Origin of the sequence: Legionella saoudiensis (genome assembly GCF_001465875.1) — a bacterium.
Lineage (GTDB): Bacteria > Pseudomonadota > Gammaproteobacteria > Legionellales > Legionellaceae > Legionella > Legionella saoudiensis.
Window position 1 is genome coordinate 214360 of the sequence record NZ_LN901321.1, and the last position, 57671, is coordinate 272030.

The following is a 57671-nucleotide window of genomic DNA, read 5'->3' on the forward strand; positions in this document are numbered from 1 at the left end:
TGCCTGCATTAAAGAAGAATGCCTATCTACCTGGACTAATTCCCCGTTGGCGAGGGTAATTTCCAATTCGCGTACATGGGCAATCGCACTCCCGTATTTAAATGAGGAGGCTCCAATTCCACCGGCTGAAAGTACCCCACCAATCGATAAGTTGCAGTTATAGGGTAGGACGTAGGGAATTAAGGAATGAGGTAAGGTGCGCTGAAGTAAATCGGCCCAAGTGCAATTCGCTTCCACCCAAATGGAGTGATGTTCGGGTTCCTCTATCTGATTAAAATGCCGCATATCCAGAATTAGTCCTCCGGGAGCTGCTAGCGATTGCCCGTTTTGGCTCATACCATTACCACGAATAGTCACCGGAAGTTGATGTTCATGGGCATACTTAAGTAAAGATTGCAGCGCTTCGCGCGTTTGCGGCGCACAGACCGCAGCGGGTTGGGAATGTACCATCCCGCCGAAATCGCGGCCGAAAGGAATAAGCGCCTGCTCATTACTTAGAATGTTTTGTTCGGGCTTTTTTTCCCAATGCATTAGATGCTGGGTGTTCCACTGGTTCACAGTTTGCGGCATGTTTTCGGTTCCTCTTTTGAGCTAACTCCAGTTTACGGTTGCAGGCGATTACTAGCCCATCAAACATTTTAGTAAATGCATCATAGCAACGGTCGATCATTTGCAGGGCATCACGGCGTACGTGGACAGGAACTTTTCTGGAAAATAATTCACGTTCCATTTCTGTTTCAAATAATGCATGTGCTTTTTCTACTTCCAGATGCGTTTTAGAAAAGTATTTTAAATGCTCTTCTTCGCCAGTCTTTCTCACCTGTTCGGAAACTTTTTCAAAGAATACATGTCCAGAGGATTCAAGGGTTAAGAGTAGGGCGATATTTATAATGTCATTTTTGGCATTAAATACTTCGGCAACCAGTGCATAAGCTGCATCACGAGTAGCGCGAGTATCTCGGCTATAGAGCCAGCTAACGCCATTTTTATTACAGGCCTTATTAATGCTGGTGGTTCCCATATATTTTTTATCTTGCAAGAACCAGCGGTCATGGCCAGCGTCTTCATGTCGATGATGGCGTGCTATTTTTTTTAGGTAGGGATCGGTAACACGTTCCTCATTAATCCGTAATATGTCTTGAAAGGTCATAGTCCAAAAGGTTAATTCTGGAACAAAATAGCTTATTTCCTCGAGGCTATTTAATTGCTCTAAGAGCTTAAAAAATGGATGTTTTTTAAACTCATTTTGTTTTGAATCTATATAATTTTGAATAAGTCGCATCATCTCTCCCTGTGTCTTCCATACCTTAACTTATGGTGCCTGCCAAGTTCTGGTTGTGAAGGAGCTGGTCTACCTGCTCCCAATCAACCATTTCCAGGCTGGTTACCTTCTTACAAATCTGATTTAAAAATGTGGTTTGCTTCTCGCCTATTTTTAATGCTTCTGCATAAGGGGTATTAGTGAACATGACTAATACATGTTTGGAAATGTACTGTTGGGGGTAACGTTGCATGAGCAACTGTTCTAATTGTTTTTTTAAGTTAAACTGAGGATCGCGAATATTTGTTTGAATTTCTTGAAAATTATCCATAGACATTTGTGCCACTGCATCGGTGTTTGGCTTTCTCGATTGATAAAAGGCCGGCATTACTTGGGCCCAATCATCTTGGTATTCATCTAAAAGCGTATTGAGTATACGGCAATCCTCAAAAGCGCTATTCATGCCTTGTCCGAAAAAGGGGACTACTCCATGTGCGGCATCGCCAAGTAGAAGGCATTGATCTTGATAATGCCATGAATCACATTGAATGGTGCTCATATTGCCTGTGGGATGTTCGGTAAACTCATGCAGCAAATGAGGCATGGTGTCATAGGCATCAGCAAATTCTTCTTTAAAAAAGGCATTAATTTTTAATTCAGTATCTAATTCGGCGAAACTATTTTTTCCTTCATTGGGTAAAAATAAAGAGCCGGTAATGGAGTGATCGCGATTGGGATTGCCCAACAGTAGAAAGGCATTTCTAGGCCATAGATGTAAATATTCATGCGCAAGTTGCTGCTGGCCGGGAGCCCCAATGGATAATTCTTTATATCCGTAGGATAGGAAACTCCGATTTGCGTTGATTAAACCGCGAGTGTTTAATTGCTCACGTACACAAGAATTTACGCCATCGGCACCAATTAAGTGCTGATAGGGGAAGCTTAAATGTTCTCCTTGATGCATTTGAAAATGCATAATTTTCTTTTCCAGATCGAGTTGAACTAGTTTGCTATTAAAGTTAAAGCGTACATTGGGATGTTTTTCAGCTTCATTGAGTAGGAGCTTATTTAATTCATTGCGCTCTACGGCATTAATGTATTCATCGCGGTGGCGGCCAAAGGATTGGTATTTAATTTGACCTTGAGCATCATGTATCGCCCGCGCCCGCATGGGTACCATCAACTGTTCCACTTCAGATCTAATGCCAACACCGGCAAGACCTGTAAGTCCGCGGCAAGATAAGGCAAGGTTTATAGAGCGTCCATCATGAGCGTGAGTTAATCTGATATCTGGTCTAGCATCAAAGACCTGGAGTTTGTATCCACGTTTTGCCAGGTAGAGTGCAAGTAAGGTTCCGGCTAAGCCAGCCCCAATAATACTTATCTCTTTCATTCCTATCTCCCTGATACGTGACTCTATTTGTATGGGAGCAAGAATTGTGCCTGGTTGGGCGAAATGTAATACGGTGCAGGTTGCGCGCTGGACTTAATGGTGCTTAAAGGTTTTCGAGCAGCAGGTCATCCCCTCGCCGTAAGGGATGACGGTTTTTAAAGCTTTGCGGTACATTAAGAAAGTTTATGGCAGAAGGGCAATATCGCTTACAAATAATCCTTCAAAAACTCCTCCAACTCCTCAGCCTTTTGCGGCGGAGAAAAGTAGTACCCTTGAGCATAATCACAACCATGCTTCATAATAAACTCACGCTGTAATTCCGTTTCGACCCCCTCAGCCAATACCTCCAGATTGAGGCTATGGGCCAAATTAATAATTGCCCGAGCGATGGCTGCATCACTTTCTTTATCTACTAATTCGGTAATAAATGAGCGGTCAATTTTTAATTTATCTACCGGAAATTGCTTTAGGTACGCCAAGCTTGAATAGCCCGTACCAAAATCATCAATAACCACTTTAATGCCCATATCTTTGAGCTCATACATCGCATCAACCGCATGCTTTATATTATCGACTAAGAGACTTTCCGTAAGTTCTAACTCCAAAAACTTAGGTGATAGATTAGCCTCGCTAAGAATTCTACCAATCATTTCGGGCATTCTTGGTTGGCGTAATTGGCGACCCGAAATATTGACGGCCATGGTTAAATGAGAATAGCCTTGCTGATGCCAACGGACAAGCTGCTTGCATGCCTCTTCCATAGCCCACAAACCAATCTCTAAGATCAAACCGTTTTCCTCAGCAATACCGATAAAATCGTTGGGGGGAACTGCACCTAAGATATGGCTATTCCAGCGCAATAAGGCTTCAAAACCAATCAATTTATTTTTAGATAAATTAATTAGGGGTTGATAGAGTAAGTGAAATTCGTTTTTGCGCAGAGAATCACGTAAGGCATTATTAATTTGCATGCGATTAACGATTTGCGTATTCATTTCTTTATCATAATTATGATAGGTATTACGTCCACTATCTTTGGCATGATACATCGATAAATCAGCGCTTTTCATCAAGGTTTCATAATCATTACCGTCTTTAGGAAAATAGCTAATACCAATACTGCCGGTGATTTTTATATAATGTTCGTCAATTTGAAATGGGTTTGCTAAAGAGCTAAGTATTTTATCAGCAATCTTATGGGCTTGCTCTTCCGTCTGAATGTCTTGTAATAAAATAACAAATTCATCACCGCCTAAACGACTGACCGTATCAAGATCATTGGTTGCAAGGAGCAATCGGTTTGATACGGCCTGCAAGAGTAAGTCACCCATACTATGGCCCAAGGTATCATTGGTCAGTTTAAAATGATCTAAGTCTAGGAATAAAAAAGCTAATATGGAGCCTTTCTTTTTTGCTTGTAAGATTGCTTGATCAACCCGGTCAATTAAAAGGACGCGATTTGGTAATTCAGTGAGCGAATCATACGTTGCTTGTTTGATGAGTTGTTCTTCCATCTTACGGCGTTCAGTAACATCATTTATAAGGCATATGTAATGTTTGACTTTATCAAAAGAGTCGCGTACTGGCGCAACACTGATTTCACACCAAAAAACCTCACCACTCTGTTGATAGCTTTCAAGCTCAACCGTTTCTTCGCGTAACTCTTTTATCGCCAGAATAATGCGTTTGTGGTTCACATGCTGAGTTTTATTGGCATGCAAAAAAGTGAGCCCCTGGCCTAAAAGCTGCTCCTCAGTATAACCCGTAATGCGCTCAATGGCTTTGTTAACGTAAATAATGGGAAGATTGGGCTTGCTAATATCGAGTATGGCTACGCCATGGGTGCTTGCCTCAATCGCCCGTTCACGAATACGCAGTTCATCCTCATGCATTAACTTTTTGGTAACATCCCTAAAGCTATATACTCGTCCCACAATTTCAATGCCTACCCGTTGTGGCTGGGTATAACGCTCGAAAATACGTCCATCTTTAAAATGTAATATGGGAAGTTCGCCCTGCCAGTCCGGGTTTTCATAAAGAAAATTGACATCGGAAATTAAACCCTCAGGATTAATTAATTGCTCTAGGATATATTCGAAGCTAATGCTTTCAGTGCCTACCTCTAACATATGGGTGGGGATACGCCACATTTCTACGAATTTTTGATTCCAATCGACTACTTTACCCTGGCCATTGACCATCATAATACCATCAGCAGTGGACTCAAGGGTGGCGCGTAGCAAGGAGAGAGACTTTTCTAGTTCAATATTTTTTTCAAAAATATTAACCGCTTTTATATTAATATTTTCTGAAAGGGGGGCCTGTATTGAACGCTGAAACTCAGGTTGAGTATGAAACCATTGTTCTAAAAGGGCTGGTAAATTGGGTGTAGGTGAAACCATTCCTAACTCTTCACATACATTTGTAATTGAGGGGACTTTTCCTTGTTTTTTAATGGCATCTGCTGCTTCATCAACTCTTGAGTAGTTTATCTCTTTTAAGGCCATACGCTATTAACTATCCTCCACAGTTAGAAATTCAGTTTAGATTATCTATTTCTTAATAATACACTTGATAGCTTTTTTATTCATTAATTCGCGAATGGAAGTTGATGCTTAATTGGCACTTTACTCGTTAGACCTTTGCGTGCAGAGGGCGAAGCAGGGGTTAGTCTATTTTGGGAAACTTAATGGTGAAATGAGTGTATTCACCCAGTTTTCCTTGGCAGGCAATCGAGCCTCCAGCAGCCTTCATAAGTAATTTACAATAGGCTAGGCCAATACCGGTACCCCCTTGTCTTTCAGAGTAAAAGGGTTCAAAAATCAATTTTGCTTTTTCTGTAGAAATGCCTTGAGCAGTATCTTTAATATGTAAATAATTAAAATTATCCTTTTCTTGCCCTTCCGCCAGACTGATCACTACCTCGCCTTTACCTTCTTTTTCAATAAAATCAAAGCTATTATTCAATAAATTCCAAATTAGATTTCTAAAGGCGATTTTTTCAATCCAAATTACAAAATCGCATTCTAAAATGAGGTCGATGAGTTCGTGTTGATTATTTTTAAAGGGATAATCTTCTAAGGCATGCTTTAAAAGTTCATTGATGGAGTAGAATCCAAATTTGCAAGTATCAAACTTATCGTGACGTATATTATTTAATTGTGCGCTAATAAGTTGATTTACACTATCAATTCCCCGTTCAATTTTGGCAATGCTTTCGCTCAGGTTGTGCTTTACTTCTTGTTCGCTAGATAAGGTTTCAACCAGTGATTTTTGCATTTTTGCTTGCAGGTAAATACTGGATAGGGGCGTTCGTAAGTCATGCGCTAAACTTCCTGCAAGTAAACGCATCCCGGAAATTTTAGCGCTGTAAATGAGTTCTCTATCACGGGCAAAAAGGGCTCCGATGATAATGGCTGCAGTAAAGGTAATTCCCAGCCCAAAAACAGATACATCGCCAGGCACATACTTTATTATTTTATCGGAACCATAAACAAAGCAAACATAGGCTAGGCTACTGCCTAAAAGAAGCAGTACTAATGAGTCTAAGGCATTAGTTACTAAAAATAAGAAAAAGGTTGCTGACATACAATTCATTAGCCATAAGGTTGCCCCATCATTTAATAAAGTTAGGTAGGTGAAAAAGAAGGGTAAGCAAAAGAGCAAGCTTAGATACCAGATAACTGGAAGAATTCTTAAAAGCTTCGGCGGCCAAAAACGATGCAGTGCTAATAAGGCACACATAAGGGTGGCAGTTAGTCTAAGGAAAAACTCTTTATTTACTTGAAAATTTTGTAATTTCCATAAAATTCCAAAAAGAGGGAAGTTGATCATCATCACAATACCAAATAGGGTAATTTGATGACTGGCTTCAATGGTTTTTTCCATTAGATAATTATAAATCGTAAATATTCCTTTTTTTAAACAATATAATATCAATTAGTCACCTCTTGGTATTCATCACTTAGTCAGTGCAAAAATTTCATCGGATAACGTTTGCCACATTTCAATTTGATGCGAATAAATAAACGCAAAGGCTTCTTTTATTTTATCGCTACGGAGCTTCCAAATGGGTTCTAGTTTTTCAAGAACAGAACTAAAATGCTCGACATGGGTATGGACTTTGAAAAACATCATTCCTTTTGGAGATGTTTTTATTGATAAGGCACATTCACTCAAATAGATGTAATCAATATTATCCAAGCGCTCATAAGCGGCAAAAGCTGCGATTTGAGCTTCTGCGTCATGAGCGGCTAACCAAGCTAGATGGCACACCGTATTCCTCGGCAAAATTAGCATAAAGTTGTTCATGGGACAGTCTATTTTCAGTACCAAACTCTTCGTTTATATTATCTAAGATAATTGATTTAGAGAGCGAGTCAGCCGAAAAATTGGCAATAAACCACATGAAATTAATAAAATGTCCTCTTAAATGATAAAAAATAGCAGCAAACATTCGTTTTTGATTTGCATCCCAGGTCGCTGTTTTCACTGCATTAAAAAGAGGAATAGTAGATAGTTTTTTACGATATTCATCATCAGCTTGAGCTAAAAATTGGCTAAATGTTGAAGACGGTGTTTGCATGATGAACTTTTTATTCAAATTAGTTGCGTTTATGTCAAAATGTGAGTGCAATTAAAATCCTACCAGGTTATTTCAATAAAGATCAAATTGCATATTATTTTAACATATAAGAATTTAAATGGAAAGTGCTTAGCATTGATAAATAGGAGAAAATCGCTTGAGGCCTTCTTTCAAGCGATTCTTCAGGATGCTTAGGAGTAAAACCGACGTTTCATTCGCTCGCAATAGTCAATGAATTGAGGTTGGGACTTCGTATAATCTTGTAATGGAGAGGTAAACGGTGTTTCCAAAATATTGGCTAAAAAAGCATAGACACAGGCATCGGTGCTGGTTGGCTCCTCACCCATAAAAAAGGAGGAAGGTTTTAAGAGGGTGCTTAAGGCGGTTAGATCCTCAAGTCCTAATTGATATACTTCAAGCAAACTATGCCTGCCAATTCCTTGTTTATAAAGATCGCCACGAATCTTTTTTTGGATAAGAATGGGCAGAATAGTACGCAGAGGCTGTTTCAAATGACTAAAAAATGTATTGCGGGTGATTGGCCAATAACGGTCATCTATCCAGCGCGAGTACACTAAGATCCAATACAAATGTTCTTCAAGCATGCGTTTTATTGTTAAAGCTTGCGCCTTTTGCTCGTTCGATAAGTGGCTGTCTAAGGGATCTCCATATTTTTCTTGTAAATAGCTAATGATGAAGCTGCTATCGCCAATTATTTTGCCGTCATCATTAATGGTAGGTAGTTTTTTCTTTGGGCCTTTTGCCGGATTAACAACCGATACAACTTCAAAAGGGAGCTTGGCCATACGCAAATAAGTTTCCAGCTTCATGCAAAATGGACTGGGATTGGGTAAGGACCATTGGGGTGGAAATTGGTAGAGTTTGAGCATCGTTTCTATTTCCTTAATCAATGTAATCAATAAAGTGCGTCGGCGGGCTGTTAAGCCCGGCAATCACCATTGGCACAGCACGCCACGCGTGAATTAATCGCCTACGTATATTAATCCGCCAGATAACCATCATAAAAGCTGCGTTAATGCATGTAACAAACCGTTTAAACTTTTATATTGAGCGGTAATGACCCGTTTTACTTCCGCTAATTGCGGATTAATCTCTGTTAAAATAGTGCTCATTGCTGTCCCCGGTCCAAGATCAATAATCAGATCATACTGGTACGCACTAATTAGTTCACCAACACTATGCCATTGTAATGACGTATATAACTCTTGGTCCAGCATCTGCTTTTCTTCATCACTATCATATACTTTGATTAGTTCTAAGGGGCTGATAATGGGATAAAGTAAACTGGATTGCGGCAGATTTTCATTTATAAACGTCAGCAAGAGTCCCTTTTTATCTGCATAATAGGGCGTATGTGAAGGCAGGTGTACCTCAAGAAAGTTAGCCCGAGCAATGCGGTCTTGCAATTTGGCAAGTAATTGGTTGAGCGCTACTATTTTGCCACCCAGGACTAAGTGTTGCTGGGAGTTAACAATTGCGACATAACAGTGATGTCGTGCGCAGGCAGCCTTTACTTCTGCAACGTCAAAATTCCCGCGAATAGAAAGTAAATCATAAGCTTGATCCAGCAGTGTTATCATCAGTTTAGTGCGATAGTTATAGAGTTTAATGCTGTCTTCCAATGAGGCATTAATGCTCGCCAGAAATGCGCTGACTTCGCCCATGCTATAACCGGCTAATTCAATTTGATGCGGGTTAAAAAGTGGTTTTAGCATACTGAAAAGAGTTAGCTGGTAAACACCAATAATAAGTTGCGTGAAATGGGGATCAGTAAGAGGAGGATTGGGCTGTAAAAAATCGATATTGGTTAAGGATGAGAACTCGCTTAAGCGGTGCAAGGCCTGGTTATTTTCCTGAAAGAAAGTAAATAGATTGTTCTCTCGATAACCTTGTCCGGCAAAAACGCATAAAATTCTCATGACGGCTCCCCAAAAACATGACGTAAAAAATAAATAAGCCCCAACATATCTGCAACCCCTCCAGGGCTAATGTTGCATTGGGAAAATAATAAATGCAGGCGAGCAGCCTCCTGTATGGAGCGTGCACGATTATCTAAGGAAATTGCTTGTTGTATGTGATAACGGGCAAACTGCAAGCCTTCTGGGCCGGTACGATAGAGGATGTTAATGTCATCCATAGCTAATAAGAGCTGTTGATAGGCAAGTAAACCAAAAAACTCTTTATCATGTTGAATCTCTGCTAAAGCTAAGTAAGTATCAAAAACTAATTTATAGCCATCTATTGCCATTTGTTTCGCGTCAGCAACTGCGTATTTTTGCTTAACCAGACTTCCATGAGTATTGATATTTTGGTGATGCTTTTGTAAATAATAGGCCCATTCCTTCTTAATGGTTAAATGCAAATCTTGCGGATAAAATTTCTTATAGCGTAGGCTTAACTTACAAATACTGCTACACATTATGCCCAAGGCAAAAATTGCTCCGCGATGGGTATTAACTCCAGAAGTTATTTTCTGCATAGTTTGTTCAGCTTGTAGTCCCAACTTTACTAATTCTGCAGGGGGTGCATTAAGTGCGGCTTGTTGTCCGACGTGAATGAAATAATGGCGTAAGCCAAAGAGACTGCGAAAAAATAAAGCGCCATCCATGTCCTGATGCGCCCCAGTATCCACAAAACTCACCAAGCCTGGCTTGGGGTATAGGGCAATTTCGTCATAAAGCGCACGCACTGCTATTTTGGCATAGTAACGGGCCATTTTATTAAGATTAGAAGCCGAGGGAGGGGTATGTTGCATAAAGTTCCTCTCTAGCTAACAAAAACACGTTGTTAATGGATTTAAATAAAATAGAGTCGCTGTTTTGCAGTAGTTCGTGCAGCGAACAATCACCCCAGTGAGGAAAGCGTACTTCACCATCAATCCGTAGTACCTTACTTTTAAAAAGTAATTCTTGATAAAGTTCTCTTAAGTCGGAAAGTGATTGCCCTGCGTAGATAATCAGCACATCTAAATCGGAGTCAGGTTGTACATAGGATTCTTGGGTGAGATGTTGCCAGCAATAAGAACCATAAACTTTAACGTCGGCATGGACTTCCAGTTGTACAGGAAATATATCTGTGAGCTTGGGAAGCTCTTGGTTTTGAATTATTGCAGATTGGGCTACTTGATAACAGACACGTATTTTTTGCTGTTGCAAATCCACATAGGGAATTGCAAGTTGTATTTTTCCTGATACAAGCTCCTGCGATTGTCTGGGACATATAAAAGGATAGCCACACTGCAACCAGTATTGGAATAAACGCTGCTGCTCGTCTGAATGCTGACTTGCCGCTATCGTACTGGGATTTAGGTAACATAGGGTATGTCGCGCATAATTCATAGATTTTCAATCGTATTGATTAGATCAAAGGCCATCGAGCGGCCACCATATTTTTTTCCAAGTTCTGCACGATTGTCTTTAGTAAGATTTTCTTCTTCTATGGTCTGTAATAATTTGTCGGGTACTTCATTTAAATGCAGCACTTCGTGCAAGCCGCCCAGCTTCTTAAAATTTTCTACACCAGGAGCAAATACTGCTGATGTTTTGCTGATTTCACGCAGCAACTCAATATCCAATTTAGTGACTTTAGCCATGCCCTCCAACCACATGACCGCTAATTCCGTATTCTGTAATGCATAAATACGGTCAGCCATCATACCAAAGGCGATAAAACTGCCTCCAATGGCTTGATTGTAGACTAAGGAAATGAGTTTATTGCCATTTTGACGCGCCAAATGCAAACAGCTCAATAAATGTGAAAAATAGCCATACATGCCCAGCCATTCATCACGAACCGATAATTTTTGGCCAATGACGTTTGTAAGCAAAATAATGGGATCCTGATTTTTATTTTTTATCAGCAGCAATAGTTGTTTGGCCATTTCCATGGCTTCATCAACTCCAAAATCGGTATTTTCAATGGTGCCAAGTAGATTAAATTGCTTCCCTTTTATTTTGCCGCTGCCAAAGATAATGCGTTGGTTGATTTGAGTTTCTGCCGTATCAAAACAGTGCTTGATTAGTTGTTGCGCGGTAATTTGATCACTGGACATGATTTTTCCTTTTATGGGCCAAGACTAAAAACTGTGAGTCCGTACAATTAAAAACATCCTGCTCATAAAGTTCGGGGTGATATTTTTTCAGCCATTCACCCTCTTCAGTGCAGTTATTGGCGGCAAGGATGCGCTGTTGTAATAATTCATGCTGAGCAAGAACTGTGTCTAAGTTAAGCTCAGGGTGCGAATGGCACAAAGCATTGTTTATCGCTTCACGGATATCGGCTATCTTATTGGTAGTATAAATCTGTGCCGCTTTTTGCAAAAAGCGGGTTCTACCCCCATAAACGCGCCAAATTAATGCACGATCACTGCTGTCAAATACCTCTGCCCCTTTTACCGCCTGAATTACCTCGGCGCCAGAAACGCCGATACGTGCCCCTTGATTCACAATCAGATAATCTAAGGTGCCGCTAATAATTCCCATGCCTCCATAGGCTCCGTTGCTACCACAAATTACCCCAATAGTTTTAATACCTGCAGAACGGGCATCTAAGATAGAACGAATAATTTCTGAAATTTCGATTTCGCCGACATTGGCTTCTTGTAAACGTACACCACCACTGTCAATTAAGAAGACCAAAGCTTCCAGTTTCTTTTTAATGGCATATTTAATTAAGCCATTAATTTTTGCGCCATGAACTTCACCCACCGCGCCGCCAATAAAATCTTTTTGCTGTGCTGCTATGGCTATGTTTGACCCGCCAATTTGTGCGGTGCCAATAATAACCCCGTCATCAGTTTCTACCTGCATTTTTAATTGCGGCAGCGTGGGGCTTGGTGTGTCTTCATCAAGAAGAAACTCGGTAAAACTTTGGGCATCCACCAAAGAGTATATGCGGCTGCGTGCATTGGCCTCGATGTAATTTTCTTTGCGGGTATAGCCTGATTGATATGTTTCAATTGCCTGCCGTAGGCGCAGAGATACCACCGGAGGAGTCGCACCGGCATCATACAGGATAATATTGAGTCCTGCGAAGGGGTATTCTTCAATATAACCCTCAATGACCGCATCCCAGGTTGTTTTAAAACCAGAAATCGTGGTATTAACCCGAATCGTTGTTTGTTTGGAATTAGTATTCGGTTTAATGAGCACTTCTAAATTGCCAGAGCCGGCAACCCCAACTTTAACTACAGGGGCTGCGGTTAATGTTTTTTCCAGATTAAATGTATATTGATACGTATCCATAAGTTTCTACCAATTCCTGAATTTATTTGGAGGACAATAAAGCCCCTGTGATATATCTACCAAATCATGGATGCTCTTGGCAGCAAGCAAGTCACGGTCCGCGTCTTTTAAGCTGATTTTTAAATCTTCTGGGCGTTGGATTACTCCCCGATTGCGCAGTTCATTAACCATCCCTTTATCTCGTTTTAACCCCATGGGGGTGTAGCCGGCAACGCCGCGAATTGCCTGTTCGCGCTCTTCTAAATTTTTACATAATAATAAGTTGGCAATACCTTCTTCGGTAACGACATGGGAAATATCATCCCCATAAATCATGACTGGGGGTAAGTCGGCTTGCATCTCTTGTTGTAGTTCCCAGGCATCAAGCTTTTCCACAAAAGTCGGTTTTCCTGCACTTTGGAAGGTTTCAACCATCTGAATCACCAGCTTACGGCCACGAGGTATCGCTTGCGGGTTATGGCGATTTTTTTCCTGTCCTGCTTTAAGCCATGCATAAGAGGAATGACGTCGTCCTAAAGAATCACAGCCCATATTGGGTGCTCCTCCAAAACCGGCAATACGCCCTTTGGTCGCGGTAGAGCTATTCGCTTGAGTATCCATTTGCAGTGTGGCGCCGATAAAGACATCGCAAGCATAATGTCCGGCGAGTTGACCAAAAAGACGATTAGAGCGTAAAGAGCCATCACGGCCGGTAAAAAAAACTTGCGGGCGGGCACGCACGTACTCATTCATGCCTACTTCACCCCCCACACAAAAAATAGACTCCACAAAGCCAGCCTCTATTGCAGGTATTAACGTCGGTAAGGGGTTAACCATCCAGTGTTTGCAAATGGCTCCTTTCAAGCCTAAGGATTGCGCGTATGTGGGGAGAATTAATTCGATGGCGCAGGTATTAAATCCCACGCCATGATTTAAACGATTGACCTGATAGGGTGCATAAATGCCTTTAATAACCATCATAGCCATGAGTATTTTTACTTCATCAATCAAGGCAGGATCGCGGGTAAATAGAGGTTCAATATAGGCAGGATTAGGCGCCTGCACTACAGCATCAATCCAACCACCAGGAATATCAATTCGGGGAAGGATATCGACTAACTCATTGACCTGAGCGATGACTAAACCATTTTTAAATGCAGTTGCCTCCACGATACTTGGCGTTTCCTCGGTATTTGCTCCGGTATATAGATTACCTTGATGATCGGCCTTTTCTGCGGTAATTAGGGCTATATTGGGGGTTAAATCCATGGCATAACGCGCATAAAGCTCGTTGTAGGTATGGATATTGCCAATTTCTATTTGATTTCGTTGAATCATAATCGCCAGGCGTGTTGCTTGAGGACCGGCAAAAGAAAAATCGATTTTCGCGGCAATTTTACGCTCAAATAGATCCAAGTGCTCGGCAAGCGTTACTGCCGATTGGATCATATGGAGGCCATATACTTTTTTAGGATTTATGGCGCAGAGGCTGCGAGCAAGAAAGTCGGCTTGTTTTTGGTTATCGCCTTCGAGACAAACTTTGTCGTAAGGTCTAATCGCGGCTTCTAATAAGGCTACAATGTCTTTTTCTAAGACGATTTTTCCATTTAAAAAAGGTGTAATATTTGCAAGCCGCTGCTCGTAATCTTGACGATCTTTAGTCCAATCCATAGTGATCTCGATAGAGAGTGAATTTAATCCTTAATAGAATAAATGTAGCACAATTATGTTATCGACACTATGCCATCGCGAATTGCCTCTATCGCTGCAGTCGCGATGACTTGCTCTATAATACAGAAGCCATGAAGGGCACAAAAATAGGCAGATTAGGCGAACCAAGCCCTACAACATCATTCCAGTATTGGTTTTCATTCATTGTAAGTGAAGAGTCCCAATTGAATGTTACTTTACGATGAAACCAATAACTTTGGTCAAACAAAGTAAAGGCATAATTAGGAGCACCCGGTGGGTTAGGAACCGTACTATCAATAATGCGATGTGGAGGGGTGATAAAATTAAGACCTTGATTCTGTAGTAAAATAGGATCGAGGGCATATAGGTATTGAGCGGACAAACCTAGGGTTGGTTTACTTTGTAGCATGCGTGCCTGATTGACTAAGGTTAGCGTTGCTGAGTACAAGGGACAGGCAACGCTTGTTCCTCCAAAAATACAGCCATTTTCACAACCATTAGTATAATAAGCGATAATTCCCGTGTGAATATCGGCCAGCATAGCAATATCGGGAACTGCACGCATGCCTCCATAACTACCAATAATCCCATAGCCTCCAGCAGTAAACCCTTGAAAGGTAGTGTTATTTTGCCATGCAGGTGCGCTATGAAGCTTGCTGATACCCCCGGTGCTCCCCGCATAAAACCCAGAGCTAGGGTAAGCACTTCCCCAGCCTGACTCAAAGGAGTAATTATAGCTTGTATCAACAAATAGGCTACTGCCACCCACCGCCGTTGCCTTGGCCGAACTTGCAGGATATTGTACTACGGGTGCAAAGCTGGATATGTGGCATGGCCATGAAGAGTGATAACTACCATCCCCACAATCTGCTGAAGAAAAATTAACGCTTATACCGCTCATTGCTGCCTGCTGTAGTCTCGTTTCCAATACGGCATCAACGATTTCATCCTCACCCCAGCTATTCGATAACACATAAGCATTAGGATAACCTGCAAAGCTTACATTCCCACTGTTGAGAATAGTCGAAATAACGGTACTTAAATCTAAATTATTATCTAAAACTAAAACAATATTCGCCTTTGGTGCAATGGTATGTGCGGAAGCAAGGTCTAAGGCAATCTCATCAGCCCATCCCTGATCTGCTTCATGATCATTTGGAGCATAATGAGTTCCATCGGCCCGCGCTACTGTAAAATTGGCTGCTTGCCCGGGCGATGACGTGAATGCGAGAAGGGGAAGCTTATTTAAAGCGCTAAACTTATTCACATCAGCCAGTATGGTAGCAGGATCGTTAATTCCCCATGCATCGAGAATCACAATAGTCTGTCCTGTACCATCAAGCGTTTGCCCATTGATTGCAGGAATCGCCGCCACATTATAAGTAGTTCGCAATTGAGCTCCAGTAAAACCATTCAATGAAGTGTCGGAGGGAAGGGCTTTGGGAGTAAACGAATCCCAAGCTAAATTCGCTAGGGCCTTTTGATTGATTTCACGTATCTGAGGATTAAGCTGAGCTTGTGTTTGTCGTGGAATAGAAAGAACCATCTTGTGGAAGCGGGGAATATTATTTAAGCCCGCAATCCCAAGAACATAAGGGGCAATTTCCGAAGCAACTTTAGGTTCTGTTGCATTGGAATATACGGTTTTATTTTGATAGCGGTAATTGTTTATTTTTACGTTAAAGGTTTTCTGGATTTGTGCCACTGTAGCCCTTAGCTGGATGCGTTCAGCAATAATCTTCGCCTGCATGCCTTGAGCAGCAAAATAATTTTTTACTAATGCGGCTGTCTTTGCGGTGGGGGCAAATTCAGCTTCATATTCTGCCGTGCTTAAATAGTGATGATAACGTGGGCTATTGGCAGTATAAATTTCTTGATATAGTGCATCGAATTGTTCTTTATTGCGAATATTTAGATGAACCGTAAAATGGATTTCTTGGCTTAAACTTGCAGGCCCAATCAATTGCGCCTGATTTAACAATGTTAAACCAGGGCTTGATATGGCAATCGGTTCAACCGTTGAATAACTTGCGAAGGGTATTGCAAGGCTAATTAAGAGTAACTGGCTTAATCCCAGTTTTTTCATCTTTAACATGAGTCACACTCCATTGCAGGGGTTATGTCAATAGAAACACCGTGTTGATTAAGGTATTTGCTACAAATCCAAGACGAGTACCAAAGGTTAATGAGTACACATAACCAATTTGGCTGCCGGCAAAGCTTTGATTTCCATAGGAACTAATAAAAAAGCTGTAAACAGTTTGTGCAAAGGGCGACCAGCTACCACCACCTGTTAATGCTGTAGTGGCATAAACAAATTCATTTGCCGTACTTACATAGATGGTATTGGCAGAAACATAAACTGTTTTTACCGCACTGCCGTCAGGCTGGCCATTAATAGCAGTCCAATTGAGGCCATAATTATTGGAATAATAAACATTCCCATTAGCACTTGCGGCATACAAGGAGTTTTCCGTTGCGAACACACCATTAACCGCGAAGCTAGGAGCCGGTGCATTGGTAGGAGTACAGGTTCCTGGCTTTGGTGAACACAGCAATACAGAGCCATTGGCACTTGCTACATACAAAATATTTGCGAAACTATAAAGACCATTAACGGCAAAACCAGGGGCTGGGTTTAGTTGAGGAGACCAACTGATGCCATTATTTTGCGAGGCATAAATGATGCCATTAGCCGCTCCGGCATATAAGGTACTATTAGTCGCGAAGACGCTATTGATAGCGCTTCCACCCGCAGGAATAGTGGTAGCAACCCAACTGACTCCATTATCGGGCGAATAATAAACCTGCCCATTTTGAGTGCCCACATAGAGAAGACTAATCGCTGAAGTGGCCGTAATGTGCAAAGAATTGGCCATGCTTGGTTGATAACATTGGAGGGGATTAGGATTTCCATTAGGCCCCAATTGACATACTTGTGGACCACCTACTACATAGGAAGATATTTGGCTGCCATTAATTTGTAGCGTTAGCGTACAAGATTGCTTTGCTCCCAGAGTAAACGCATTCGCACAATTACCCGGGGTCATTATTTGATTGATGCCCGTGATGGGTAACATCTTTAATGTATGCGTTTTAGTGGACATATTGGTAATGGTATATTGCACGAAAGCTGTACTGCTAATTGGTAGTTGAAACGTTGTCGGGGTAAGTGGTGAAAAGACAAATAGAGGGGTAGAGCTTGCTTGAACCAATAAAGGAAATAGGGAATAAATACAGCAAAGTACCCCTAAGAATAAATTATTTTTTTTCATAGCAAATCCTGTGCTACAAGTTAGTTGACGTTAAAGTTTTTTACCACTTAAACAGAAGAGCCAAGATTGTATCTTACATTTATGGAAATGTAAGGAAGAAAAATTTTATTTTTTAAAGGGTGAATGATTAAAAAATAGACTTTTAATGCCAACAAGAATCATTTGCATTTGAACCTATGAGATTGTTACTATGCACATCCCTTTTATTCATTAATGGATTATTTATGAGAAATTTTGCGGGAGCGTTAACTAATGCAACTGGGGGCTTAGTGGATTTTTATAATATTGGCGGACTGGCCATACAAAGGACTAAAAATTCATTATGGGGCTTATGGAAATATTATAGCTGGCGCGAGTTAGCTATACGTGCAAGCCTTTTAACGGCTACGGTACTTTGTGCCGCAGTGGCCGCGAATACTTGTGATGATGATCAATGCTCCTCTATGCTAAGAGGGGCTGCCGGTGCTGCGGTTGGTTTTTTTGTAAGCCATGCTGCGGTAATGGTGCCTACAGTAAGAAGGCGTTTGCAATTAAAAAATAGTGCCTATGAATTGCAGGCTCAAACGAAAGAATTATTAGTTAAGTGGAAAACAAAAGAGGTTGAAAACACACAGGAGATAAACGATATTGCTGAGCACATTAACCAATTTTGCACCTACCTAAAAAACCTTGCTTTACCGGTTACGAAACGAGGAGAGGGGATAGTCAATTTAATAAAAATTAAGAGTGTTTCCCGAGCTACTTATGAGCAACTGAACCAATTGGTCACGGCGTTAGAACACAGTGATGAGCAGGGGCGTGTAGAGTTATTGCGAGAAGCTCAGCGTTTCTGGGCACAAGATCATCAAACCTTATTCAACGCGCTGAATCAAAAAGATAAGGTTCCGGCAAAAAATGATGAGCTAGAGGCAACCTATAAGAGCACCCCAAAAATATAATTAGAGCTTGATCCCGTATTGGCATAGTGTAATACGGGATCGAGGCTAATTTATATAAACAATTGTATACCGTCTGCGATGCGAAAAATCTTTAAAACTCAGTATCTAAGAACAATCGCACTCTTCTTCGTCCAAGGAAAACCCTAATAGATTTTCCCTGAAAATTGCACCAGTATTTTAGTGCTATTTTTATTTTAATTAAGGAAAAAAAATGAGTAACAACATGGACAAAGACAAATTACATCAACATCATTCAAGTGCAGCACTACATCATAAAAAAGCAGCAGAGCTCCATGAGCAAGCGGCAAAACATCATCAATCTGGCGAACATGAAAAAGGTAACCATTATGCGCATATGGCTCATGGTCATCATAAGCATGCCGCACATTATTCTTCAGAAGCTGCAAGACATGTTGCAGGCAATGGCAATAATAAATAAAAAACGGGTGTAATTAGCCCTTTCCCCCTCATAAATGGTCCTGCTTGCTCTAATCACTTGTGGACAGCAGACCAATCATTAGGGCGGGATTCTTTACTGGCTAAATAATAATTAAGGAAGGGTAAGATGCAAAACAGAGGGATTGTAAAGTCAGGTGAAATTGTTGGAGCAAAAGTGGTGAATCCAACGAATGAAAAATTAGGAGACATTGCAGAAGTAGTTATTGATAAACAATCAGGAGAAGTAAATTATTTAGTATTAGATTTCGGTGGTTTTTTGGGGTTCGGTAATAAATATTTTGCAGTGCCCTGGCAATTATTTTTATACAACGATAAAGAGGATTACTTCGTCCTCAACGTTGATAAAAATCGTTTGAAAAATGCTCCTGGATTTGACAAAGAACATTGGCCCAATTTTTCTGAGCCCGAATTTACCACCCTCATTACTAATTTTTACACGATTGAGTAATGCGAAAGAGTATGAGAATTAAATTATTAAGTAAGGAATAATGCTTATGTCTGAGAAAATAAAAGGGACCGTTAAGTGGTTTAATGAACGTAAAGGTTTTGGATTTATTCAAAGTGAAGGAAAAGATTACTTTGTACATTTTAGCTCCATTCAGGAAAGTGGTTTTAAAACGCTTCGCGAAGGAGAGCAGGTTCTTTTTAGATATGGAAGAGGGCAAAAAGGACTATGTGCAGAAGAGGTTCAAATTGTTCAATAGTAATTAAGTAAATGGTAGAAGGATGATGATACAAAACCCAAGGAGGATTTTTATGCATATAATTAACATGGTTTTCAAAATCTGGTTATCCACGGAGAGGGTTTCCAATCTGTGTGATAATGAGTGCCGACAGAAGGAGAGGATATGAAAAAGTTAATTATAGGGTTTTGTCTCATGGGGTCTTCAGCAGTCTTTGCTGCTTCTAACATGATTACGGTGGCTGTAACAACTAATGATCCAACCTCGGCTGGAATTGGTTTTGCTGTTAATGGCAAAAAAATAGGAGGCGCTGGTAAAAGTTATACAGGTAAAGGTCCAGCGAATAGTACTTACTCCTTTGGCTATAGAAGTCATTCTGCAGAAGGCAAAGATATTCCTTGTGGTTCTCATACTTTGACACGAGATAGCCAGGTATTCTTAATGGTGAAAGGAAATAAATGCCGAAGTATAGTGAGGCATTAAACTCCTCTAGGCAACACATTTGAATAAAATATTGTCATTCCCGCCGATGTGGGAATGACAATAAAAAGAAAACTAATACGCTAGATTTTGATAGTTCCTCATGTACTCATAATTAATAAATTCAAAAAATTTGTTTATTAGGTACACACTACTCATATCCCATTTAACCAGTCCTTAATTAATTCAATTTCACCCCGTTTCATCAAGGATACAGGATGACCAATGTCGGGAATGGTTATGGTTTTTAAGTTAGGTTGTAATTGCTGCATTTGAGCTACGGTTTCATCGGATAAAACATCCGATAATGCGGCATGCAATAATAATACGGGGCATTGAACTTTGCTCCATAAAGCCCATAGCGGAATATTATTTTGGGCTGCTAAGATCACATTATCAATTATTTTAGGGTCGTAGGCTAATTGGTAATGCTTATTGGGGCTTTCCCATACTCCAGCAATAGCTAGTTGTTGCCATTGTTCTGGGCTTAATTGTGCAAAGCTTGGATAGATTTTTTTAAAATACGTTTCTACTTCCTCAAGCGTTTTAAAGGTGTGCTGGCTGCCTTCTTTGCCATAAGCAACGATTCGTTGTAGTGCTTTGGTGTCAACATAGGGGCCTATATCGTTCAGCACGAGTTTTTTAATTGGTGAATTATTCATTGCTGCCATGATCATGCCAATCATTCCCCCCATCGAGGTGCCAATGAAATCCACTTCAGTTACACCCAGTTGGGCTAATAAAATAGTAAGGTCTGCGATATAAGTCGGGGCAGAATAATCATTAGCATTTATTACCTTATCGCTTAAGCCGCGCCCTACCATGTCGGGGCAAATCACGCGATAATGTTGAGAAAGCATTTGAGCTAAGTCATCAAAATCTCGAGCGTTACGAAAAAGGCCGTGAACACATAATAATACTCTGGGGTTATTCGGATTTCCCCATTCATAATAATTCATCTGATGAAATGATTGGCTGTCTATTCCCATGACTTGATGTTTTTGCATGAACGCATCGCTCCTTGTTACATTCTATGTTCTATATTATAGCCTTTGTAATACAAATTCGAACTCCCTTCGCGGGCGACATGAGATGTCTTCATCGCCCGGGGAAGAGATGCGAATCATATATATTGTTAAGCATGGGGGAGGGAGGGGCCTAAGTAAATTTAGGTTAATAGCTATTTGACCCCAATATAGATAGCCACCTCATCAGGACCCTTGTAGGCTTCAAAATCACTAATAAAGCTACGCTGAAACTCAGGGTTTCGGTCAAAATAATTCCAAATACGCTGCCAGGTTTCAATCACTGTCGCAGGCATAGGACCTTTACCTTGAAAAACAAAATAGCTGCCCGCTTCAATCGTAACCGAATTCAACTGAGCAGGCGTTTCATCAGAGGGTATACCAACAGTAACCGTGTAAAGCCCATTGGCATCTGATTCATAGTCTGAATAAACGGCTACAAGGGTGGCATTAGCTGCTATACCACTAGAATGAACTTGCTGCCAAAGAGTGGGGAGTTTTGCGGTTTCTTCCGCAAACTCATTCCTATTTTGGGTTCGTGTACTTAGGCCGGTTACTCTAAAACTATTTACCTGTTTTAGGCTAGGTAGTATAGAGGACATATGCATTACTCCTTAGTCGCTTGTTTTTCCACAGAGACAACCCGTAGTCGATTCGCATCGGGATCTTGCCCAAGAAAAGTATAGCCATAGGGTACACTAGTTGGTGGGTGGATTATATGTATTTTTTTTGCTTGCCAGCGTGCAAAAAGCTCGTCTACTTTTTTATGATCACGTACTGTAAAGGCTAATTCACCATTACCATTATTTTTATCCGTAGGTGGCTCCACGGTATGTTTTGCTTTCAACGATAAACTCATCCCATTTGATAATTTAAATTCATGGAAGCTGGGTGAATGTTCTGTAGGTGTTATGCCCATTAAATCACGGTAAAAGTTGCTACTTAGAGCAAGATTTTCCACATACAATACAATAACACTAGGCTCGAACATCATGTTTTTCTCCTTAAATTTGATAATTGATATGAACAAACCTAGTTTACAGCTCTAAGCTGACAGTTTTTGTCAGTAGTGAGTGCTACTGTTCAGGAATATTATGCGCTTCACGCCATTTTTTTAATAACGTTTGACGATGTGTAGGATAGCGAGCTTCTAGCGATGTTAATGTAATAATTCTATCGGTACGAAAGTGACGAAAATTTGCTCGTAATTCACACCAGGCAACAATAACGTGTACCTCCTCAAAAAAACCAAGAGCCAACGGCCAAACCACCCGCTGTGATTCATCTCCTTTGATATCGACATAAGTTATTTGCAGCTTGTACTCTTTACGGATGGTGTGCCGAATCAAGGCTTCATTTTCATCGTTATGCTCTATTATTGTTTTAGCCGGTCCAATCAGTAGTCCAGAAAATTCAAGCTGATGTCGAAGATCATCTGGGAGTACCGCAGATATCTTTGCCAGAACATTAGTTGCCGCAAGCCTTAATTTCTTATCTGCCCTGCGAGCAACCCAACGCGAGCCAAGCACTAAGGCTTCGATTTCTTCTTCAGAAAACATAAGAGGCGGCAGCATAAATCCAGGACGCAAAACATACCCTATACCAGGCTCACCTTCAATTGAAGCTCCTTGGCTTTGCAATGTGGCAATATCACGATAAATCGTGCGTAAGCTTACATTAAGCTGATCAGCTAATTGCTGCCCACTCACAGGGTAGCGGTAGCGGCGCAGTATCTGGATTAGATCAAAAAGTCGTTGGGTTCGAGACAAAATAGAGACCTTAGCATCATTAATACTGACATATTTTGACAGTATTAAATTAAAGTTTCTAGAGGTAATAGTTGGTGGCCTCGGGCTCTGCAAAGTTGTAAGTACCTCTATTTGTAAATCTTAAATTTCAGAGTTGTGCTACATTTATTTTTAACCACTGATTATTTCAGTTTCACTCAAGGATGGGAGTTACTATGAGCAAGTCTGCCGATTTTTTACTCATAGGCGGAGGATTAGCTAGCGCTTTTGCCGCTAATGTTCTTCGAAGAGAAGGAGAAGCGGGTAAAATTATAATACTTTGTGAAGAGGCGTTTTTTCCTTATTTTCGCATGCAAATCCCTAAGGCGTTTCTTCTGGGAAAACAAAAAATAGAGCAATTATATATATATGATGAAAGTTACTATCAAAAAAATGACATTGAAATTATTTTGCAGGCCAAAGTACGTACCCTTGATACAAAAAATAAACGAGTGAAAATAAAAAATGGCGGAGAAATAGATTATAAGAAGCTGCTCATTGCAACAGGTTGTAGCCCTAAAAAACTTACTATTCCCGGTGCAAAATTAGAAGGAGTGCATTATCTAAGATCCATTGACGATGCTGAGGCAATTATTTACGACATGCAAGCAGCAAAAAAGGTCGTTATTTATGGGGATAGTTTTATTACTATTGAACTTGCCTCGACTTTAAGCCAAAAAGGGATCAAGGTTACCGTTATTACCCATGAATTTAATACAGGAAATTTTAAAGTTTGTACGGAAATAGCTCATTTTCTGGTCAACAATGGAGTAGAGGTTATCCTCGGTGAGAAGCTTACAAAAATTGAAGGAAGCAGCCGTGTGCAATCAGTAACAACGAATACGGGAAAAAACTTTTCTTGTGATTTTATCATTGTAGACATGGGTTTAAAACCCAATACAGACTTTCTTAATGAGAGTGGTATCGAGCTTGATACGGATAAGAGTATTGTAGTGAATCAATACATGCAAACCAATATACCTGATGTTTATGCGGCTGGTGATGTTGTAACCTTTTATGATCCAATTTTTGAAAAATTTCGTAAAACGCGCTATGGCGATACAGCAATTAAACAAGGAAAAATTGCCGCGGCCAATATGACCGGGGCTAGGCACTACAATCGTACTGCGTCCTATTTGTTTTTTTATGCTTTTGGCACTGCCGTTATTATTATCGGCGATGCAAGTGATGCGACTGAACTTTTGATAAGAGGTTTTCCCAAAGAAAAGAACTTTGCTAATCTTTATTTAAAAGATAACGTGCTCCAAGGCGCAATTTTAGTTGGCCGTCCTACTACAGAAATTAAAGCGGCTGAATCACTTATTGAAAATCATACTAATTTAGCCTCAGTTAAAAAGCAACTTACTGATATCTCATTTCCGCTTGAACCGCTGGCAACACAAACACTTATTGCACTTCAAGGTGGTGGCGCATTTGGTGCTTTTGAATGTGGGGTAATTAAGGCGATGGAGGAGTCAGAAATCTATCCTGACATCGTTGCCGGGATCTCCATTGGCGCGTTTAATGCGGCGATTATTGCCGGAAATCCAGGCAATGCCACTGCTGCATTAGAAGCATTTTGGAATGATCTTGCCTTGGAAACTCTTGATATTTTTGATGAGCAATCAAGAAGATTTTTATCCTATTTACAAGCAATTATTTGGGGCTCGCCAAATTTCTTTCATCCCAGATGGCTCTCTCAATGTATGAATATAAGCGAGCCTACCATAAATTGGACCAGTTTTTATGACACCAGTCCAATAAAAAAACTGCTTTGTAAGTATGTCGATTTTAAAAACTTAAATAAGAGCCCGGTCCGTTTACTGGTTATGGCCGTGAACGTGGAAACCTCTGAATTTGAAACTTTTGATAGTTATACCGATAACCTTAAGCCGGAGCACATCCTTGCCAGTGGCAGCTTGCCTCCGGCATTTCCATGGACAACTATTGGCGGGAAACATTATTGGGATGGTGGAATTGTTACGAATACGCCTCTTGACTCCGCTCTTGAAATCTGTGGCTGGAGCGGTAAAAAAGTTTATGTCGTTGACGTCTATCCTAAAAAACGAGGCCTTCCGACAAATATAATCGAAGTGCTTTCGAGAAAAAATGAAATTTTATTTGCGGAAAAGATGAGAAAAGATTTCCGTACTCAGGATTTAATCGGAGACTATAAAAAGCTTATTGAGCTAATTTTAGCCTATTGCGAATCGGATGCAGTTAAAGAAATCACGGAATTGCCCTTATTTATTCAAATAATGGGTGATCTCGGGGTGCTCTCCGTAACCAGGATTATGCTGGCAACAGAACAAGAGGGTCTGTATTCATGGGATTCTGATTTCTCCAGAAAAACAATTGAGGAGCTTAAAGAAAAAGGTTATAACACAGCCAAACAAATACTTAATAAAGAATAAGTACCTGGTTGCTGCAACCAGGTTTCCCTTAAACGACAACTAAATCTCGGCTATAGCTTATATTAATCCACGGCCTCTAGCGCCAAAGCAATACCTTGCCCACCACCAATACACAAAGCAACAATGCCTCGTTGCAACCCATCACGTTTCATTGAATGCAACAGTCGTACAGTTAATATAGCCCCAGTTGCCCCAATAGGATGGCCATGAGCAACAGCTCCTCCTTCAATGTTCACACGAGAGGCATCCAGGCCAAGCTCTTTAATCACTGCAAGAGGTACAGCAGCATAAGCCTCATTGATCTCGAAACGCTCAACCTCACCGAGAGCCCATCCAACTCGTTTCACTAAAGTCCGTATTGCTGGAGCAGGTGCGATGCCAAACATACCGGGTTCAACAGCACTTACAGCATAGCCTAATAATTTTGCTACGGGCCTTAAGCCATACTTTTCTGCCGCTGCACGGTTACTGACTAAGACTGCCGCCGCGCCACTATTAAGCCCTGGAGAATTACCGGCAGTTAAGGTTCCATTTTCCCTAAATGCGGACTTTAGTTGAGCTAATTTTTCTCGTGAAGTATCGGGACGATTTGTTTCATCTTTATCAAAATCAAGAGTACCACCCTTGACTGAAATAGTAACGGGGACAATTTCCGCTGTAAATTTACCCTCTGTTTGCGCTTGGGTGAACAGTTGATGCGAGCGTAAAGCCCATTCATCCTGCTCTTTTCGGCTAATACCATATTTCGCAATTAGGTCTTCTGTATGCCAGCCTGAGTGTTTATCCGAAAATGCATCATGTAACCCATCACGCAACATGCTATCATAAATCTGGGCATCGCCCATACGATATCCCCAGCGTCCCCCACCCATAAGGTAAGGCGCCAGATCCATATTTTCCAGACCACCTGCGATGGCTATATCCGCAGCACCCACAGCAATTTCTAGAGCCGCACTAACTATAGCTTGCGCCCCCGAGCCGCAAACACGATTCACTGTCATGGCGGGGGTGTTGACACTTAAGCCGGCATGAATTGCTGCTTGGCGGGCTGGGTTCATTTTATTACCTGCCTGCACCACATTCCCCATAACCACAGTATCTATGGCCTCAGGCACAAGGTTTGCACGTATTAATGTTTCTTTAATAACGGTAGCACCTAATTCAACAGCAGGTGTTTGTTTAAGACTACCATTGTAGTTGCCAATCGGCGTACGAACTGGCGTACTAAGTAAAATTTCTTGTGAAAACATGGCAAGCCTCCCTGGCCTATTTATTACTTTATTTGTTTAGTATAGAACGCTATAGCCGGCAAAAGAGGAAAAATGTAGCTTTGTTGCTCAGCAGACTAATTAAGGTTTAGGCATCAATTCAACGCGGTAAGCCACTCTCAACCAGAGATTTCGCCATTAAAAAATTAGTTAACATAACTCCACGAATTTCAACCTGTTGTTTTTTAACTATAATAAAGCCATATCGTTCAAAAAAAGGTTTCGCGGTAATGCTCGCCTCTACAGCAAGTTCTTGGATATGCAAGTCATGTGCGCAAGCCTCTAATTTTTTTACAATTGCCCCTGCAATACCGAGTCCCTGATAATTTTGATGCACAAAAAGCCTATCCAAATACCCTTGATGCGTTAAATCCCCAAATCCAACAATTTGCTTATTATATTCAGCCACATAAGTTACATTCTCTAATAAGGTTTTCCAACGCTCAGTGACTTCTAAATTCGATTGAGGAGCCCAAGCCTCTAGTTGCTCGGCTGAGTAATCCTTCGCATTAATGCTATGAACAGTATTCTGAAAAAGCGCAACACACTCCCTAAGATCTGCTTCTGTGATTTGACGTAAAGTGATGGGTAATTTTGACATGATACATATCCGTTCGGATAAAGAAGCGAAGTATTGTATGATCATGAGATAATATTTAATAGGAAAAAAAATGAAGCGATGCGGCTGGGTAGATGAAAACAAACCTCATTACGTACAATACCATGATACAGAATGGGGCGTTCCGGTACATGATGATGTAAAACACTTCGAAATGCTCACTCTAGAAGGAGCGCAAGCTGGCCTTTCCTGGGAAACAATTTTAAAGCGGCGAGACGCATACCGCCAAGCATTTAAGCAGTTCGACCCCAATGCAGTCCTGCAAATGACAGACGCGGAGCTAGAAGTATTATTGACCGATTCCACCATCATCCGTAACCGCCTCAAAGTATTTTCCGTACGAAAAAACGCCCAAGTATTTCTAGCTATTCAAAAGGAGTTTGGTTCGTTTGACGCCTACGTCTGGCGATTTGTTAACAATAAGCCAAAAATCAATCGCCCCAAATCTTTAAAAGAAGTTCCCGCATCAACCTCAGAATCCGATGCCCTATCAAAAGATTTAAAGAAACGAGGAATGAGCTTTGTAGGTACCACTATTATATATGCTTACATGCAAGCAATAGGCATGGTGAACGATCACATAACAGATTGCATCTTTAGCTTAAAATAAAAGTAACCTGATGTAGCGCTGCATCAGGGGAGCTTTAGAGAATTCGTATGCTTTGATATTCATTACCACTAGAATTAGAAAATACTTATTAATAAAACATCTGACGGGTTTTTCTTTTCATGATGCAATACCTTAAAATCAGAGCGTCCCAATCCATTAGTAAAATTGGTATCAAATGTATTTTTCACGATATTATTGAATCAAATTGTTATTGAGCTATCTGATGAGTCTTTTTTTAGAAACTAAAAACTTAATTATTACCACGCCAGAATTAAACGATTTTAATAACTTATACACCTTACAATCTGATGCTGACGTGATGCAGTATATTGGGCAGGGGGTGCGTACTGAAGCTGAAGTGCTGAGTGGTTTAGACAAAGCGATTTCACATTATCAGAAACATCATTTTAGCCTGGGTTGTGTATTTGAAAAGGAAAGTGAGGTATTTGTAGGGCGGGCGGGTTTAATTTATTTGGCATATGATGATAACCAGCCTGACATTGAAGTCGGTTATGCTCTAATGAAAAATTTTTGGAATAAAGGTTATGGTACGGAGCTGGCTCGGGCGCTTATTTCTTGGGGCTTTACCCAGCTCGTAGTTGAAAAACTGGTTGGTGTTATTAATCCGTATAACGAGCGTTCACGACGGGTTTTGGAAAAAGCCGGAATGAAATACGTAGGACGTTCACACTATTGGACGAACGAAGTAGACTTATATGAGATTCATAAATTTGGTTAACTATAGTTTATGGTATGAAAATATTTCAGAAAAACATAACAAATCTTTATGGCTCTCAAGGTGCTGAGTGGATTGCTAATTTACCGCAGCTTATCACGACACTTACAAATCATTGGGATTTAAGCGAAGTGATCGCTGTCTCTAATATGACCTTTAATTATGTTGCCAAAGCCAGGCTTCATACTAATGTCCCTGTGGTATTAAAAATCAGTTATGATAAACAAAGTATTCTCATGGAACAGCAAGCTTTAGCTAGCCTTGGTCTGGGTTCTATCCAATTGATTGATTACAGTAGCAAGTATAATGCCTTATTATTACAACAAGCAGTTCCAGGTATAACGCTAAAATCCTTATATAAAGAGGATCCGGATTATGTGATGGATTGTTATATTAAGACAATGCAAAAACTTCACCTTCACCAACAGCCAGTACACTCTAATTTTACTCATGTTGCGCATTGGCTAAATGCATTTGATAATCCGAGTTTGCAAATCCCTCCAGCACTATTAAATAAGGCAATTACGTTAAGAAATAGACTTCTTGCCTCTCCTAAACAACTTATTCTCCTTCATGGTGATTTGCATCATGACAATATTTTAAAACATGGTAACGAATGGTTGGCTATTGATCCCAAGGGCGTGGTTGGCGAGACGGAATTTGAACTTGCTGCCTTTGATTTCCTGTACATTAATGAGCTTGTTACAGCCCCTGATGTAAAAAAACTTTTTGAGAAACGGGTTGAACTGCTTGCACTCAAATCAGGGCTTGACGCACAGCGAATTAAGGATTGGGTATTTGTACGCTTAATTTTGATGGCTGTCTGGTTTATGGAGGATAATGGTGATCCAAGCTGGGCAATAAAATTAGCCGAGCTTATTTATGAATAAAATTAACTAGTAGAGCCAATCAATAAATTGGGACACCACATTAGGCTTTCTTAATTACCCGGAAGCGCTAAAAAGATGCCAGATCCCTAAGGCCTGATGATGTTACATCAAGGCCACAGGATTAATTAACTAATTTTACGAACATAGACTTTACGCCCTTTTAATTTTCCATTTTGGAAATATTGATAGGCTTTATTCGCATGCTCACGATGAATGGCAACATAGGAATGGGTGGCAGTGACGTTAATTTTGCCAATAGTATTTCCAGCTAATCCTGCATCTTTGGTTAATGCACCGAGGATATCTCCGGGGCGAATTTTTTCTTTTTTACCAGCAGCAATGCATAGAGTAATCATTTCTGGCACTAATCGCGTGGCATGACTATTTTCAAATTCCTCCGTGTTCCCCCAGACAATAGGGCTGGATAAATTATCTTCAATAGCACAAAGCCGTTGTGCATCTGTGGGTGTGGTAATGCTTAAAGCAATCCCTTTATGACCTGCTCGACCGGTTCGACCAATACGGTGAATATGGACATCATGTTCAAAGGCAAGATCAAAATTAATAACCGCAGGAAGCTCTTTAATATCAAGACCACGAGCGGCAACATCAGTTGCCACCAGAATAGAACAACTTTGGTTGGCAAAACGCAAAACCGCTAGATCCCGTTCTACTTGCTCCATATCACCATTTAATGCAATGGCGCTAAAGCCTTCATGAATGAGGTAATCTGTTACGTCTGCTGTTTGTTGTTTGGTATTACAGAAAACCAGTGTTGAAGCAGGTTGATAATGCAGCAGTAATGATTTTAATACCGCAAACTTTTGAGCTTGTTTAGAAACCTCATAAAAACGCTGTTCAATATTAATTTCCTCATGAGAGGTTTCAATATGGACCTCTTTGGGATTAATCATAAACTGCTTTGCCAATTGTTTGATTTCTTCAGGATAGGTGGCAGAAAAAAGGAGGGTTTGGCGCTTTTTGGGGGTAGCGGAAATAATGCTGGTAATGTCATCAAAAAAGCCCATATCAAGCATTCTATCCGCTTCGTCCAAAACTAAAGTTTTTATTTGACTTAAATCTAAGGAGCCACCTTTTAAATGCTTAAGAATACGACCTGGTGTGCCTACAATAATATGGGCTCCATGCCTTAGTGAGTCCAACTGAGGTTTCATTGGAGTACCGCCAGACAAATTAATAATTTTAACATTAGGCATTAAGCAGGCTAATCGACGAATTGCCTGGCTGACTTGTTCCGCCAGTTCACGGGTAGGGCAAAGAACTAAAGCTTGTGCGCCAAAAAACGCAATTTTCAAATTATTTAATAACGACAAACCAAAAGTTGCCGTTTTTCCACTTCCTGTTTTGGCTTGCGCAATAAGATCTTCATTATCCAGGATTATAGGCAAGCTTTGCCTCTGAATAGGGGTCATGTGTTCATAATTTAACGAATTAAGGCTTTTTATTAGTTCTTCGCGCAAGGGTAGCTGAGAGAACGATAGCTGTTGGTTGGCGGTTTCGGTGCGGGTCATTGATGAGTACTTATGTTTAAAAAAGTGCATAGAGTACCATTTTTTAGTTCAATATTAAATCAATTAGTTTTGTGAATATGAAATATTTATCGAGTCAATCCTCAAGCTGAAAAGGCCAAACATGTTAAGTTGAATGCTAATTGTCACAAATAATGTTAAAATTGCACAAAAAGCACAAATAGGTTCAATTGTGAGCATCGTGTTTTGAATAAATAGGCAAAGTGAGGTTGGGTTAATGTTAGAAGTAAAAAGTTTAAGTATGCTGTTTGGACCAAAATCTTTATTTCAAAATGTGGATTTGACCTTATTGCCTACACAGCGTTATGGGGTGGTTGGTGCCAATGGCACAGGAAAGTCTACTTTTTTAAAAATATTAGCAGGCGAAGAACAAGCGTCACAGGGCACTGTTGAGAAAGCAAAAATTCATAAAATAGGCATTTTGAAGCAAGATCACTTCCGTTACGAGCAAGATCGCCTTATTGATGTAGTAATTCGCGGAAATCCTGTTTTGTGGGATGCGCTGACCGAAAAAGAGCGCTTGTATTCTAAAGAAGAGTTTACCGAAGAAGATGGTTATCGGCTGAGCGAACTCGAAGAAATTGTCATGAATCAAGGCGGTTATGAAGCAGAGGCGACTGTAAAAAATTTATTGCTGGGCTTAGGAATTGCTGAAAAATTTCATTATGGTCCATTAAGCGCATTGTCAGGTGGTTACAAGTTACGTGTTTTATTAGCACAAGTTCTTTATCAACAACCCGATATCATGTTGCTCGATGAACCAACTAACCACTTGGATATTGTATCGATTGCCTGGCTGGAAGAGTTTCTAAAAACTTCATTTAAAGGATTATTGATTTTCATCTCCCATGATCGAAGCTTCCTCAACAACACCTCCACCAATATCCTCGATATTGACTATGATACGATCCTGGATTATCCAGGAAATTATGATAAATTTTGTTTTGCGAAAGAGGAGCGTTTGCGACTAAAACAAAGTGAGTTGAAAAACCAGGAAAAACGTATTGATGCCTTACAAGGGTTTGTGGACCGCTTTGGTGCAAAAGCAAGTAAAGCAAGCCAGGCGGCGTCACGACAAAAAATGATTGATCGCATCGAGCTGGTCGAAATTAAAGAATCTAATATTTTTAAACCTTATTTTAATTTTCAGCAAAAGAAATCTTCCGGTAAAGTTGTAGTTAAAGTTGAGCAGTTACATAAAAAATTTGATGAACGCGTATTATTAAAAAATGTATCGCTTAGTATTCAACGAGGCGATAAATGTGCCATCATCGGACCAAATGGTATTGGTAAATCAACTTTTCTAAAAATTTTATTGAACGAGTTACATGCTGATCAGGGTAGCTTTGAATGGAGTGACACGGTAAAGGTTGGTTATTTTGCTCAAGATTATCGAACTCAATTGAATCCAGAACAAACTATTTTGCAATGGATGGAAGATAACATTGCCGCACCAAGCCAGGAAATCCGCAAGGTACTTGGTCAGGTATTATTTCGTGGAGCGGATGTTGATAAGAAGATTGGCGTACTAAGCGGAGGGGAATCCGCCCGTTTAATTATGGCCAAATTAATTTTGGAAAAACATAACGCGTTGATCTTTGATGAGCCCACCAACCATCTAGATCTCGAGTCCATCGATGCCTTAATCGAAGCGATCCAACTTTTTCCTGGAACGGTATTATTTGTTAGCCATAATCGTTACTTTATTGATGATATTGCTACACGTATTATTGTCTTGACAGAACAATATGGCGTGCAGGACTTCCTTGGTAATTATAATGATTATTTGGAGCAGTATGGAAAGGATTATCTGGCAACAGCTTGAACCACTCAATAATGCTAGGCTAACAGGTAGGCTGGGCTGTAAGCCCAGCAAGTAAGGAATTTCAAACAGTTCACTTAATGTACATTATCAGGAGTCACAGCATTTCAGGGCAATGTAGGTTTATATACTTAGGAAGATTTTTAACCTTGAGTTAAAAGTGCTAGTATGCATTTTTTTATAATTGGTATGAGAACGTTGTATGAATTTTGAAGAGAACCTTAAAAGCATCTTCCCTGGTAACAATTAAATGGCACAGCGAATGCGAGCATTTGAGTTAGCTAGGATCACCCTATAATTGTCTCCAAGCTCTTGATGATTCGATTTGGCCATTCCAAAAGATAGTAGAAAATAATGATTCAGTGCTTGTATATGAATTACCAGCACATCTACAAATCATTCAGAATCAATATCCCACCCGTCATGCCATGGTTATGCCATTTGCGCATGGTACTGATGATTGAAAAGATGTTTTGATTATTGGTTTGAGTCTGCTGCGGTTGTGGGATGGTTATGAGGTTGCCCAAAAATTCAACAAAACTCAAAATATGATGCCATGAAGCTAATTGCTTTAACGGGTTGGTATGAAGAGAAAGACTGCATCCGCTCCAACGCCAGTGGCTTTAATGAGCATTTAGCTAAGCCCATAGATATAATACTTTATATGAAGTGTTTAATAATCTACCGCTCATAATGCTACCTTGTATTGAGTGTGATGAGCTTATCGGCTTAAAATATTCAAATAGTTTAAAATTTCGCGCCATTATTGATAAGAAGTGAATATACAAATGCAATTAGATGAAATATCAAATAAAACCAATGAAAAGCCCATGCTTTCTGATGAGGAACTACATACTCAAGCGAATCAGTATATAAGTGAATTTAATCAACTTATCTCTCAATGTCTTCCTCCCATAATCGCCCAGATTATTGAACGGGAAATTTGGACAAAAAGAACGAAGACCTATGAGAATTTTGGCGACTACGCCCTTGATAAATCATCAGACGGTTTGGGTATCACTAATAATGAAACGTTATGGCTATTACGCTCTACCATGAATATAAATAAACAACATGTAGCACATTGGGGGGATGTTTTGAGCAGGGTAGAGAGCTCGGTCAGAACCTACGCAAAGGAAAATAAAATTGCTATCAAAGACTTGAATAGTAATCTTAGAGAGCAAGATATCGCAAATCCGGATCTGGAGAAGGAAAATACGATTACATATTTACCTTCTCATTCGCGATCGACCGATGGACAGCTTTTGAAATTAATGAGGAAAGATCCTGACGCTTATGAAAATGTGGTGCAAGGAAAAATAAATATAAACGAAGCGTATGTCAAAGCTCCTCGAAAGCAACAGCAACCCATTGAAACAATTAAAAATAAATTTTTTAATTTGTCACAATCAGATCGCGAAGCTTTTTTAGCCTGGCTTGAACAGGAAAAAGATAATTTGCAAAGTTAAGCAACACACATAGCCTTGATTTTGCTTAGTGCAGCAAGGCTATGTTAACTAAATGTCAAGAGTTCGACGTATATCTTCCTACTAGTTGAGAGATAAAAATAGCTAAATAGGCTTGACCACAAAAAGCCTCCATCCAAGACAAACACTGCATAATTGGGCCTGTAGCCACTACATCGCCAAATCCCACCGTTGTTAAAGTAATGAACGAGTAATAAATGGCTCGAGTGTACGCATAGGGTTCTAAACCAGAGATTGATTGAGGATATATTTGATAAATAAGTAAGTATAAATAGGCAAAAGTTAATCCAATAAACAGATAAGCTGAGAGGGAGCCAAAGAGGGTAGTAATACTAATAGTTTTATCTTGTAAAGTTAGTTTAATACAAGTAACCGTCATTAATAGGAAAAAAAGTAATCCGAAAAGTAATTTTAAAAAATGATTGGGAAAATTAATTAGCCATAGGTTCACGGCAATCAGACCTATTTCTAATATACCTAAAATAAATAAGCCATAAATAAGCTTTTGTTTCCGTTCCGCAATTGCTATTAAGCTGGCACTAATTAAAGAAATTAAAAACAAATCAGCGACTGTTTGTATGCCTGTTTGTGCTTCGATCGCTTTGAGCAAACAAAAAAGTAAAATAACAAAAAATAAAAAAAGAAAACGCCATTTTTTTATAAGAGCCATTGTTAATCCTTTTGTCGTTCTTTTTTAGGATTAATCCGATATAAAATGCAATAAAACGCTGGAACTAAGAACATAGTAAGAATGGTTCCAACCGTTAATCCAAACATAATAGTCACCGCAAGAGAAACCCAAAAAACATCTTGTAATAAAGGAATAACGCCTAAGATAGTCGTTATTGCGGCATTAACTACGGGCGATAAACGGCTTAATCCGGCTGACACTACCGCATCGTAAGGCCTTATGCCGTTGGCGAGATTTAAATTCACTTGATCCAAGAGCACTACGGAATTTTTTATCATCATTCCCGATAAACTCATCGCCCCTAGTAAGGCAATAAAACCAAAAGGCACCCCTGTAAGAAGCAAGCCGAAGGTGATCCCAATCATTGCGAAAGGAATAACTGCAATAATAATAATCGGCGGGCGATAGGCATTAAATAACATGACGATAATTAGCAGCATAATGACTATTGCAGGGAAAAGACCTGGTTTTAAGGCATCGGCAGATTCTTTACTGCTTTTATATTCCCCATCCCATGTCAAGGTGTAACCAGGAGGTAGTTTAATTTTTTCAAATTGGGGTAAGATACTCTCACGAAGCGTATTTGCGGTAACTTCATAAGGTGTACATTGGACAGTAATCGCTCGTTTACGATCCCATCGCCATAATATAGGATCGGTCCAGACAAGTTTTATGCCATCGACTACTTGCGAAACAGGGGTTGTTTTAGTGCTTAATTGCGAATTGATTTGCAATAAAGGCAAATCAACAGCGGCTGTATCACGTTCATTTAATGGTTGGCGTAAGATAATAGGGATTAAACTATCTTGTTCGCGATAAAGGCCAACAGTGATGCCATCACTTGCTCGTTCTAAGGTTTGCGCTAAATCCAGCCGTGAAACACCTGCCCAGCGTGCACGCTCTTGTTGATATTCGGGAACAATTTGTAAGACAGGCTCACGCCAATCGGTGCGAACATCAATCGCATGAGGGCTTGCTCTTAAAATCGCTACTGCTTGAGCAGCAAGGTGACGCAAAACTTTTGGATCAGCATTGGCGGGCCCACTAAATCGAGCAGCGATTTTCCAGTTATTAAATGCACCCACGGCATATTTTCGTACTCGTACCATGGATTGAGGGTAATTTTTATTATTCCATTGTGGTAATGTAACTACTATGCGATCAACATCTTTTAAGCTTTTCATATTTACAATTAGCTGAGCATAGGAAGAATAAGAAAATTCTGATTCTACAGGTAAATAAAAACGAGGCGGCCCTTGACCAATAAAGGTGCTCACACTGGCAACCCCGGGATCGCGTAAAAGCTTTTTCTCTAATTGTTCAAGATCCTTCGACACTACTTGAATGCGAGTTCCTTCGGGCGCCCAATAATCAATCATTACTTGCAACCGGGATGAATCAGGGAAATACATAATAGGAACAAAGCGAAAACCAATAATGGATAATACCAAAAGCCCGCACATGCACAGGCTGAAAAATATTCGATAACGGATCACAGTTTCTAATATGAACTTATATCCTGTATAAAACTTGCTGGTATATGCCTCGTATTTACTTATTTTTTCTTTGGGATCAGGCATAAATAAAATACATAAGAGAGGTGTGGCTGTTTGAGAAAGAACCCAGCTTAAAATAAGGGATACGGCAATGACAGTGAATAAGCTTCCAGCATACTCTCCGGTATCATAAGTAGATGCAAAAATGGGGTAAAAAGCCATTGATGCAACCACTGTTGCCCCTAATAATGGCCACGCAGAAATTTGTGCTGCTTCTTCTGCGGCAGCTTCCCGAGTCAATCCTTGTTGTAAGCGGCTGATAAATCCATCTACAACGACAATGGCATTGTCTACCATCATCCCCATGGCAATAATTAATGCTCCTAGTGATACCCGTTGTAAATCAATATGCAATAATTGCATGATAATAAAAGTACCTAAAATCGCTAATATTAAGCCAGAAACTCCGATGATCATTCCAGCTCTTACCCCCATGGTAAAAGCCAATACCAGCAAAACGATGATTACTGCTTCAAGCAAATTAATAAGGAATGCGTCTATTGATTCAGCAACAATATCTGATTGCCATGAAATTTTATGAATCTCAATTCCATGTGGAAGTTTTGCCTGTAACTGGTCAATACGCTTATCTACATCTTGACCTACTTTGACGGCATTAACCCCTGCGAGTGGGGCTAAGGCAATTCCAATTGCGGGTAAGCCTGAATATCGCATTAATTGTTCAGGCGGATCGATATACCCTTCTTTAACTTCAGCAAAATCACGAATTCGGATAATTTCATCATTGTTTTGTGGTTTACTTACTTTTAATTGTGGGCTAATGGCTAAATCGCCAATAGCATCCGCCGTACTAAACTCACCTGTTGGGGCAATTCTCATGCGTTGTAACTGGTAATTTACGTGTCCTGCATTCACCACCTGGTTTTGTAATTTGAGCGTTTTTTCTATATCTGCAAGTGTGACTTCCAATTGGGAAAACTGAGTATTGGAAACATCCAAATAAATTCTTTTTTGCTGCACCCCCCATAAATCAACTCGGGCAACCCCAGGAATGATATTCAGTTCTTTTTGAATTTCCTTAGTGTAGTTTTCCAGCTCGGCATAACTAAACCCATCAGAGGTTACTGCCAAGAGAAAACCAAATACATAGCCAAAATCGTCTCCTACCATCGGTATATCTGTTCCTGGAGGTAGGCTGTTTTGTATGTCTTGTACTTTTTTGCGCAAGTTATCCCATACTTGTGGTAGTCGATCAGACCAATATTCGTTTTTTATATTGACTTTAATAATTGATAGTCCAGGTCTAGAAATGGAGGAAATATCTTTTACCTCTGACATTTCTTGGATCTTTTTCTCAATGCGATCAGTGACCTCTAATTCGACTTGTTCTGCGCTAGCGCCAGGATAATGAGTAGTAATTGTTGCTGTTTTAACAGTAAATTCAGGATCTTCTAAACGTCCAAGGTTAAAGAAGCAAATGGAGCCGGCTATAACTAGTAACAGTAAAATAAAGGAGGTTACCGTTCTATTTTTAATTGCCAGGTTCGCTAAGGCCATTTTAAAGTTCCTGCTCATTTAAAATGGTGACTTTCTCGCCTTCTTTTAGACTATGAATACCTGCTGTTACTACCCATTCTTTTTCATGCAATCCTTCAAGGACTGAGATACCTGTGGGTGTAAGCTCTCCAATAGCGACCTCACGCCGATGAAGCCGCTGTGTTTCTGGGTCGATTACCCAGACAAAAGTTTTTTTGTCTGAATCGGTTGTTAGCACTGCAGCAGCAGGAATCGTTAATTTATTATGAACCTTTGCCTGTTCAACCCGCCCAGTAGCTTTACCTGCCATTCCCGGTAATATCTCAACATCCGTTGGTTGCTGCATAATCAAAGTTACGGGATAGGTTCGGGTCTCGGGAGATGCTTCATTGCTTATTTCTTTTATTTGCGCAGTAATCGAATGATTGGGAAATGGGTCGAAATGCACAATAATATTTTTTGCAAATGAAATGTAACTGATTAATCCCTCCGGAACTTGTATCACCATTTCAATTTGTGAAGTATCATAAGCGAGCAATATTTTGTTTACTTGATACGGTCTGGAAATTTTCCACATACAAGTTAGAAATTTTTCCATTGAATGGGGCTAGTAGCACGCTATCTTTTAATGTCTTTTCTGCTAAGTCTTTATTCGCTTGTGATACGGCAAGCTTTGCTTTGAGCAGATCATAATCTGCTTTGGAAATATGCCCTTTACCAACGAGTGCTTTAGCTCGTGAATAATTTTGTTGATCGCGAATAAGCTCCGCTTGAGCGGATTGTATTTTGGCCTCAAATTCACGTTGGTCCAGTTTCGCAATTAATGCCCCTTTTTTAATTTGCTCTCCGATTTTAACAGGCAACTCAATTAAAGAACCATCCACATTAAATGACAAATTTACTTGTTGGAATGCCCGGGCTCGTCCTGGAAACGCGCGGCCATTAAATCCATTGGAATTACCTACTTGAATTGCTTTTACGGGTCTGATTTGGACAGAAGGGCGCTTATCATTTTGACTGCAGGAAATCCCAAAAGCGGCAATCAAGAATAAAATAAAGTAATGAATTCGCGATGAAACCGGCTTTCTCATAAACATCATCCTTGATTGTTGAGCGTTTATTAGTATGACCTGACCATTTTCAGTATAGTATAACAATCACTTAAGTAACTTGATTGTGAATATTATTTTTTTAACCCGTACCCAGTTTTAAAAATCCAACCAATAATCGCCAAACAAATTACGGTAAAAGTTAAAATCATGGTGATGCTGATGGTAATGCTCACATCGCTGTGCTCGTAAAAGCTCCAGCGAAATCCGCTGACCAAATAGACGACTGGGTTAGCCAGAGAAATATGGTACCAGAAGGGAGGAAGCATATGGATGGAATAAAAACTACCGCCGAGAAAGGTAAGAGGAGTAATGATGAGCAGGGGTATTAATTGTAATTTCTCGAAGCCATCAGCCCATATGCCAATGATAAAGCCAAGTAGGCTAAAGGTCACGCTGGTCATAATTAAAAAGAAAGTCATCCATAGCGGATGAGCAATGCGTAGTGGTACAAAAAACCAGGCGGTTGCAAGCACAATCACGCCAATGATTACCGATTTTGTTGCGGCAGCCCCAACGTAACCTAACATGACCTCGATAAAGGAAAGGGGGGCGGAGAGAATTTCATAGATGGTGCCAGTAAAACGGGGAAAATAAATACCAAAAGATGCGTTAGATACACTTTGCCCTAAAATGGTTAGCATAATAAGGCCTGGAACAATAAAAGCACCATAGGGTATGTCATTAATCGCTTGCATGTGGGAACCAATTGCAGACCCGAATACAATAAAATAAAGAACGGTTGAGATCACCGGAGAAGCAATACTTTGCCCTAATGTGCGGAACATACGCGCCATTTCAAAGGCATAAATTGCACCAATACCACGTAAATTCATTTGTCCCCCAATAATTCAATGAAGATTTCTTCTAAGCTGCTTTGATGGCTATAAATGTCTTTGGGTCTAATGCCATTTGCTTTTAGATTATCCAAGATTTCGGAAATATCATTATCGGCCTCGGCATCGAAAGTCAAAATCAATTTGCCCCCATTATCATCTTGCTTGAGCGTTAGGGGATAATCTTTCAAGTCTGATGGAATACTTGCTATTGGCTCGCGTAAGACAAAGATCATCTGGCGCTTCCCCATTTTATGCATTAAGGTGTCTTTGTCTTCGGTAAGAATTAAATTACCCTTATTAATAATTCCCACGCGATCGGCCATTACTTGCGCCTCTTCGATATAGTGCGTGGTGAGAATAATCGTAATCCCGGTTTCGCGTAAAGTTCGTACTTGTGCCCACATGGATTTACGTAGTTCCACATCAACACCGGCCGTAGGTTCGTCAAGAAAGAGAATTTGCGGTTCATGAGATAATGCTTTAGCTACCATGACGCGACGTTTCATTCCACCTGATAAATGTTGAATTTGGGAGTTTCTTTTATCCCAAAGAGAGAGGCGCTTTAATAAGTCTTCAATATAAGAAGGATTTTTTGCCTTACCGAATAAACCTCTGCTGAAACTAACGGTATCCCATACTGTTTCAAAGGCATCAGTCGTAAGTTCTTGAGGGACTAAGCCAACCGCGCCTCGCGCCTCTCGGTATTGGCGAATATTGTTATAGCCCAATATAGCAACGGTACCACCCGTGGGCTGTACAATACCGCAAATTGCATTAATGAGTGTTGTTTTTCCTGCGCCATTTGGCCCCAGCAAGGCAAAAATTTCCCCCTGGCGAATGTTAAGGTGGATATTATCTAATGCTTTAAAACCATTTTCATAAATTTTTTGAAGCGAGTCGATTGAAATAGCAATATCACTTTGCATGAATGGTTTTGCTCCCAGCATATAAGGCATATTTATGCGAGCAATTATACGCTACCTTCAAATTTAGTTGCTAGCCCCCTCAGGACGATGTTTTTTAAACTTTTAAGAGGCCTGTCATCCCTTGGGTGCTTGGGATGATGCCTCTCAAAGCCTAAATCCTGTTACATGGTTTTTGAGCTAGCAACGCTTTATGCTCTAATGACTGGGTTTCTAGAGCAATGCGTCGCCTATCTCCAATACATCATCATCATTGGGAGTTGGTCAACACTGATGAAGGGATATAATCAGAATCATCATGCTTATCTAACCCCGAACCAAAAAATTTCATTCCTCTACTTTGCTTCGGAGGTTCTTCAGATGTTCGCAACGTATTTTTTGGAAGTGCATCAGAAGTAGAGCTTGGGCTCAACCTTTCCATCAGGGGCTTCTCTTTGGGTAAGGGGTCGGGAGCTGATTTTTTACTTTGGAAGAGGGTTGGCCAAGTAAACGCAACCGATACGAATACTAAAACGATTGGAGACAATATTGCCATAGTAACAGTTAATGCAAATTTTTCTCCTATTGCCTCACCCAGCGTTTCACCCACGTGAATTCCGCTTCGAATTCCCCCGGCAACTGAATAAGCAAGAGAATCACCTATCAAAGCAAATAGCTTGAGCATATTGATGGCTCCATGCTTTATTTTTTGCGCTTTTGTGGGATTTTCTTCCAGTGGTTGATATATTGATGCAAACTTTTCTCTCAGATCGACATAAGTTTTCGGGTTAAAGACTTTATATACCTGGGAAAAAGTATTAACCACCATAGTCGTTGAAGTGCATATCGCAGCAAGCGCATGGGCTAAAAAGGTACTGGAATTCACCCCTAAAGCATCGAAAAGCCGATTAACCCCGGATACGGTAGTAAACCAGGTTAATGTTGCATAAACGGCTAAAAAGACTGTACTTACGGCTCCTAATAAGACACAGCGCAAAAGACCATAGGGTTTTTTATAATCTTCAATAAAAAGATTTTTAAACTTTGCATAATTTTCACGGATACCTACCGCTTGAAATGAATAAAAAGAAACTGCTGCAACCAAAGATAAGCCCACTGTAGCGGCCATAACCAGCGGGGTTGAGGCGAGTGCACCTGCTCCCAAGAAATTGAGCAGACCAACCAGACCTGCATATCCGGAAATACCTGCGGAAATACAAGCCAACAAGGTTACAATACCAAAAAATAATTTTTGACCTTTATCGAATATCGTTTTTTCTTTTATATTTTCGTCAAGGGTTGTAAAGGTTTTTTGTTTTTTAGGGTGAAAGCCCGCACTATCAAGCATGGCTTGCCCACGGCTCAATAAACAAACTGTTCCGTTACATATGGAAAGCACTACCGCTAAGCCAAGGCTAAGGGCGAAAGGAGCCCCTAAAGTACTCAGCAATCCCAGACAAAATACCATACAAAGCGCCATGGACGTAACAACTTTGCCAATAACTAAAGGCACTCCTTTTATCAGCCTATTTCTATTTTGAGAGGGAGTTCGGGCAAACTCTTGGCCTTTACTGGAGTAGTCGGCAACTTGTAAGACCTCTTGTTTCGATAATCTTTTTCCACCTGCAAGAATTTCTCCCCACTTAAAGGTAAGGAAACTCCAAAAATGATGAGAAAATGGACGTATTAGAAGGTCAGTTACGCGCAGATCGCCATTTAAAATGGCTTGTTGCACTTTTTGCGATTCCTCTTCAGTAAATTGATATTGGTTAAAAGAAGAAATAATCCAATCTTTTTGAGTACGAAATTTTCTTCGTAATACCATTATGACTTCAGGTCGTTTAGCATCTATTTGTTCTTGTTCTAATAAACTTATAATTTCTTTCATTCCTATAAATCCCTTTTTAATGCAAATCGCGTAGTTTATTTATAATTTGGCAAGAATTCCATTTAAATTTTTAATTAATTACCACTAGGTATAATCCGGCAATTATTTTCATTAGAAAGATTTGACATAAGTTGCGAGTTACATTCTAATCTTATTTTTTATCATGATATGGACAATCATGTCATTTTTGAAATTTTTAAAACCTGCGCCTTATCTTGATGAAATTCAAAATAAGGACGCTGTTAAACAGCAATATCGTTATTGGCGTATTCGTACCTTTTATGCGATGTATATAGGCTATGCTTTGTTTTATTTTACGCGAAAAAGTTTTACTTTCGCGATGCCGGCATTACAAAGCACCTTGGGGATGTCCAAAACTGAACTGGGAATGATTGCAAGCATTTTGAGCTTAAGTTATGGCATCAGCAAATTTTTGAGTGGAATTCTTGGCGATAAGTCAAATCCTCGTTATTTAATGGCGATTGGGCTAATTTTGACAGGTGTTTGTAATATTTTATTTGGATTGTCTTCCACCTGGTGGTTATTCGCTATTTTTTGGGGATTAAATGGATGGTTTCAAGGATGGGGATGGCCTGGTTGCACTAAATTATTAACACATTGGTATTCTCAATCCGAACGTGGTCGTTGGTGGAGCATTTGGAATACGTCACATAACGTTGGTGGTGCATTAATTCCATTTATTGTTGCTGTATGTGCGCAATATTATGGCTGGCGCTTTGGCATGTTTGTGCCTGGGGTTATCTGCATTTTAGGAGGTATCTTTTTAATCAATCGTTTAAGAGATACTCCGCAGTCGCTTGGTTTACCGGCGATAGAGCAATACAGAGAAGATGGTCCTGCTTTATCAAATCAGCCCCAAGAAAAAACCGAACTTTCTGTTAAAGAAATTCTTTGGACTTACGTGTTAAGTAACCAATATATTTGGATACTGGCCATTTCTTATGTGTTTATTTATATTGTGCGAACTGCCCTTAATGATTGGAGCATGCTCTACTTAACTGAAGCGAAGGATTATTCTTTAATCACCGCAGGCAGTTGCATTATATGGTTTGAAGTAGGTGGTTTTTTTGGAAATCTGGCTGCCGGCTGGCTTTCAGACAAAGTATTCCAAGGTAAACGTAACCCCATCAATGTACTCTTTACTGCAGGTGTATTTGTCACCTTATTGTTGTTTGCATTGACTAAAGGATATACACCATTCCTCGACTCGTTATTCCTTTTCTTCTTTGGTTTTTTTATTTTTGGACCGCAAATGATGATTGGTATGGCGTGTGCTGAGCTCTCTCATAAAAAAGCAGCGGCGACTGCAACAGGTTTTGCCGGATTTTTTGCTTATTGTGTAGGGGCGGTGTTGGCTGGTGCTCCATTAGGGGCAATTATCAAAAATTATGGTTGGGATAATTTCTTCCTCACCTTATTTATTTGCTGCTTAATTCCCTTATTGCTCATGCTGCCACTCTGGCATGTGAAGTCTCATCCGAAGCATCGTGATCATGAGGCCGAATTTGCAGGCAAATCCGAGTTTGCTTAGCCCTAAGACGTTATCCTGAGGGGGCACCCTGAATGTGGCACGAATTAATACGTGCCTCATTCAGCAGGTCTTTGGCTTGTCTTCAAGATGGTGCATCTTCATATTGCAGGCTACCTATTCCGATGGACTGTTTCAAATGGCGGCTCTTGGACCTAATATAAAGCTATTTTTTCCCTGATTTTATTATGGTTTTCCTCTTTTGGATTCATTAATTAGTTTTCTTTGCTATGATAAATTTTTGTAAATCATACATAGAGTTTAAAGATGAATAAATTAATCCCTAAGTTTCCGACAGAAATAATTAATGACATCATATGCCCTAAGGATTTTTTTCCAAACAACGCCCAACTTCCTTTGTTGATTTACAAGCGTGTATTTCATTTTACTAATCCCGATGCTCAAACCATTCAAAAACTTTTAAAAGAAAACAATTGGGTTAACTCAGGGGTAGATCAAATTTATAATTATGATCATTATCATAGTACTACTCATGAGGCCTTGGTTATTATGGAGGGAACTTGTAAAGTACAAATCGGTGGCAATGAAGGGACTTTATATACTCTTGATAAAGGAGATGTAATTGTTATTCCTGCAGGTGTATCCCATAAGAGCATTACTTCCTCGGATGATTTTAAATGCGTAGGTTCTTATCCTGAGGGCCATAAACCGGATATGAACTACGGTAAGGCAGAAGAGCATCCAACCGTTGACATACATATTAAAAAAGTTCCACGGCCTGATTCTGATCCGATTTTTGGCCTTCAGGGGCCCTTATTAGACTATTGGAAATAACAGGGATGACAATGCCGTTATGGAGACGATTTTATATTTTGATGCAAAAATAAATAGATTTTTTTCATGCTCTGCTCCCAAGTTGGTAAATCCTTATAGAAATTAAGAGAGGCTAAGCCCATTTCAGTAAGTAGCAGGCGATTATTTATAAACTTGTAAATACAGTTTTTAAGAGCCTCGCTATCTCCAGGAGCAATTAAGAATCCATTCATTTCATGCTTTACTATCTCGCAGGCCCCCCCTGCACTAGAGGCAATGATTGGTAAGCCTGCTCCCATAGCTTCCGCATAAACAATACCATAACTTTCATAATAAGAGGGAACTGCAAGGAGGTCGTGTTCTTTTAATATATCTTTTAAAGAGCTCGGCTGAAGGTATCCATGAAATGTAACATTACTTTTAATTTTTAAATTATGAATTAGTTGCTGTATTTCTTGGGTGTATTTTAGGTCACAATCCATCCCGCCAATCACTGAAAGGCGCCATTGAGTTTTTTCTAGTGATGCAACTGCTTTTAAGAGTACATGTAAGCCTTTGTTATAAAATAAATTACCCATAAAAATAATCTGCAAGGGCTTATTTTCGTATGAACTGGAAAAGGATTTAACTTGGTCTATGCGAACACGGTCTTTCCCGGGATACGCCACTAAATGGTTATCTTTTTTCCCAATAAGCGCCTCAATGGATTTTTGGGTAGCTAAACTATTAAAAATATAACCGTCTACTGAGTTAAGATACCAATATTCTATTTTTTTAGTGATAAAGCGAATGAAATAATTTTTTTCTATCTGAGCCTGTAACAGATGGATAATGCTTATAATGGGAAATCCTCTTTTTTTGAGCCGCTTATTTAGAATAAATAATGAGGCAAAATTCAATTCGTCCTCTAAAAGAAGATCTGGCGCAAAGGCTAAAATATCCTGAACCATTTTTTGAGAGAAATTGTTTTTAAACACCTCCCAAGAAGTTCTCTTTTCTTGTGAAAAAACGCGAACTATAACTCCTTGAGTACGTAAATAATTGACCAATATATGATCGTATATGTAGCCACCGGTTATCGTATTTAAAGAGCCATAAATAATCAGCCCAATTTTCATGGAACTTCTCGATAAGTGGCTTGAGCAATATTATCTTCCCATAACCTAATGGTTAGCAGGCTGTTTTCGGGGCATGGTAAATGCTCCTTAAATTTTTTCCAAAGAACTTTAGAAAAAAACTCGAGGCTAGGATTCTGATTGAGAAACTCCGGAATCTCATTCAGGATTTTATCTTGGAAAAGATGAATTATGTGATCGATATGTGATTGAACGTCGACAATATCAATAAGAAAATTATAACTATCCAAAAGCGCATTTTCTATTTCTAATTCAAAAGTATAATGGTGAGAATGCACTTTATTTTCCGGTCCAAAATCTTTGCCAAAGAGAAAATGCTGTGCGATAAATTTTTTTTGAAAAATTAAACTATGCATGGCTACTCCCTTAATAGGTTAAAGAAACCAATAAAGCTTCTTCTGGGTGAGTATTTAATAATTGATAAGCTTTATGGGCTTGAGTTATATGAAATTGATGGCTCACAAAACGAGAGGGCTGTATTTTATTTAACATCTTTAAAACCACGCTTAATCGTCTTTTTTTATCCCATCTTCCTTGAAGTTCTGAGGCAATTGTACTGACTTGACTGGCTGTAAGTTTAATTCTATTGCGATGAAATCTTCCCCCTAAATCAATAGGGCAAGATTTTTTGCCATACCAGGAGCCAATCACAATACGTCCTTCATAACCAATCAGTTCTATAGCAGAATTAAGTGCTGCTGGGTTACCGGTCAGTTCATAAACCAGATCTAAATGAGGGTGAATTAAACTACCGAGAAAATCGGTTAATTGCTCATGAAAATCGGGTTGGTTGGGGTCAAAAGTAGTATGTACACCCAGCGTCCTACCTAAATTTCTCCTTTTCTCATATCCATCTACGCCAATAATGAGCGAGAGAGGAAATTGTTCTAGTAATGCAGTAGTCAACAGACCCACAATTCCCAGACCTAAGATAAGAACATTTTCGCCAATCAAGGGCGAGCTATCTAAAATGAAATTTAAAGCTGTTTCTAAATTAGGTAAAAATAAAGCATCATGTGGAGTAATATTAGGAGGTAATAATAAAATATCCTTTTTTTTCACACAAAAATAACTTTCGTGTGGATTAAATACAAATACCCATTGATTTAATAGGTCCTTTAACCGTTCACTTCCCGTTTCAACAATTCTGCCTACAGAGCAATATCCATATTTGAACGGATAAGTAAGCTTTTTTCGCAGCGAAGCAATATTAGAATCAAGTTCCATATTGTCAGGCATTAAGCCGCGATAAAGCATTAACTCAGTCCCTGCACTAATACCTGAAAATACATTTTGAATTAGAAGCTCATCGCTTTTAGGAGTAGGGATGGGCTCCTCCATCACGGTAACTTCATTCGGGCTATTAAAATAAAGAACATAATTTTTCAATTTAGATTCCTTTCTATATCTGCCATGATAATAATGTCTTTGCCTAACTTATATTGTAAGATATTCTTTAATTGCGGAAATACGTCTCTTTCCTTTGTTTCCTGGGACAAAACAGAAACGCCGCCTACAAAAATAGGGGCCATGGTGATAATGACTTTATCTACATGTCCTTCGTTAATAAAATGAGTAATAATATTTCGCCCACCTTCCACCATTAAGCTTTTAATGCCCATAAGAGATAGCTTTTCTAAGGCTTGCTTTATATTCACCTGATCCTGTGCTGTTTTTTCTACTTCAATGATTTGGATACCCATTTCTAGAAGTATTTTTTGTTTTTCAGGATCGGCTTGGTTGGTAGTAAAAATAATTGGCGGTTGGGTATTTTTTAAGACTTGTGAAGACAAGGGAATGCGAAGTTTACTGTCTAAAATAACAATTTGCGGATTGTCCCCTGGATAATAACGTACGGTTAATAAGGGGTTATCCGCAATAATGGTGCCGATTCCTACTAAAATGGCATCATTTTCTGCCCGTAATTTATGAGTCATAATAAGAGATTCTTTAGAACTCAACATCAGTCTTTTTTTGCTATGACCTGAAATAGAACCGTCAAGACTTTGAGCATAGGCTAGTGTAACTACAGGTTTTTTCGGTTTTAAAAAAGAAGAACATTTTTCATAAAGTTCTTTTAACTCGTGTTCTTCAAAGACATGATTCATTTTTTGTTGCTTGGTTAGTAGATAAAAAGCATTGTGAGAATGAATCACGCCTTTCAGCGGAATTCTTGAAGTAATATTTACGTTATATTGCGCTAATGCTTCCATCTTTGATGGGTTATTGGTAAGCAGGCGGATTGATTTTATTTTTAATTCTTGCAGGATATGAGCCGCTACCTCATAAGTTCGCGCATCTTCTGTATGCCCTAAAGCCAAATTAGCGTCAACAGTATCTTTTCCTTGATCTTGTAAATTATAAGACTTAAGTTTTTCAATTAATCCAATTCCTCGTCCCTCTTGCCTTAGATAAATAATGAGCCCTTTACCTTCTATGGCAATTTGACTCATACTCATTTGCAATTGCTCACCACAATCACAACGAAGTGAACCTAAAGTATCCCCGGTCATGCACTCGGAATGAATGCGTACCAGAACATCCTCACTCTGCTCTACTGCCCCAAAAGCAATGAGCATATGCTCTTTTTCATCGTGATTGGTAGTAAACAATGAAAGTGTAAATGAACCGTATTTTGAGGGTATCGATGCAGATACTTCCTTTTTAATAATCAGCTGCTCATCCATAATAATACACTCCTTAGCAATACTTAATCTGAAGAGCTAATGCCTTCAAGATAAACTGTATCCTCTTAGAGGTACGCCGTATAACTTAGTTTAGTCTATGACAAAAGTTTATGCAGAATTAAAATTTCGGGGAAACTACGAACAAGGCTAAGGAAATCCTGAATAAAAAAGGGCAGTTTGGTGTGCCTGGCATAATCATGATTTTTCGGCAATGTAGCGATTCCTCAAGAGAAATACAGTGCGGATAGGCTTAATGGATGTAGGATAAAAGTTTCTACCTATTACTGTCCCTTGTAGATGACAGTCGCATTTGCCAAAACAATAGCTCCCTTTGTCAGTTGGGCGAGTTCTTTTCGATTAGGTCCCATTAAATGAAACACTATTTCATTATGCGCTAAAAGATAATCGGCTACAATTCGGCGATGACAGCGCCACCACACTGATTCTGCACACATGATTACCGTGCGCTGTTTATGACCTAGGCAAATGAGCTCGTTCAAACCTTGCTTGAATTCCTCTGAAAGGGCGTAGTCTGCGTAGTTATGGAAGCTCGTATTTTTCCATAAACTATTAATTTCGGGCGCTATTGTTTTACTCTTACTCCTAAGTCCCCCAAGTTGACTGAGATGAAGATAATCTAGACGTACAGCCTCTAACTCACGAAGAAGATTTTCTTGCTCATATTGGGGATTACTTCGGGACCTAGGAATGGTTCGAATATCAACAACCAATTCAATGTGTTCATTTTTTAAAAGGGCAACAAAATCCTCAAGCAAACGAGTTGAATGCCCGATTGTGTAAAACGGATTAGCCACGACTAGATTCATCTACAAAGACTAAGCGCTGAACCTTTGTGGGCTGCAATATGATCAGTTTTATCACTCTTTATTTCATATTGAGGCTCTTCCTCAGTCGCATGATGAGTATGTCCTTTATAATCAAAATCTGAGGTATGAACAGCAATAATAGTCCCGCTAACACGTCCAGCCTCTGAATTCCAGGTTACATGATCTCCTTTTTTAAACTTCATAAGTTTCTCCTTATCTCATCTCATGTTCGCAACTTATAATCGAAATATAAGAAAGTTTAGTATAGGTTGGGCAATGGAATTTTTCAGTAGGCCTGGTCGTTTTGAGCTAACAAACCCCTATGCAATTATTTAACAAATGATGGGGAAAAATGTAACTCTAAGCTTAGTTAAAGAAAAGCCATTGCTGCATCATTAAGAAATAATCTCCTCTGAGCGTTTAACAAAGGACAGTTTACATTTAAGACAAAAAACCTTATTATTTGCCTATTTTTTAAACACGAGGCTTCCTGGTGAATAAAACAATTTCAGTGTATTTTAGTGGTACAGGATTTCGGATCAATGAAAGCCATTTTTTAGCTAGCTCTCTACATGCAAGGACAGAGGAAAGCGAATCTCAAATTAAGATGGGATTTAATGGCTGTGGCGTCGATTATGGATTTAATGGCATCATTTTTGGTTCTGGCCTCGATGAGCAATGCGATAAGGTTATTGAGCGCGTTATACAAGAGATAAATGCTGGCCACCAAGTAACCCTAAACGTTTATGGTCATAGCCGCGGGGCCATCGCAGCACTATTGCTTGCCAAACAACTGAGTAGTATTGATAAAGAAAAACTTGCTATTAATTTAGCTTTACTCGATCCAGTCCCTGGTAATTTTATTACTACTTCTAGCCTTGATCCATTTGAGATAAGTTTAGCAAATAAAACAATGGACTTAAGCGATTGTAAACCGTTAAGAAAAGTATTGGCCTTATATCCACATATTCCGCTTCCTGCTATTGCATGCCACGCTCCGTTATTAGTTTCTTATCCTCCTGAGACGGAAGTTGAAGAGGAAGTAGTGAACGGTTGTCATGCGCAGGCTGAGCAAATATTTCATTCTTCTTCAAAACTCGTAAGGCTTCGTGTAGAAGAGTTTTTAGCAAAAAATGGTACACAACTTAAAACAGATAGAGATTACACTGATACTGAGGCCATGAAGCTAGCCTATCTTAGTCTTTATCAAAAAGAGTTAGCTTATGTAAAGCAAACCCTATCCAGAGAGGCCCATACATCTCGAGGAATGGTAATTACTGCAACTCCTGGAGCCAAATATTTAAATAGCCGTCATAAAGCTTTGGTCGGTGATACTTCCCAAGAACCCGTTTCTTTAAGCATTCAACCGGAAAAAGGGCTTTTTGCGTGGTTTAAAAGATTATTTAAAATTTATCCTTTAGTAGGTCAAGCCTTTAAGTGGACATTGATTGCTTTTTCAGGGGCAAACTTATTGTATTTTACAGGTAGCTTAGCAGCGATTTCGTTATTAACAGCGATTGTGGACACGTTGGGGGCATTAAGTCTCGTAGCATTTTCTCCTGTAGTTGGCGCTGCCCTAGCTACACTATGGTATGCTGCTACGAAACCTATTGTATCATGGTGTGCCGGCAAATTCTTTTATCCTTATTATGCAGACCGTACGATAGAAGCACCAAGAGAGGAGGCTCCAGATTCTACAAGAAGCTTAATAGACGACTTAGGTGTTAATCGTTCTTCAGCAACTAATTCACCCACTGCTGACTCGGTTCCTTATCAAGGGAAATCACCTTTGCATTCTGCGAAAAAAGAAGTTACAGAAGAGGTTCAGCATAGGAATGAACAAGAAGATCTTTTGTCCTTCAACTAAAACTATAGCAAATAGAATGGGTCATATGACCCATTCTATTAAATCAAATATCAAACGAGTAATAGCGATGTTTTGAAAGTCCACATGTTGTTCCGGCGATTCTATGTGGTGCACTAAAAGATTACTATAAGATAAATTATGGCAATTTGGTTATTGGTTAGTTTATCAAGTAAATGATAACAAATTAATTGTAACAGTGATTGTTGTTGGAAAAAGAAATAATAGTGACGTTATGAGGAAGCTAAAAATAGAAAAGAGTGATGCAGTATAAGACATGTTAGTTTTTAAGAAACTATAACCATCTCCAATTAATTACAGCTTAATCTATTTTTCGTGGTAGTACCATTTTTAAACACCTGGTTTATGGCTTATAAAAATGAATTAAAACCAATAGGAAAAATGGGCTTTTGAATGTAAACTTATTTTTAAAAATTAATTTACTACCCATTTGATAATGGTTAGTAAATTAAATCTCCTGATTTTTTTAGCCCTAAAACAAGAGTAAAACGAGTTTGCGATGTCATACACTGAGGGATGTGAACTAGTCAAAGTATGCGTTAGCGATGAAAGGGCTACACTTCGCTTGACAAAAACTCTAAACATTATTAGCATTTAATTCATGAGTGGTCTTACTGACACCCGCATGCTCGCATAAGCCAATCCCAGTAAGTTATATCTTCATTAAGTTACTTTTTTTCTTATTCAAATTGTCAGAATTAGCGAGCAAATTCTTGGCGATATTTGTTTAAGGAAAATAACGATGAATTCAATCAAATCATTTTTGAACCCATTAAAAGAAATCTCTTTTTCACTTAGAGATAATTCTGATCTGAAATCAAATAATATATACAACTCATTATCGCAGATATTTAATGTCGATGAGAACTGGAGGGAAATTACCTCTCACCGTGAACTGTTAGAAAGAATATCTACCCAGCTGAATCATCATTCAAAAGGCAAAACCTCATGGGAGGGTTATAAAAAACATCTTCAAAATATATTTGATAATATAGATATTGCCTTTGAAAATTATGATTTACTCTCTTCTGAGTTGTTAGCAGTTGAAGATCCTGTTAGTTTAAGATGGTATTCATATTTAATGAGAGCTGATTATCACTTCAAAAACAGGATCGACTTATTAAGCCACTACTTAAAAATACGGCAAATAGAATTTAATCGTTATGAATTAAAAAATTTAAATATGTTTGGAGTTTCATTTACAACGCCCTGGACATTACCAGATTTTAATTCAATGGATACGATTGAGGTTGCTTTCAGGGAAAAAATGAAAAAAAGTTTTTTTAAATCAAAACTAGGATGGTTATATCTCTATAACAGTCGGTTATTGTATTGTAATTTTGCCTTGGATAATTTGAGAAATGCTATATTCCATGAAGTTGATTGTAGATATAGTTCCTTTTCATCAGAAGATAAAAAAGGTGATCTTATGGGAGCTGACTTCTCTTTTTGTGATGCACGTTTTACAGATTTTTCTTATTGTTATGCACGTGAAACAAAGTTTTATAGTACTAATCTTGATTATGCGAAATTTGATAGTGCTAATTTAATAGGGCCTTTATTCCTCAACTCAAGCCTAAAAAATGCATCTTTTACTAATTTGGCTGGGAACATGCTTTGCAACGCCTCTTTTAAGAATTCAAATTTGCAGGGAGCTGATTTTACTAATACAGAGCTGATAAATGTGGATTTTCGTGGAGCTGACCTCCGAAATGTGAAAGGAATTAAATCATTTTCTCGTAATTTAGTTCATATCGATGAACAAACACGATTTTAATTCTCTCGAAATAAAGATAGGCTATATGATTTACAAACATCATTCAATTGATAAATTTACCGTTTTAGGCATAGTAGCTTAAGTTTGAGCTACTATGCATTATTTAGCCTTTCCTCTGGGCTTACGCGAAAGAATTGTTCACGTAAATAAGTATTTTATTCATCTTAATTACCTGGAAAAATACCATAATTTTTGAAGTCACTGTTTCGGATAAGTATTCTTTTCATTGAGAACCTGATTTAAACAGAAGGGGTTACCTCTAATAACTCGATAATTCCTTTAAATCATATTTGCTATAATAAAAATTCCAGAATAATTTTTGAGCAGATTTGCAATTAAAACGAATATCAAACTGTGACTCCCAAACTTCTGTTAGATATCCCAGCCCCAAACCTCAAAGTTTATTTAATCTAAAATGAAATGTTAGTTAAGCATAATGAGCCAAAGAATAAAATTATGTATTTTGCTTGGAAAATGATTGAAGTGAAATAATTTTGTTTAATCATAAGCATTGGGCACAATTATTTTTATTAAACGTAGGCCCCGAAGAAATCCTGAAGCAGGTTTCAATGGGTAGAAGATATTAAATTGTTTTAATTGGTTGACCCACGAGGACTTGAATCTAGGACCAAGGGATATGTAATCCGATGAAATTACATTACAACCAATTGATATATATGTGTTAAATATGTATATGTGGCTTTTGTGGGACACTTTAGGGGCACTTGAAATTAAATTTATTAAAATATTGATCTAAAATAATACAAACAAACTTATTATTAGGGATGATAAAATGCTTGAACGTTTAAAGTTATAAGGGTTTTACTTTCTGTGCCTCATTATTGTATGGTTCTTCTTATCCATTACGTATCAGTATATTGTTCACGCTTATTCTCGAAATAAGCAGCAAGCCCAAGAAATAATAATACAGCTTGAGGAGCAACTAGCTTATTTGGTAAAGCAGACAAACAAGCCTACAGATCAATTAAAACCTGAATTATTTAAAGAATATGACCAGAAATACAATACAAATTTACAAGTTGAACTTGAACATGCAATGATGTCCGCTTCGCCACACTTTGCACAACAGGATATTGGGTTAACACTTCAATCCATAAAAGCGAAGAAAAGGCAGCAAATAAAAAATATAAGGGAAAGATCATTTTTTAGCTATATTCCTGAGAGGCCCATATTGTTTTTAGGATTTTTGGGAATAGTTGCTACTAAAATAATTAATTCTATTATAGAGTTATGTAAAGATTGGCTATGTAAACTTTATAAGGAAAAGCAGAAGAAAAACCAAGATGGTGAATAGGGCACTCTCTCGTTTTTCTCGTTTTCAACATACTATTATGGAATGAGTTTTGCCTGCTTAATAATTTGGTCTGCTAATAGGTTTGCCATCTGGGCTTGATTGTATCGGAAAGTATCATTGAACCTGTAATCTGCTTTAACTCTTAAATTAAAACATTGCTTCATGAGAACACCAATGTATATTATGGCCTTATCTTCTTGGCTTCTATGATTTGGTGGAGTTTGGTTTTCATGATTACTTAAAAGTGTATGTAGGTCAGTATGTCCTATATTTTTATTTTGTGATGGAGGTTTATATCCGGTGGCTTTGGGCGCGATTCTACAGCCTTCTTGGTAGCATGCATAATAAGAACGATTTGAGCATGTCCTAAATTCTGCTTCTTCATGGGCATTGTTCAATAGGCTTTTAGAAAGAAGTAAGAGATCGTTGGGTTGGATAGGCATTTTTTTCTTCCTTAAATTCAAACATAAAAGTTACTTTCTGGCTGCCTTTGTATTTAGACAAACTCCTTGATTCAAAATATTCAGCAAATTCACAATTCAATTTGAAAACCGTTTCTACATCACGGTTAATTAAGAAAGCATAGCTGTACCAGGAATGATTTTCATAATCCATTATTTCTAAGCATATATCTGCTGGTGTTATGTCAATGTTATGTTTACGTAATATCTCGTTTGCAACCTCATTGACAGCATTTATGAACTTTTGTATTTCACTGTTCATGTTAGGAGATGATGCACCATAGTTTATGCCAGTGTCTGAGTTCATTGTTGAGCCGCATATGTCAGATATTAGGTAAAGTATAGTTGTTATTTATTGATATGTGTGGTGACTTGATATTTTCAACTGCCCCATCAGTGCCCCATGGGGCCTCGTTTTTGAGAGGGGTCTTTCGTAACTACTTGATTCTATTGGTGGGCCCACTAGGACTTGAACCTAGGACCAACGGATTATGAGCCCTGATCTTTTAAAATAACTTGTTGATTTTAAATTAATAATTTGCAACGGGATACCACTACAAATGTCGTACAGAGTATAATAGTGTCGTACTCAAACACGCAAATCTCACGCAAGGTTATTTTAGTAGTTCTATGGGAATTTTACAGGAAAAGTCATGCGATTTTTATAAAATGACTATTTGTGACGCCATGGGAAAAAGTGGTTTTGTCGCAAAGAGTTAGCTTCTGATGTACGCTTCGGAAAAAACATCTGAAATAGCCTGTAACGGCATACTCGCTAGTCAGTTGAGTGCTGTGCAATTTGTCTTCAATTGCTACAAGTGCAATCTTTGATTTTTTGATACAGTACAGTAGTTTCGTTTTTTAGACACCCTATTCTCCTCTTAATCCTTAGAAGAATAGCTCTTTTTAATCTCTTTTTTTTCGTTCCATAATCCGCCCCTACATTAGTTCAGTATTTTTCATATGCTATAATTGATGAGTATCAAGGAGGAGTTTATAGGGACTTTATATGCCGTTTGATCCGTTGATTTTAGAAAAAAAATCCAAAAGCGATCGATATAAGCATCAAATTGATAGAATAAGTAAAACAATTAGTCATGTTGCTAATATTACAGAAGCAATAGAGGATTCTATTAAAAATATAGAGTCTGGGTGTCGTTCATTTGTGATTTATGGAGAGCCACAAAGCGGAAAAACTGAAATGATGATTGCATTAACTGCAAGATTATTAGATTTTGGCAAAAAAATTATAATAATTTTGCTAAATGATAATATTCAATTGTTAAATCAAAATCTTGATAGATTTAAACGATCAAACATAGACTTTACGCCTAAGTTATATAGCGATATAATTAATCAAACGATTAACATCCAAAATAGTGAGAGAATAATATTTTCGAAAAAAAACTCTAGAGATTTACAAAAGTTGATTACTATAATAGATGATTTTCATGAAAAAATTATTATAGATGATTGATCTTGCCCTGAATTGTCGGACACCCTGCTAAGAGAGTAAAATCAAAAGCAGAGGTGAATAATGAATAATAATAAACCAGAAAAGCAGTTAGCCAGAAAAAAATATAGTCCCCAATTTAAAGATCAGGCCCTTGAACGAATAGCGCAAGATGGAGTTCGTCAGGTGGCAAAAGATCTTGGTCTATCAGAACCCTTACTCTACTCCTGGAAAGCCCAACAGAAAAAAGGTGGGGACTCTCTTGAGAATCAAAAGCTACAGCAAGCAGAAATGGCTCGTTTGAAGCGGGAAAATGCACTGTTAACAGAAGAAAATGCGTTTCTAAAAAAGGCGGCTGCGTACTTCGCGAAGGAATCAAAGTGAGGTACGCCACGATTAAGGAGCATTCAGGTCAATTTTCCCTTCGTTTAATGTGTCGCCTACTTTCTGTATCGGTCAGCGGATATTATGATTGGCGGGAACGAAAACCCTCCCGTCGCGACATAACTAATCAAGTATTAGCTAAAAAAATTAAAGCTATTTTTGATGAGGAAAAATCACGCGCTGGAGCCGTCAGGATTGCTAAACGATTAAACAATGAAGGCGAGCCAGTGAGTAGGCATCGAGTGGCTAAAATCATGCGTTCAAATGGCTGGCGTGCACGTGCGGCGAAGAAATTTAAAGCGACAACCAATAGTAGCCATCAACTACCTGTCGCGCCGAATTTATTGCAGCAAAATTTCTTGGCACATCAACCTAATGAAAAATGGGTGAGCGACATCACCTATGTTTGGACTGAGGAAGGATGGCTTTACCTTGCAGTTGTTATGGATTTGTATTCCCGCAAGGTCGTTGGATGGGCTCTTTCTGAACGAATGACAAAGCAATTAGTAATTGATGCTCTTCAAATGGCTATATGGAGTCGAAAACCAACTAAAGGACTTGTTCTGCATTCAGACAGGGGAAGCCAATATTGCTCTTACGAGTATCAACAACTTTTAACACAGCATGGTATTGTGTGCAGCATGAGTAAGCGTGGTGATTGCTATGATAACGCTGCTATGGAAAGCTGGAATCATAGTTTCAAAGTAGAAGCGATTCATGGGGA

At 39.2% G+C, this 57671-nt stretch carries 56 protein-coding genes (2 of these 56 only partly in view); 18 read left to right on the forward strand and 38 right to left on the reverse strand.

All coding sequences use genetic code 11. The features are described 5' to 3' along the window. From BN3124_RS03335 to BN3124_RS03405, 16 genes are all read right to left on the reverse strand, one after another. Positions 1–570, reverse strand: partial view of an FAD-binding protein gene (locus tag BN3124_RS03335; protein WP_058533452.1) — the 5' end (the start) only. Its footprint begins 840 nt before the window's first position; the window shows 570 of its 1410 coding nt (coding positions 1–570); it begins with the start codon at positions 568–570; the stop codon falls past the left edge of the window. Continuing rightward, positions 491–1282: a hypothetical protein gene (locus BN3124_RS03340; protein ID WP_058533453.1), complete on the reverse strand. Its 792-nt coding sequence runs from the start codon at positions 1280–1282 to the stop codon at positions 491–493. The genes BN3124_RS03335 and BN3124_RS03340 overlap by 80 nt, the downstream gene beginning before the upstream one ends. Positions 1283–1307: 25 nt before the next feature. Beyond that, positions 1308–2654, reverse strand: a complete 1347-nt coding sequence (locus tag BN3124_RS03345) for an FAD-dependent oxidoreductase (RefSeq protein ID WP_058533454.1) — start codon at positions 2652–2654, stop codon at positions 1308–1310. A 206-nt stretch (positions 2655–2860) separates the two neighbouring features. Further along, positions 2861–5161, reverse strand: a complete 2301-nt coding sequence (locus BN3124_RS03350; RefSeq protein WP_058533455.1) for an EAL domain-containing protein — start codon at positions 5159–5161, stop codon at positions 2861–2863. A 160-nt stretch (positions 5162–5321) separates the two neighbouring features. Next, a complete protein-coding gene (locus BN3124_RS03355) occupies positions 5322–6542 on the reverse strand; it encodes a sensor histidine kinase (RefSeq protein ID WP_058533456.1) in 1221 nt (406 codons plus the stop codon). A 72-nt stretch (positions 6543–6614) separates the two neighbouring features. Then, a complete protein-coding gene (locus BN3124_RS17275) occupies positions 6615–6929 on the reverse strand; it encodes a hypothetical protein (RefSeq protein ID WP_230849058.1) in 315 nt (104 codons plus the stop codon). Further along, complete coding sequence (locus tag BN3124_RS17280; protein ID WP_230849060.1) at positions 6898–7290, reverse strand: heme oxygenase-like domain-containing protein; 393 nt, start codon at positions 7288–7290, stop codon at positions 6898–6900. The genes BN3124_RS17275 and BN3124_RS17280 overlap by 32 nt, the downstream gene beginning before the upstream one ends. Before the next feature lie 140 nt (positions 7291–7430). Then, a complete protein-coding gene (locus tag BN3124_RS03365; RefSeq protein WP_058533457.1) occupies positions 7431–8129 on the reverse strand; it encodes a glutathione S-transferase family protein in 699 nt (232 codons plus the stop codon). A gap of 129 nt (positions 8130–8258) precedes the next feature. Beyond that, the gene (locus BN3124_RS03370; RefSeq protein ID WP_058533458.1) at positions 8259–9179 is read right to left on the reverse strand and encodes an acyltransferase domain-containing protein; all 921 of its coding nucleotides are present in this window, start codon (positions 9177–9179) and stop codon (positions 8259–8261) included. After that, positions 9176–10015, reverse strand: coding sequence for a triphosphoribosyl-dephospho-CoA synthase MdcB (locus tag BN3124_RS03375; RefSeq protein ID WP_058533459.1), 840 nt, complete (start codon positions 10013–10015; stop codon positions 9176–9178). Before BN3124_RS03375 ends, BN3124_RS03370 begins: the two co-directional genes overlap by 4 nt. Continuing rightward, a complete protein-coding gene (mdcG, locus tag BN3124_RS03380; protein WP_058533460.1) occupies positions 9987–10598 on the reverse strand; it encodes a malonate decarboxylase holo-[acyl-carrier-protein] synthase in 612 nt (203 codons plus the stop codon). Before mdcG ends, BN3124_RS03375 begins: the two co-directional genes overlap by 29 nt. Then, entirely contained in the window at positions 10595–11311 is a 717-nt protein-coding gene (locus tag BN3124_RS03385; protein ID WP_078061464.1) for a biotin-independent malonate decarboxylase subunit gamma, read from the reverse strand. Before BN3124_RS03385 ends, mdcG begins: the two co-directional genes overlap by 4 nt. Continuing rightward, complete coding sequence (gene mdcD / locus BN3124_RS03390; RefSeq protein WP_058533461.1) at positions 11301–12503, reverse strand: biotin-independent malonate decarboxylase subunit beta; 1203 nt, start codon at positions 12501–12503, stop codon at positions 11301–11303. The genes BN3124_RS03385 and mdcD overlap by 11 nt, the downstream gene beginning before the upstream one ends. 6 nt (positions 12504–12509) lie before the next feature. After that, positions 12510–14153 (reverse strand): malonate decarboxylase subunit alpha, encoded by a 1644-nt coding sequence (gene mdcA, locus BN3124_RS03395; protein WP_058533462.1) that lies wholly within the window; start codon positions 14151–14153, stop codon positions 12510–12512. A 115-nt stretch (positions 14154–14268) separates the two neighbouring features. Next, complete coding sequence (locus BN3124_RS03400) at positions 14269–16269, reverse strand: S53 family peptidase (RefSeq protein ID WP_058533463.1); 2001 nt, start codon at positions 16267–16269, stop codon at positions 14269–14271. A gap of 22 nt (positions 16270–16291) precedes the next feature. Beyond that, the gene (locus BN3124_RS03405; RefSeq protein ID WP_058533464.1) at positions 16292–17449 is read right to left on the reverse strand and encodes a WD40/YVTN/BNR-like repeat-containing protein; all 1158 of its coding nucleotides are present in this window, start codon (positions 17447–17449) and stop codon (positions 16292–16294) included. 224 nt (positions 17450–17673) lie between these two features. Between BN3124_RS03405 and BN3124_RS03410 the strand changes: the two genes are divergently transcribed. The 5 genes from BN3124_RS03410 (at position 17674) to BN3124_RS03430 (ending at position 20012) form a co-directional block, all read left to right on the forward strand. Next, positions 17674–18387, forward strand: coding sequence for a hypothetical protein (locus BN3124_RS03410; protein ID WP_058533465.1), 714 nt, complete (start codon positions 17674–17676; stop codon positions 18385–18387). A 211-nt stretch (positions 18388–18598) separates the two neighbouring features. Continuing rightward, positions 18599–18826, forward strand: coding sequence for a hypothetical protein (locus BN3124_RS03415; protein WP_058533466.1), 228 nt, complete (start codon positions 18599–18601; stop codon positions 18824–18826). Positions 18827–18952: 126 nt separating this feature from the next. Continuing rightward, entirely contained in the window at positions 18953–19294 is a 342-nt protein-coding gene (locus tag BN3124_RS03420; RefSeq protein WP_058533467.1) for a PRC-barrel domain-containing protein, read from the forward strand. A 46-nt stretch (positions 19295–19340) separates the two neighbouring features. After that, on the forward strand, positions 19341–19550 hold the full coding sequence (locus BN3124_RS03425) for a cold-shock protein (RefSeq protein WP_058533468.1): 210 nt from the start codon (positions 19341–19343) through the stop codon (positions 19548–19550). Between the two features lie 144 nt (positions 19551–19694). Then, positions 19695–20012, forward strand: a complete 318-nt coding sequence (locus BN3124_RS03430) for a hypothetical protein (protein ID WP_058533469.1) — start codon at positions 19695–19697, stop codon at positions 20010–20012. 152 nt (positions 20013–20164) lie between these two features. Here the strand turns inward: BN3124_RS03430 and BN3124_RS03435 are convergent, their stop codons facing one another. The 4 genes from BN3124_RS03435 to BN3124_RS03450 all read right to left on the reverse strand — a co-directional run bounded on the left by BN3124_RS03435 (position 20165) and on the right by BN3124_RS03450 (position 22803). After that, positions 20165–21016, reverse strand: coding sequence for an alpha/beta fold hydrolase (locus BN3124_RS03435; RefSeq protein WP_058533470.1), 852 nt, complete (start codon positions 21014–21016; stop codon positions 20165–20167). A gap of 173 nt (positions 21017–21189) precedes the next feature. Next, a complete protein-coding gene (locus BN3124_RS03440) occupies positions 21190–21636 on the reverse strand; it encodes a GyrI-like domain-containing protein (protein ID WP_058533471.1) in 447 nt (148 codons plus the stop codon). Positions 21637–21641: 5 nt separating this feature from the next. Next, a complete protein-coding gene (locus tag BN3124_RS03445) occupies positions 21642–22028 on the reverse strand; it encodes a VOC family protein (RefSeq protein ID WP_058533472.1) in 387 nt (128 codons plus the stop codon). A gap of 82 nt (positions 22029–22110) precedes the next feature. Then, entirely contained in the window at positions 22111–22803 is a 693-nt protein-coding gene (locus BN3124_RS03450) for a helix-turn-helix transcriptional regulator (RefSeq protein ID WP_058533473.1), read from the reverse strand. A 194-nt stretch (positions 22804–22997) separates the two neighbouring features. Here BN3124_RS03450 and BN3124_RS03455 point away from each other — a divergent pair, with 194 nt between their 5' ends. After that, positions 22998–25235: an FAD-dependent oxidoreductase gene (locus BN3124_RS03455; RefSeq protein ID WP_058533474.1), complete on the forward strand. Its 2238-nt coding sequence runs from the start codon at positions 22998–23000 to the stop codon at positions 25233–25235. 62 nt (positions 25236–25297) lie between these two features. Here BN3124_RS03455 and BN3124_RS03460 read toward each other — a convergent pair whose 3' ends face one another. Together BN3124_RS03460 and BN3124_RS03465 are read right to left on the reverse strand one after the other, a co-directional pair. Then, complete coding sequence (locus tag BN3124_RS03460) at positions 25298–26485, reverse strand: thiolase family protein (RefSeq protein WP_058533475.1); 1188 nt, start codon at positions 26483–26485, stop codon at positions 25298–25300. A 118-nt stretch (positions 26486–26603) separates the two neighbouring features. Further along, positions 26604–27104 carry a GNAT family N-acetyltransferase gene (locus BN3124_RS03465; RefSeq protein ID WP_149865190.1) on the reverse strand — a complete coding sequence of 167 codons (501 nt, stop codon included), beginning with the start codon at positions 27102–27104 and terminating at the stop codon, positions 26604–26606. 70 nt (positions 27105–27174) lie between these two features. Between BN3124_RS03465 and BN3124_RS03470 the strand changes: the two genes are divergently transcribed. The 3 genes from BN3124_RS03470 (at position 27175) to BN3124_RS03480 (ending at position 29358) form a co-directional block, all read left to right on the forward strand. Further along, positions 27175–27732 (forward strand): DNA-3-methyladenine glycosylase I, encoded by a 558-nt coding sequence (locus BN3124_RS03470; protein WP_058533476.1) that lies wholly within the window; start codon positions 27175–27177, stop codon positions 27730–27732. Between the two features lie 223 nt (positions 27733–27955). Beyond that, the gene (locus tag BN3124_RS03475) at positions 27956–28471 is read left to right on the forward strand and encodes a GNAT family N-acetyltransferase (RefSeq protein ID WP_058533477.1); all 516 of its coding nucleotides are present in this window, start codon (positions 27956–27958) and stop codon (positions 28469–28471) included. A 14-nt stretch (positions 28472–28485) separates the two neighbouring features. Next, a complete protein-coding gene (locus BN3124_RS03480; RefSeq protein ID WP_078061466.1) occupies positions 28486–29358 on the forward strand; it encodes an aminoglycoside phosphotransferase family protein in 873 nt (290 codons plus the stop codon). A 125-nt stretch (positions 29359–29483) separates the two neighbouring features. Here the strand turns inward: BN3124_RS03480 and dbpA are convergent, their stop codons facing one another. Then, positions 29484–30890: an ATP-dependent RNA helicase DbpA gene (gene dbpA / locus BN3124_RS03485; protein ID WP_058533478.1), complete on the reverse strand. Its 1407-nt coding sequence runs from the start codon at positions 30888–30890 to the stop codon at positions 29484–29486. Positions 30891–31125: 235 nt separating this feature from the next. Between dbpA and BN3124_RS03490 the strand changes: the two genes are divergently transcribed. Both BN3124_RS03490 and BN3124_RS03495 read left to right on the forward strand, forming a co-directional pair. Beyond that, the gene (locus BN3124_RS03490) at positions 31126–32733 is read left to right on the forward strand and encodes an ABC-F family ATP-binding cassette domain-containing protein (protein ID WP_058533479.1); all 1608 of its coding nucleotides are present in this window, start codon (positions 31126–31128) and stop codon (positions 32731–32733) included. Positions 32734–33518: 785 nt separating this feature from the next. Continuing rightward, positions 33519–34199, forward strand: coding sequence for a hypothetical protein (locus BN3124_RS03495; RefSeq protein ID WP_058533480.1), 681 nt, complete (start codon positions 33519–33521; stop codon positions 34197–34199). Between the two features lie 55 nt (positions 34200–34254). Here BN3124_RS03495 and BN3124_RS03500 read toward each other — a convergent pair whose 3' ends face one another. The 7 genes from BN3124_RS03500 to BN3124_RS03530 form a co-directional block, all read right to left on the reverse strand. Continuing rightward, complete coding sequence (locus tag BN3124_RS03500) at positions 34255–34887, reverse strand: potassium channel family protein (RefSeq protein WP_058533481.1); 633 nt, start codon at positions 34885–34887, stop codon at positions 34255–34257. A gap of 2 nt (positions 34888–34889) precedes the next feature. Beyond that, complete coding sequence (locus tag BN3124_RS03505) at positions 34890–37982, reverse strand: efflux RND transporter permease subunit (RefSeq protein WP_058533482.1); 3093 nt, start codon at positions 37980–37982, stop codon at positions 34890–34892. A gap of 1 nt (position 37983) precedes the next feature. Continuing rightward, positions 37984–38499, reverse strand: coding sequence for an efflux RND transporter periplasmic adaptor subunit (locus tag BN3124_RS17435; RefSeq protein ID WP_058533483.1), 516 nt, complete (start codon positions 38497–38499; stop codon positions 37984–37986). Further along, a complete protein-coding gene (locus BN3124_RS17440) occupies positions 38486–39052 on the reverse strand; it encodes an efflux RND transporter periplasmic adaptor subunit (protein WP_058533484.1) in 567 nt (188 codons plus the stop codon). The genes BN3124_RS17435 and BN3124_RS17440 overlap by 14 nt, the downstream gene beginning before the upstream one ends. A 92-nt stretch (positions 39053–39144) precedes the next feature. Next, positions 39145–39906, reverse strand: a complete 762-nt coding sequence (locus BN3124_RS03520; protein WP_058533485.1) for an ABC transporter permease — start codon at positions 39904–39906, stop codon at positions 39145–39147. After that, positions 39903–40835 carry an ABC transporter ATP-binding protein gene (locus tag BN3124_RS03525; protein ID WP_058533659.1) on the reverse strand — a complete coding sequence of 311 codons (933 nt, stop codon included), beginning with the start codon at positions 40833–40835 and terminating at the stop codon, positions 39903–39905. The genes BN3124_RS03520 and BN3124_RS03525 overlap by 4 nt, the downstream gene beginning before the upstream one ends. Before the next feature lie 247 nt (positions 40836–41082). Continuing rightward, positions 41083–42699, reverse strand: a complete 1617-nt coding sequence (locus tag BN3124_RS03530; RefSeq protein ID WP_058533486.1) for a hypothetical protein — start codon at positions 42697–42699, stop codon at positions 41083–41085. Between the two features lie 178 nt (positions 42700–42877). Between BN3124_RS03530 and uhpC the strand changes: the two genes are divergently transcribed. Beyond that, a complete protein-coding gene (uhpC, locus tag BN3124_RS03535; RefSeq protein ID WP_058533487.1) occupies positions 42878–44251 on the forward strand; it encodes an MFS transporter family glucose-6-phosphate receptor UhpC in 1374 nt (457 codons plus the stop codon). A gap of 264 nt (positions 44252–44515) precedes the next feature. Next, complete coding sequence (locus tag BN3124_RS03540; protein ID WP_058533488.1) at positions 44516–45043, forward strand: cupin domain-containing protein; 528 nt, start codon at positions 44516–44518, stop codon at positions 45041–45043. A gap of 17 nt (positions 45044–45060) precedes the next feature. Here BN3124_RS03540 and BN3124_RS03545 read toward each other — a convergent pair whose 3' ends face one another. The 6 genes from BN3124_RS03545 to BN3124_RS03570 all read right to left on the reverse strand — a co-directional run bounded on the left by BN3124_RS03545 (position 45061) and on the right by BN3124_RS03570 (position 49875). Then, positions 45061–46140 (reverse strand): glycosyltransferase family 4 protein, encoded by a 1080-nt coding sequence (locus BN3124_RS03545; RefSeq protein ID WP_058533489.1) that lies wholly within the window; start codon positions 46138–46140, stop codon positions 45061–45063. Further along, positions 46137–46514, reverse strand: coding sequence for a 6-pyruvoyl trahydropterin synthase family protein (locus BN3124_RS03550; protein ID WP_058533490.1), 378 nt, complete (start codon positions 46512–46514; stop codon positions 46137–46139). Before BN3124_RS03550 ends, BN3124_RS03545 begins: the two co-directional genes overlap by 4 nt. Positions 46515–46524: 10 nt before the next feature. Continuing rightward, positions 46525–47547: a zinc-dependent alcohol dehydrogenase gene (locus BN3124_RS03555; protein ID WP_058533491.1), complete on the reverse strand. Its 1023-nt coding sequence runs from the start codon at positions 47545–47547 to the stop codon at positions 46525–46527. Continuing rightward, the gene (gene ribA, locus BN3124_RS03560; RefSeq protein ID WP_058533492.1) at positions 47544–48845 is read right to left on the reverse strand and encodes a GTP cyclohydrolase II; all 1302 of its coding nucleotides are present in this window, start codon (positions 48843–48845) and stop codon (positions 47544–47546) included. Before ribA ends, BN3124_RS03555 begins: the two co-directional genes overlap by 4 nt. 281 nt (positions 48846–49126) lie before the next feature. After that, complete coding sequence (locus BN3124_RS03565; protein ID WP_196398893.1) at positions 49127–49660, reverse strand: DUF488 domain-containing protein; 534 nt, start codon at positions 49658–49660, stop codon at positions 49127–49129. A gap of 8 nt (positions 49661–49668) precedes the next feature. Further along, positions 49669–49875, reverse strand: a complete 207-nt coding sequence (locus BN3124_RS03570; RefSeq protein WP_058533494.1) for a hypervirulence associated TUDOR domain-containing protein — start codon at positions 49873–49875, stop codon at positions 49669–49671. A gap of 290 nt (positions 49876–50165) precedes the next feature. Here BN3124_RS03570 and BN3124_RS03575 point away from each other — a divergent pair, with 290 nt between their 5' ends. The 3 genes from BN3124_RS03575 (at position 50166) to BN3124_RS03585 (ending at position 54649) form a co-directional block, all read left to right on the forward strand. Beyond that, positions 50166–51539, forward strand: coding sequence for a hypothetical protein (locus tag BN3124_RS03575; protein ID WP_149865192.1), 1374 nt, complete (start codon positions 50166–50168; stop codon positions 51537–51539). A gap of 760 nt (positions 51540–52299) precedes the next feature. Beyond that, the gene (locus tag BN3124_RS03580; protein ID WP_058533496.1) at positions 52300–53334 is read left to right on the forward strand and encodes a pentapeptide repeat-containing protein; all 1035 of its coding nucleotides are present in this window, start codon (positions 52300–52302) and stop codon (positions 53332–53334) included. Positions 53335–54286: 952 nt separating this feature from the next. Next, a complete protein-coding gene (locus BN3124_RS03585; protein WP_058533497.1) occupies positions 54287–54649 on the forward strand; it encodes a hypothetical protein in 363 nt (120 codons plus the stop codon). 35 nt (positions 54650–54684) lie between these two features. On the opposite strand, the gene BN3124_RS03590 is transcribed toward BN3124_RS03585, so the two are convergent. Together BN3124_RS03590 and BN3124_RS03595 are read right to left on the reverse strand one after the other, a co-directional pair. Then, a complete protein-coding gene (locus tag BN3124_RS03590) occupies positions 54685–55092 on the reverse strand; it encodes a hypothetical protein (protein ID WP_058533498.1) in 408 nt (135 codons plus the stop codon). Beyond that, positions 55055–55372, reverse strand: coding sequence for a hypothetical protein (locus BN3124_RS03595; RefSeq protein ID WP_149865193.1), 318 nt, complete (start codon positions 55370–55372; stop codon positions 55055–55057). Before BN3124_RS03595 ends, BN3124_RS03590 begins: the two co-directional genes overlap by 38 nt. Before the next feature lie 747 nt (positions 55373–56119). Between BN3124_RS03595 and BN3124_RS03600 the strand changes: the two genes are divergently transcribed. Both BN3124_RS03600 and BN3124_RS03610 read left to right on the forward strand, forming a co-directional pair. Next, positions 56120–56587 (forward strand): DEAD/DEAH box helicase family protein, encoded by a 468-nt coding sequence (locus tag BN3124_RS03600; protein WP_058533500.1) that lies wholly within the window; start codon positions 56120–56122, stop codon positions 56585–56587. 60 nt (positions 56588–56647) lie between these two features. Beyond that, a protein-coding gene (locus BN3124_RS03610; RefSeq protein WP_149865194.1) for an IS3 family transposase occupies positions 56648–57671 on the forward strand; the annotation gives its coding sequence in 2 pieces (ribosomal slippage) (positions 56648–56897 and positions 56897–57671; 1158 coding nt in all); it runs 133 nt beyond the window's last position.

What these genes read in the sequence shown, in the direction of transcription:
- BN3124_RS03505 (WP_058533482.1), bottom strand. Translation starts at nt 37,982, where the DNA reads ATGGCCTTAGCGAACCTGGCAATTAAAAATAGAACGGTAACCTCCTTT.
- BN3124_RS03350 (WP_058533455.1), bottom strand. Translation starts at nt 5,161, where the DNA reads ATGGCCTTAAAAGAGATAAACTACTCAAGAGTTGATGAAGCAGCAGAT.
- BN3124_RS03530 (WP_058533486.1), bottom strand. Translation starts at nt 42,699, where the DNA reads ATGAAAGAAATTATAAGTTTATTAGAACAAGAACAAATAGATGCTAAA.
- BN3124_RS03550 (WP_058533490.1), bottom strand. Translation starts at nt 46,514, where the DNA reads ATGCATAGTTTAATTTTTCAAAAAAAATTTATCGCACAGCATTTTCTC.
- BN3124_RS03570 (WP_058533494.1), bottom strand. Translation starts at nt 49,875, where the DNA reads ATGAAGTTTAAAAAAGGAGATCATGTAACCTGGAATTCAGAGGCTGGA.
- BN3124_RS03355 (WP_058533456.1), bottom strand. Translation starts at nt 6,542, where the DNA reads ATGGAAAAAACCATTGAAGCCAGTCATCAAATTACCCTATTTGGTATT.
- BN3124_RS03400 (WP_058533463.1), bottom strand. Translation starts at nt 16,269, where the DNA reads ATGTTAAAGATGAAAAAACTGGGATTAAGCCAGTTACTCTTAATTAGC.
- BN3124_RS03425 (WP_058533468.1), top strand. Translation starts at nt 19,341, where the DNA reads ATGTCTGAGAAAATAAAAGGGACCGTTAAGTGGTTTAATGAACGTAAA.
- BN3124_RS03415 (WP_058533466.1), top strand. Translation starts at nt 18,599, where the DNA reads ATGAGTAACAACATGGACAAAGACAAATTACATCAACATCATTCAAGT.
- uhpC (WP_058533487.1), top strand. Translation starts at nt 42,878, where the DNA reads ATGTCATTTTTGAAATTTTTAAAACCTGCGCCTTATCTTGATGAAATT.
- BN3124_RS03435 (WP_058533470.1), bottom strand. Translation starts at nt 21,016, where the DNA reads ATGCAAAAACATCAAGTCATGGGAATAGACAGCCAATCATTTCATCAG.
- BN3124_RS03385 (WP_078061464.1), bottom strand. Translation starts at nt 11,311, where the DNA reads ATGTCCAGTGATCAAATTACCGCGCAACAACTAATCAAGCACTGTTTT.
- BN3124_RS03465 (WP_149865190.1), bottom strand. Translation starts at nt 27,104, where the DNA reads ATGTCAAAATTACCCATCACTTTACGTCAAATCACAGAAGCAGATCTT.
- BN3124_RS03495 (WP_058533480.1), top strand. Translation starts at nt 33,519, where the DNA reads ATGCAATTAGATGAAATATCAAATAAAACCAATGAAAAGCCCATGCTT.
- BN3124_RS03470 (WP_058533476.1), top strand. Translation starts at nt 27,175, where the DNA reads ATGAAGCGATGCGGCTGGGTAGATGAAAACAAACCTCATTACGTACAA.
- BN3124_RS03490 (WP_058533479.1), top strand. Translation starts at nt 31,126, where the DNA reads ATGTTAGAAGTAAAAAGTTTAAGTATGCTGTTTGGACCAAAATCTTTA.
- BN3124_RS03410 (WP_058533465.1), top strand. Translation starts at nt 17,674, where the DNA reads ATGAGAAATTTTGCGGGAGCGTTAACTAATGCAACTGGGGGCTTAGTG.
- BN3124_RS03340 (WP_058533453.1), bottom strand. Translation starts at nt 1,282, where the DNA reads ATGCGACTTATTCAAAATTATATAGATTCAAAACAAAATGAGTTTAAA.
- BN3124_RS03445 (WP_058533472.1), bottom strand. Translation starts at nt 22,028, where the DNA reads ATGATGTTCGAGCCTAGTGTTATTGTATTGTATGTGGAAAATCTTGCT.
- BN3124_RS03545 (WP_058533489.1), bottom strand. Translation starts at nt 46,140, where the DNA reads ATGAAAATTGGGCTGATTATTTATGGCTCTTTAAATACGATAACCGGT.
- BN3124_RS03440 (WP_058533471.1), bottom strand. Translation starts at nt 21,636, where the DNA reads ATGTCCTCTATACTACCTAGCCTAAAACAGGTAAATAGTTTTAGAGTA.
- BN3124_RS03365 (WP_058533457.1), bottom strand. Translation starts at nt 8,129, where the DNA reads ATGCTCAAACTCTACCAATTTCCACCCCAATGGTCCTTACCCAATCCC.
- BN3124_RS03430 (WP_058533469.1), top strand. Translation starts at nt 19,695, where the DNA reads ATGAAAAAGTTAATTATAGGGTTTTGTCTCATGGGGTCTTCAGCAGTC.
- BN3124_RS03595 (WP_149865193.1), bottom strand. Translation starts at nt 55,372, where the DNA reads ATGAACAGTGAAATACAAAAGTTCATAAATGCTGTCAATGAGGTTGCA.
- mdcD (WP_058533461.1), bottom strand. Translation starts at nt 12,503, where the DNA reads ATGGATACGTATCAATATACATTTAATCTGGAAAAAACATTAACCGCA.
- BN3124_RS03500 (WP_058533481.1), bottom strand. Translation starts at nt 34,887, where the DNA reads ATGGCTCTTATAAAAAAATGGCGTTTTCTTTTTTTATTTTTTGTTATT.
- BN3124_RS03405 (WP_058533464.1), bottom strand. Translation starts at nt 17,449, where the DNA reads ATGAAAAAAAATAATTTATTCTTAGGGGTACTTTGCTGTATTTATTCC.
- BN3124_RS03540 (WP_058533488.1), top strand. Translation starts at nt 44,516, where the DNA reads ATGAATAAATTAATCCCTAAGTTTCCGACAGAAATAATTAATGACATC.
- BN3124_RS17440 (WP_058533484.1), bottom strand. Translation starts at nt 39,052, where the DNA reads ATGAGAAAGCCGGTTTCATCGCGAATTCATTACTTTATTTTATTCTTG.
- BN3124_RS03520 (WP_058533485.1), bottom strand. Translation starts at nt 39,906, where the DNA reads ATGAATTTACGTGGTATTGGTGCAATTTATGCCTTTGAAATGGCGCGT.
- mdcG (WP_058533460.1), bottom strand. Translation starts at nt 10,598, where the DNA reads ATGAATTATGCGCGACATACCCTATGTTACCTAAATCCCAGTACGATA.
- BN3124_RS03370 (WP_058533458.1), bottom strand. Translation starts at nt 9,179, where the DNA reads ATGAGAATTTTATGCGTTTTTGCCGGACAAGGTTATCGAGAGAACAAT.
- mdcA (WP_058533462.1), bottom strand. Translation starts at nt 14,153, where the DNA reads ATGGATTGGACTAAAGATCGTCAAGATTACGAGCAGCGGCTTGCAAAT.
- BN3124_RS03420 (WP_058533467.1), top strand. Translation starts at nt 18,953, where the DNA reads ATGCAAAACAGAGGGATTGTAAAGTCAGGTGAAATTGTTGGAGCAAAA.
- BN3124_RS03375 (WP_058533459.1), bottom strand. Translation starts at nt 10,015, where the DNA reads ATGCAACATACCCCTCCCTCGGCTTCTAATCTTAATAAAATGGCCCGT.
- dbpA (WP_058533478.1), bottom strand. Translation starts at nt 30,890, where the DNA reads ATGACCCGCACCGAAACCGCCAACCAACAGCTATCGTTCTCTCAGCTA.
- BN3124_RS03480 (WP_078061466.1), top strand. Translation starts at nt 28,486, where the DNA reads ATGAAAATATTTCAGAAAAACATAACAAATCTTTATGGCTCTCAAGGT.
- BN3124_RS03345 (WP_058533454.1), bottom strand. Translation starts at nt 2,654, where the DNA reads ATGAAAGAGATAAGTATTATTGGGGCTGGCTTAGCCGGAACCTTACTT.
- BN3124_RS03455 (WP_058533474.1), top strand. Translation starts at nt 22,998, where the DNA reads ATGAGCAAGTCTGCCGATTTTTTACTCATAGGCGGAGGATTAGCTAGC.
- BN3124_RS03475 (WP_058533477.1), top strand. Translation starts at nt 27,956, where the DNA reads ATGAGTCTTTTTTTAGAAACTAAAAACTTAATTATTACCACGCCAGAA.
- BN3124_RS03590 (WP_058533498.1), bottom strand. Translation starts at nt 55,092, where the DNA reads ATGCCTATCCAACCCAACGATCTCTTACTTCTTTCTAAAAGCCTATTG.
- BN3124_RS03460 (WP_058533475.1), bottom strand. Translation starts at nt 26,485, where the DNA reads ATGTTTTCACAAGAAATTTTACTTAGTACGCCAGTTCGTACGCCGATT.
- BN3124_RS03525 (WP_058533659.1), bottom strand. Translation starts at nt 40,835, where the DNA reads ATGCAAAGTGATATTGCTATTTCAATCGACTCGCTTCAAAAAATTTAT.
- BN3124_RS03600 (WP_058533500.1), top strand. Translation starts at nt 56,120, where the DNA reads ATGCCGTTTGATCCGTTGATTTTAGAAAAAAAATCCAAAAGCGATCGA.
- ribA (WP_058533492.1), bottom strand. Translation starts at nt 48,845, where the DNA reads ATGGATGAGCAGCTGATTATTAAAAAGGAAGTATCTGCATCGATACCC.
- BN3124_RS03580 (WP_058533496.1), top strand. Translation starts at nt 52,300, where the DNA reads ATGAATTCAATCAAATCATTTTTGAACCCATTAAAAGAAATCTCTTTT.